The 57671-nt window shown below is 37.5% G+C and carries 56 protein-coding genes, 1 tRNA gene, 2 pseudogenes and 1 riboswitch (1 of these 60 running past the window's edge); of the genes and pseudogenes, 16 read left to right on the top strand and 43 right to left on the bottom strand.

Annotated features, from left to right (window positions below; all coding sequences use genetic code 11):
• From E7276_RS08820 to E7276_RS08800, 5 genes are all read right to left on the bottom strand, one after another.
• Positions 1–781: the start of a hypothetical protein gene (locus E7276_RS08820; RefSeq protein ID WP_294216442.1), read on the bottom strand. The gene continues 1298 nt to the left of window position 1, outside the view; only the first 781 of its 2079 coding nucleotides appear in the window; it begins with the start codon at positions 779–781; its stop codon lies beyond the left edge, outside the window.
• Positions 782–887: 106 nt separating this feature from the next.
• Positions 888–1391, bottom strand: coding sequence for an NAD(P)H-dependent oxidoreductase (locus tag E7276_RS08815; RefSeq protein ID WP_294216439.1), 504 nt, complete (start codon positions 1389–1391; stop codon positions 888–890).
• Positions 1392–1433: 42 nt separating this feature from the next.
• Positions 1434–2267: a YitT family protein gene (locus E7276_RS08810; RefSeq protein WP_294216436.1), complete on the bottom strand. Its 834-nt coding sequence runs from the start codon at positions 2265–2267 to the stop codon at positions 1434–1436.
• Between the two features lie 152 nt (positions 2268–2419).
• Positions 2420–2659 carry a hypothetical protein gene (locus E7276_RS08805; RefSeq protein ID WP_294216433.1) on the bottom strand — a complete coding sequence of 80 codons (240 nt, stop codon included), beginning with the start codon at positions 2657–2659 and terminating at the stop codon, positions 2420–2422.
• Positions 2660–2750: 91 nt separating this feature from the next.
• A complete protein-coding gene (locus E7276_RS08800; protein ID WP_294216432.1) occupies positions 2751–3668 on the bottom strand; it encodes a J domain-containing protein in 918 nt (305 codons plus the stop codon).
• 303 nt (positions 3669–3971) lie between these two features.
• On the opposite strand from E7276_RS08800, the gene E7276_RS08795 reads away from it, so the two are divergent.
• Positions 3972–5498: a Y-family DNA polymerase gene (locus tag E7276_RS08795; protein WP_442960443.1), complete on the top strand. Its 1527-nt coding sequence runs from the start codon at positions 3972–3974 to the stop codon at positions 5496–5498.
• 17 nt (positions 5499–5515) lie between these two features.
• Positions 5516–5716 (top strand): hypothetical protein, encoded by a 201-nt coding sequence (locus E7276_RS08790; protein WP_294216507.1) that lies wholly within the window; start codon positions 5516–5518, stop codon positions 5714–5716.
• A gap of 81 nt (positions 5717–5797) precedes the next feature.
• On the opposite strand, the gene E7276_RS08785 is transcribed toward E7276_RS08790, so the two are convergent.
• From E7276_RS08785 to E7276_RS08760, 6 genes are all read right to left on the bottom strand, one after another.
• Complete coding sequence (locus tag E7276_RS08785) at positions 5798–6391, bottom strand: class I SAM-dependent methyltransferase (RefSeq protein ID WP_330598967.1); 594 nt, start codon at positions 6389–6391, stop codon at positions 5798–5800.
• A gap of 376 nt (positions 6392–6767) precedes the next feature.
• A complete protein-coding gene (locus E7276_RS08780) occupies positions 6768–7127 on the bottom strand; it encodes a dihydropteridine reductase (protein ID WP_294216425.1) in 360 nt (119 codons plus the stop codon).
• Positions 7128–7292: 165 nt separating this feature from the next.
• On the bottom strand, positions 7293–7886 hold the full coding sequence (locus E7276_RS08775; RefSeq protein ID WP_294216421.1) for a TetR/AcrR family transcriptional regulator: 594 nt from the start codon (positions 7884–7886) through the stop codon (positions 7293–7295).
• A 27-nt stretch (positions 7887–7913) separates the two neighbouring features.
• Complete coding sequence (locus E7276_RS08770) at positions 7914–9056, bottom strand: alpha/beta hydrolase-fold protein (RefSeq protein ID WP_294216418.1); 1143 nt, start codon at positions 9054–9056, stop codon at positions 7914–7916.
• Between the two features lie 204 nt (positions 9057–9260).
• The gene (locus E7276_RS08765; protein ID WP_294216416.1) at positions 9261–9992 is read right to left on the bottom strand and encodes a DUF554 domain-containing protein; all 732 of its coding nucleotides are present in this window, start codon (positions 9990–9992) and stop codon (positions 9261–9263) included.
• A 15-nt stretch (positions 9993–10007) separates the two neighbouring features.
• Positions 10008–11486, bottom strand: a complete 1479-nt coding sequence (locus tag E7276_RS08760) for a subtype B tannase (RefSeq protein ID WP_294216413.1) — start codon at positions 11484–11486, stop codon at positions 10008–10010.
• Positions 11487–11645: 159 nt separating this feature from the next.
• Between E7276_RS08760 and E7276_RS08755 the strand changes: the two genes are divergently transcribed.
• Positions 11646–12569 (top strand): LysR family transcriptional regulator, encoded by a 924-nt coding sequence (locus E7276_RS08755; RefSeq protein ID WP_294216411.1) that lies wholly within the window; start codon positions 11646–11648, stop codon positions 12567–12569.
• Positions 12570–12611: 42 nt separating this feature from the next.
• On the opposite strand, the gene E7276_RS08750 is transcribed toward E7276_RS08755, so the two are convergent.
• The 8 genes and pseudogenes from E7276_RS08750 to E7276_RS08715 all read right to left on the bottom strand — a co-directional run bounded on the left by E7276_RS08750 (position 12612) and on the right by E7276_RS08715 (position 22094).
• A complete protein-coding gene (locus E7276_RS08750; RefSeq protein WP_294216410.1) occupies positions 12612–14459 on the bottom strand; it encodes a subtype A tannase in 1848 nt (615 codons plus the stop codon).
• Positions 14460–14620: 161 nt separating this feature from the next.
• A pseudogene (locus E7276_RS08745) lies at positions 14621–15058 on the bottom strand (GatB/YqeY domain-containing protein).
• Positions 15048–16628, bottom strand: a complete 1581-nt coding sequence (locus E7276_RS08740) for an ABC transporter ATP-binding protein (RefSeq protein ID WP_294216408.1) — start codon at positions 16626–16628, stop codon at positions 15048–15050. Before E7276_RS08740 ends, E7276_RS08745 begins: the two are co-directional and overlap by 11 nt.
• Positions 16625–17329: an energy-coupling factor transporter transmembrane component T gene (locus E7276_RS08735; RefSeq protein ID WP_294216404.1), complete on the bottom strand. Its 705-nt coding sequence runs from the start codon at positions 17327–17329 to the stop codon at positions 16625–16627. The genes E7276_RS08740 and E7276_RS08735 overlap by 4 nt, the downstream gene beginning before the upstream one ends.
• Positions 17329–17919 (bottom strand): MptD family putative ECF transporter S component, encoded by a 591-nt coding sequence (locus E7276_RS08730; protein WP_294216401.1) that lies wholly within the window; start codon positions 17917–17919, stop codon positions 17329–17331. Before E7276_RS08730 ends, E7276_RS08735 begins: the two co-directional genes overlap by 1 nt.
• Before the next feature lie 18 nt (positions 17920–17937).
• Positions 17938–19674 carry an ABC transporter ATP-binding protein gene (locus E7276_RS08725; protein ID WP_294216399.1) on the bottom strand — a complete coding sequence of 579 codons (1737 nt, stop codon included), beginning with the start codon at positions 19672–19674 and terminating at the stop codon, positions 17938–17940.
• A complete protein-coding gene (locus E7276_RS08720; RefSeq protein WP_294216398.1) occupies positions 19667–21454 on the bottom strand; it encodes an ABC transporter ATP-binding protein in 1788 nt (595 codons plus the stop codon). The genes E7276_RS08725 and E7276_RS08720 overlap by 8 nt, the downstream gene beginning before the upstream one ends.
• A gap of 31 nt (positions 21455–21485) precedes the next feature.
• Entirely contained in the window at positions 21486–22094 is a 609-nt protein-coding gene (locus E7276_RS08715; protein ID WP_294216396.1) for a TetR/AcrR family transcriptional regulator, read from the bottom strand.
• A gap of 219 nt (positions 22095–22313) precedes the next feature.
• On the opposite strand from E7276_RS08715, the gene E7276_RS08710 reads away from it, so the two are divergent.
• The gene (locus E7276_RS08710; protein ID WP_294216393.1) at positions 22314–22826 is read left to right on the top strand and encodes a SprT-like domain-containing protein; all 513 of its coding nucleotides are present in this window, start codon (positions 22314–22316) and stop codon (positions 22824–22826) included.
• Here the strand turns inward: E7276_RS08710 and E7276_RS08705 are convergent.
• Together E7276_RS08705 and E7276_RS08700 are read right to left on the bottom strand one after the other, a co-directional pair.
• Complete coding sequence (locus tag E7276_RS08705) at positions 22823–23611, bottom strand: MBL fold metallo-hydrolase (protein ID WP_294216391.1); 789 nt, start codon at positions 23609–23611, stop codon at positions 22823–22825. The two genes, E7276_RS08710 and E7276_RS08705, sit on opposite strands and share 4 nt — an antisense overlap.
• Before the next feature lie 155 nt (positions 23612–23766).
• Positions 23767–24534 carry an alpha/beta fold hydrolase gene (locus E7276_RS08700; protein ID WP_294216388.1) on the bottom strand — a complete coding sequence of 256 codons (768 nt, stop codon included), beginning with the start codon at positions 24532–24534 and terminating at the stop codon, positions 23767–23769.
• 117 nt (positions 24535–24651) lie between these two features.
• Between E7276_RS08700 and E7276_RS08695 the strand changes: the two genes are divergently transcribed.
• The gene (locus tag E7276_RS08695; RefSeq protein ID WP_294216386.1) at positions 24652–25557 is read left to right on the top strand and encodes an alpha/beta hydrolase; all 906 of its coding nucleotides are present in this window, start codon (positions 24652–24654) and stop codon (positions 25555–25557) included.
• A gap of 3 nt (positions 25558–25560) precedes the next feature.
• Here E7276_RS08695 and E7276_RS08690 read toward each other — a convergent pair whose 3' ends face one another.
• A complete protein-coding gene (locus E7276_RS08690; RefSeq protein WP_294216504.1) occupies positions 25561–25863 on the bottom strand; it encodes an isochorismatase family protein in 303 nt (100 codons plus the stop codon).
• The gene (locus E7276_RS08685; RefSeq protein ID WP_294216384.1) at positions 25860–25997 is read right to left on the bottom strand and encodes a hypothetical protein; all 138 of its coding nucleotides are present in this window, start codon (positions 25995–25997) and stop codon (positions 25860–25862) included. Before E7276_RS08685 ends, E7276_RS08690 begins: the two co-directional genes overlap by 4 nt.
• A gap of 293 nt (positions 25998–26290) precedes the next feature.
• Here E7276_RS08685 and E7276_RS08680 point away from each other — a divergent pair, with 293 nt between their 5' ends.
• The 4 genes from E7276_RS08680 (at position 26291) to E7276_RS08665 (ending at position 28476) form a co-directional block, all read left to right on the top strand.
• On the top strand, positions 26291–26542 hold the full coding sequence (locus tag E7276_RS08680; RefSeq protein WP_294216381.1) for a hypothetical protein: 252 nt from the start codon (positions 26291–26293) through the stop codon (positions 26540–26542).
• Positions 26543–26707: 165 nt separating this feature from the next.
• Positions 26708–27655 (top strand): hypothetical protein, encoded by a 948-nt coding sequence (locus E7276_RS08675; protein WP_294216378.1) that lies wholly within the window; start codon positions 26708–26710, stop codon positions 27653–27655.
• 14 nt (positions 27656–27669) lie between these two features.
• Positions 27670–28167: a hypothetical protein gene (locus E7276_RS08670; protein WP_294216375.1), complete on the top strand. Its 498-nt coding sequence runs from the start codon at positions 27670–27672 to the stop codon at positions 28165–28167.
• A gap of 18 nt (positions 28168–28185) precedes the next feature.
• Positions 28186–28476 (top strand): hypothetical protein, encoded by a 291-nt coding sequence (locus tag E7276_RS08665; RefSeq protein ID WP_294216373.1) that lies wholly within the window; start codon positions 28186–28188, stop codon positions 28474–28476.
• Here E7276_RS08665 and E7276_RS08660 read toward each other — a convergent pair.
• On the bottom strand, positions 28463–29758 hold the full coding sequence (locus E7276_RS08660; RefSeq protein ID WP_294216370.1) for a DUF5605 domain-containing protein: 1296 nt from the start codon (positions 29756–29758) through the stop codon (positions 28463–28465). The genes E7276_RS08665 and E7276_RS08660 overlap by 14 nt on opposite strands.
• A 149-nt stretch (positions 29759–29907) precedes the next feature.
• On the opposite strand from E7276_RS08660, the gene E7276_RS08655 reads away from it, so the two are divergent.
• Positions 29908–30675, top strand: coding sequence for an HD domain-containing protein (locus E7276_RS08655; protein WP_294216368.1), 768 nt, complete (start codon positions 29908–29910; stop codon positions 30673–30675).
• 65 nt (positions 30676–30740) lie between these two features.
• Here E7276_RS08655 and E7276_RS08650 read toward each other — a convergent pair whose 3' ends face one another.
• The 13 genes from E7276_RS08650 to E7276_RS08590 form a co-directional block, all read right to left on the bottom strand.
• Entirely contained in the window at positions 30741–32624 is a 1884-nt protein-coding gene (locus E7276_RS08650; protein WP_294216367.1) for an oxidoreductase, read from the bottom strand.
• A 13-nt stretch (positions 32625–32637) separates the two neighbouring features.
• Positions 32638–34563 carry an oxidoreductase gene (locus E7276_RS08645; RefSeq protein ID WP_294216365.1) on the bottom strand — a complete coding sequence of 642 codons (1926 nt, stop codon included), beginning with the start codon at positions 34561–34563 and terminating at the stop codon, positions 32638–32640.
• Positions 34564–34673: 110 nt separating this feature from the next.
• Positions 34674–35558: a LysR family transcriptional regulator gene (locus E7276_RS08640; RefSeq protein ID WP_294216362.1), complete on the bottom strand. Its 885-nt coding sequence runs from the start codon at positions 35556–35558 to the stop codon at positions 34674–34676.
• Between the two features lie 105 nt (positions 35559–35663).
• Entirely contained in the window at positions 35664–36842 is a 1179-nt protein-coding gene (locus E7276_RS08635; RefSeq protein ID WP_294216360.1) for an iron-containing alcohol dehydrogenase, read from the bottom strand.
• A gap of 43 nt (positions 36843–36885) precedes the next feature.
• Positions 36886–38070, bottom strand: a complete 1185-nt coding sequence (locus E7276_RS08630; RefSeq protein ID WP_294216357.1) for a pyridoxal phosphate-dependent aminotransferase — start codon at positions 38068–38070, stop codon at positions 36886–36888.
• On the bottom strand, positions 38071–39153 hold the full coding sequence (locus E7276_RS08625; RefSeq protein ID WP_294216355.1) for an Ldh family oxidoreductase: 1083 nt from the start codon (positions 39151–39153) through the stop codon (positions 38071–38073).
• Positions 39150–39941 carry an ABC transporter ATP-binding protein gene (locus E7276_RS08620; protein WP_294216352.1) on the bottom strand — a complete coding sequence of 264 codons (792 nt, stop codon included), beginning with the start codon at positions 39939–39941 and terminating at the stop codon, positions 39150–39152. The genes E7276_RS08625 and E7276_RS08620 overlap by 4 nt, the downstream gene beginning before the upstream one ends.
• A 13-nt stretch (positions 39942–39954) precedes the next feature.
• Positions 39955–41025, bottom strand: coding sequence for an iron-containing alcohol dehydrogenase family protein (locus tag E7276_RS08615; RefSeq protein ID WP_294216349.1), 1071 nt, complete (start codon positions 41023–41025; stop codon positions 39955–39957).
• 18 nt (positions 41026–41043) lie between these two features.
• Positions 41044–41811 carry an ABC transporter permease gene (locus tag E7276_RS08610; protein ID WP_294216346.1) on the bottom strand — a complete coding sequence of 256 codons (768 nt, stop codon included), beginning with the start codon at positions 41809–41811 and terminating at the stop codon, positions 41044–41046.
• Positions 41808–43019, bottom strand: a complete 1212-nt coding sequence (locus E7276_RS08605) for a threonine synthase (protein ID WP_294216344.1) — start codon at positions 43017–43019, stop codon at positions 41808–41810. Before E7276_RS08605 ends, E7276_RS08610 begins: the two co-directional genes overlap by 4 nt.
• Positions 43020–43046: 27 nt before the next feature.
• Entirely contained in the window at positions 43047–44105 is a 1059-nt protein-coding gene (locus E7276_RS08600) for an ABC transporter substrate-binding protein (RefSeq protein WP_294216339.1), read from the bottom strand.
• Positions 44106–44342: 237 nt separating this feature from the next.
• The gene (locus E7276_RS08595; RefSeq protein WP_294216336.1) at positions 44343–45128 is read right to left on the bottom strand and encodes a creatininase family protein; all 786 of its coding nucleotides are present in this window, start codon (positions 45126–45128) and stop codon (positions 44343–44345) included.
• Entirely contained in the window at positions 45129–45773 is a 645-nt protein-coding gene (locus E7276_RS08590) for an ECF transporter S component (RefSeq protein WP_294216334.1), read from the bottom strand.
• 117 nt (positions 45774–45890) lie between these two features.
• A riboswitch (FMN riboswitch) is annotated at positions 45891–46009 on the bottom strand.
• A gap of 278 nt (positions 46010–46287) precedes the next feature.
• Between E7276_RS08590 and E7276_RS08585 the strand changes: the two genes are divergently transcribed.
• Positions 46288–47187: a DMT family transporter gene (locus E7276_RS08585; protein ID WP_294216331.1), complete on the top strand. Its 900-nt coding sequence runs from the start codon at positions 46288–46290 to the stop codon at positions 47185–47187.
• A gap of 38 nt (positions 47188–47225) precedes the next feature.
• Here E7276_RS08585 and E7276_RS15120 read toward each other — a convergent pair.
• From E7276_RS15120 to E7276_RS08565, 4 genes and pseudogenes are all read right to left on the bottom strand, one after another.
• Positions 47226–47336: pseudogene (locus E7276_RS15120) on the bottom strand (pyridoxamine 5'-phosphate oxidase family protein); the annotation flags it as partial.
• Positions 47337–47391: 55 nt separating this feature from the next.
• A complete protein-coding gene (locus tag E7276_RS08575) occupies positions 47392–47931 on the bottom strand; it encodes an NAD(P)H-dependent oxidoreductase (protein WP_294216329.1) in 540 nt (179 codons plus the stop codon).
• A 3-nt stretch (positions 47932–47934) separates the two neighbouring features.
• The gene (locus E7276_RS08570) at positions 47935–49059 is read right to left on the bottom strand and encodes a GGDEF domain-containing protein (RefSeq protein ID WP_294216327.1); all 1125 of its coding nucleotides are present in this window, start codon (positions 49057–49059) and stop codon (positions 47935–47937) included.
• Positions 49060–49182: 123 nt separating this feature from the next.
• On the bottom strand, positions 49183–50706 hold the full coding sequence (locus E7276_RS08565; RefSeq protein WP_294216325.1) for a sialate O-acetylesterase: 1524 nt from the start codon (positions 50704–50706) through the stop codon (positions 49183–49185).
• 160 nt (positions 50707–50866) lie between these two features.
• Between E7276_RS08565 and E7276_RS08560 the strand changes: the two genes are divergently transcribed.
• A complete protein-coding gene (locus tag E7276_RS08560; protein WP_294216323.1) occupies positions 50867–51610 on the top strand; it encodes a helix-turn-helix transcriptional regulator in 744 nt (247 codons plus the stop codon).
• 54 nt (positions 51611–51664) lie between these two features.
• Complete coding sequence (locus E7276_RS08555) at positions 51665–52447, top strand: histidine phosphatase family protein (RefSeq protein ID WP_294216321.1); 783 nt, start codon at positions 51665–51667, stop codon at positions 52445–52447.
• A 46-nt stretch (positions 52448–52493) separates the two neighbouring features.
• On the opposite strand, the gene E7276_RS08550 is transcribed toward E7276_RS08555, so the two are convergent.
• On the bottom strand, positions 52494–53606 hold the full coding sequence (locus E7276_RS08550) for a 5-methyltetrahydropteroyltriglutamate--homocysteine S-methyltransferase (RefSeq protein WP_294216318.1): 1113 nt from the start codon (positions 53604–53606) through the stop codon (positions 52494–52496).
• 148 nt (positions 53607–53754) lie between these two features.
• Between E7276_RS08550 and E7276_RS08545 the strand changes: the two genes are divergently transcribed.
• Positions 53755–54654, top strand: a complete 900-nt coding sequence (locus E7276_RS08545) for a LysR family transcriptional regulator (protein WP_294216316.1) — start codon at positions 53755–53757, stop codon at positions 54652–54654.
• A 49-nt stretch (positions 54655–54703) separates the two neighbouring features.
• Here the strand turns inward: E7276_RS08545 and E7276_RS08540 are convergent, their stop codons facing one another.
• Positions 54704–55522 carry a nitroreductase family protein gene (locus tag E7276_RS08540; RefSeq protein ID WP_294216312.1) on the bottom strand — a complete coding sequence of 273 codons (819 nt, stop codon included), beginning with the start codon at positions 55520–55522 and terminating at the stop codon, positions 54704–54706.
• A gap of 190 nt (positions 55523–55712) precedes the next feature.
• Between E7276_RS08540 and E7276_RS08535 the strand changes: the two genes are divergently transcribed.
• A tRNA-Lys gene (locus tag E7276_RS08535) sits at positions 55713–55785 on the top strand.
• A gap of 202 nt (positions 55786–55987) precedes the next feature.
• Positions 55988–57595: a diguanylate cyclase gene (locus E7276_RS08530; protein WP_294216309.1), complete on the top strand. Its 1608-nt coding sequence runs from the start codon at positions 55988–55990 to the stop codon at positions 57593–57595.
• Positions 57596–57671 lie beyond the last annotated feature (76 nt).

Genomic DNA, 57671 nt, shown 5'->3' with positions numbered 1-57671 from the left:
TATCACCTAATTCTTCTATATTAATACCGTACTTGACCAATTCTTTTTTAATATTATGAGCAACTACGAACAACCTATCCTTTGTGCTCTCATCAGGTGACTTATCATTTTTTACAACAAACTCGTTTTCCGAAGTTTCATTAACAGAATCAATATATTTGGACAATCCATCCAAAATTTTCTCGCGATTGTCTCTGGCTGGTCCTTCCGCTGCCTTATATTCCGATTTTCCTTCATAATCACGTAATGGCTTTTGGGCTTTACTTAAAAGCAAACCGTTCGTTCTGCTTATGATTTGAGACACAGCTGGATTTGAAGGGTTTTCACGCATAAAAGTCTTCACCTGATTAATTAATGAATTATATTCAGACTTTGCCTTCTCAAAGCTATCTGCATTCATTGCCACATCATTGGCACCTTCATTAGAACGTGCTTCTAACACAGCATTAGCCTTAGCAGTAGAAAACTCATTTGCCTCTCTTAATGTTCTTTTTGAAAAGTCATCTATTTTATTCTTTAAATCTTGAACATTGTTATTCTCACTAGCATTATTTAATGATCGCGAAATCACAGCTGTTATATTAGTCAAGTCCTCATACTTTGTAGCAGCTTTCAGATGATAATCCAATTTATCAAAATAGTCGTCGATTTTAGAAGCATCAGAGACCTTTGATGCTATATTTTGCTGCTTGTTTTGTATCTCCGGTTGAGGATTAGGCTCATACACTACCATTCCCTGCTCCATATTTTCTTGAACATCCATATTATTTAAATCAGACATATAAACCCTCCTCCTTACAGATACGTTCTACCACTATTTATAAGTAATACCCTGAAAATTACTCTTTGGTTGCACATAAGATTCATTTGATATACCAATGCCCTAATTAACTATATATATCAAGTCCTGTGGCTTTTATTAATTTTATATCTCTAATTCCATAGAAATTTTCAGCAAGAGATTTTATGTATCCGAAGCCGAATTCTTCTGGGACATAAGTGCCACCAGCTGTCATTACATAATACAGCCTACTAGCTCTACATAATCCTTTTGGAATACCTTCTGGTGTGTATTCGAAAGTGATACCCAGTACATTAATATGCTCTATATACTGTTTAAGCATAGCCGGAAAAGATAAATCCCAATATGGCGCAGCAATAACAATTGTTTCTGCCTTTGCAAACTGGCGAGCCAAATCAAACATAGGGTCATCAAATGTACGAGAGGCTATAAGAGAATCTCTTTTCTTTAAAAAAGCTTCATTTGTCTTCGGAAAATCAATATTTTCTAGTTTTACTTCTTCATATTCCCCTAATTTAGAAAGCAACTCGTTTGATAGTATTTCAGTTCGTGATTTCTCTCTTACACATGCATTAATATATAAAGTCATACTCATGCCTCCTTCATAAAAGATTCCAAATCTTCTTGTTATCTATCTTAATATTTCATCAATAGTAGACACTGTACTAAAACTACCTGAGTGGTCAGAAATAATCTCCTTCATGATTGGTAATTCAAAATAACTGATATAGCAAATCAATGTATTGTTCTCGCCCGCGATTGCTCCTCTGGAATCCATGATTGTGCAAGTTTTGTTTAGCCTCTTTTTTATATCTGCGATAATATTCTCAGGATCCCGAGTAATAATGGTAACCTGCTTAATCGCTTCAAAGTGATCTGTGTAGTGGTCTATAACTGTAGTCGCCACCACATAAACCAAAAGACTAAGCAAGGCGGCTGTCATATCTATCGTAAAGAAAACTGTAATATAAACTACAGCGTTAAAAATCAACAAAACGGGGGTCATACTGTAGTTTCTACCTGTAGTGTCAGACAAACGTTTTACAACTATGTTGGCTAGAATTTCAGAGCCATCTATACATCCACCATTTCTAAGGATAAGTGATAGCCCAGCTCCAAGGATTGCACCACCAAATGCAACTGCAAGGAAATGCTCTGTATTGAGCTCAAAGGGTATCTCCTCAAAGAAATGAATTCCTAGAGTATAAACTAATGAGCCTATGGTCGCCTTTATTGTAAAATTCCTCCCAAACACTATATATCCCGCAATGATAAAAGGAATAAAAACCGCAAATACACAAGGTGCTAAAGAAAAACCTGTAAGTTTGCTTATAATTATCGCAACACCTGCTGTTCCGTAATCTATGGCATCATTGGGTAAAATAATCAGCGCAACTGAAAAACTTGCCATAATGGCTCCAACTATAATAAATATATACTGCAAAATCCCTTGTGTTTTCTTCATATTTAGCTGACTCCTTATTTATTGGCAACTATACTCTGTACTGTAATTTTATCAGTTTTCGCTTTTGAAGGATACTAAAATAGCCCTAGGCTGCACCCTATTCCATATGACCAAAAAACCTCTGCTATATAAATAGCAGAGGTTTACGTTTTTTAGTATAGCGCCTTACATCTAGAAAGCATTTCTTCTTTTGATGGAATATCTAACCCTTCTGTAAGCTTTTCTACTTGAAACTCAAACTGGTCCAAGGAAATATTGTTATTCTCATATTCCTTTAACAAGCTATTCTTTTGAGCCACCTTGTAATCAACTTCTTCCGAGGAAAGCATTCCCCATGTATCTAATTGCAATAGTTTTAAATCAAATTCTTTACAGATTCGCTTAAACTCCATGTTTTGTTCCCCCTCTTATATGGTTTATTATACACTTTTTACTGAGTGTTGTTCAATGGAGTAGCCAATGTTACAAACATTTTGCACCCAACTAGAATCCTTCTTTTGCATATTTCTTTAACAACTCATCTATCTTAATGTTTGTACTTTCTATTGCAGAGGTATTGGTATCTAAAAGCCGAATCCATAAATCTAGATCTACATATTTCTTTCTTGTTTTAGATTTAAGAGTGTTATCAGCAACAACCATCTTCACCTGAGCTTTCTTTTGTTCTAAAAGTGGAATTATTACATAGTACAATCTGTCATCCTTAAAGCTTAAGTATCCAATAATCTGCCCAGTACCATTTCTAAGATATAGTTTATGATTAGATATTCCTGCAGGATATAGTGTTGTGCCCACTTTTGGTGTAGTGGCTCCTACCACTAACTCTACCATTGCACTTATTTTGTATGCATCTATATCCAATATACCTAATTCCTTCAATGTTAAAGAACTATCTATAAACTGCCCCGTCAAAAGATATGTGATATCAGCCAAATATTTCTGCTTGATAATCTCTGGCACCTCAAAAAACAATGAAGGTCGTGCATTGTCCAAAAGATCCTTGCTTGTTTCGTATAGACTCTTAAGGAATAGCGAAAACTCCTCATCCTTAGACCACACATATTTTCCCCTAGCAATCTCTATAACCCCAATGTTGTTTCCATCATAATCTTCAACCTCATGAAAAATAGGTCTTACACAATATGCATTCTTATTTTCTTTTGCACTCCATGTCTTAGTTTTAGGCTTTTTCTTGACAGCAGATTTCTTCTTCACGCCACCATCAAAGCTTTTCATAATAAGCTCATATGCCATATTAATCTTGGCAGCAGCTTCACCATCATCCAAACCACTACTATCTGGATGATTCTCATGCATCAGTTTTCTATATTTCTTTTTTATTTCCTTTACATCTTCCGTACCATCCAACCCTAGGATTTTACGGGCCTGACTCTTATTCATTAAAACTAAAAAACTCCATACTGTTGTCTATTCTTCGGTTTCATTTCAATTTGTGATAATTATTGATTATATCACTTTAACACGCAGTATACCTTTTCATTATCAATCAAGCACTGTTTATAATAGAAATAATTATTTAGATTTAATAATTTGTTCGATTTACAGCCATACCCTCTGGGTATATCATTATAATGCAAACATATTTTCGTAAATAATATTTAAGTAAGGAGGCTCTAATAAGTGCTAGGTGAACGAACATATATAGCTATAGATCTTAAATCCTTCTATGCCTCCTGCGAATTGATGGATAGAAATTTAAATGCACTTACCACAAATCTTGTTGTAGCAGACCCTTCTCGTACTGAAAAAACTATCTGTCTTGCTGTGAGTCCATCGCTAAAAGCTTATGGAATTTCTGGCCGTGCTAGACTATTTGAGGTGGTACAAAGAGTAAAAGAAATTAATGCAGCCAGATTTGCTTATGCCCAAAAACAAGGTCTTTTACAGCTAAACCAAGAAACAGGAAAATATGATTTTTCAGGGGCATCTTCTGATAGTATTGAGCTAAAAGCAGATCCAGCTTTAAAGCTGGAATATATTATTGCGCCACCACGAATGAAACGATATGAAGAAGTATCGACCAAAATATTCTCCATATATCTTCGATATGTTTCCGAAGAAGATATCCATGTATATTCTATCGATGAATGCTTTATCGATGTTACCGCTTACCTAAATACATATTCCTGCACAGCTCGTGAACTGGCCATTAAAATGATACGCGACGTATTAAACGAAACCAATATCACTGCAACAGCAGGTATTGGCACGAATATGTACCTTGCAAAAATAGCAATGGATATTGTTGCCAAGCACGTCAAAGCTGACAAGGATGGCGTGAGAATTGCCGAGCTTAATGAACGTACATACAGAGAATTGCTTTGGAGCCATAAACCTATAACAGATTTCTGGAGAGTTGGCGCTGGTATTGCCAAAAGATTAACCAAATATGGGATATTTACAATGGGTGATATTGCCCAAGTAAGTGTTGAAAACGAAGACTTACTATACAAAGAATTCGGCGTCAATGCAGAGCTATTAATAGACCACGCTTGGGGTTGGGAGCCGACAGAGATTTCTACAATCAAAAGCTATCGTCCTAGAGTTAATAGCCTATCTAGCGGCCAAGTTCTCCAATGCCCTTACACAGCAGATAAAGCCAAAATAATCGTAAAAGAAATGACTGAACTTCTAGTTCTAGACCTTGTCCGAAAAGACTTAGTAACGAAGAAAATTGAACTGACCATAGGTTATGACCGCTCCAGCCTAGAATATTCCCACAAAGGTCGTGGTCTCTCAGACTCTACATTTAAAATTCAAGGCACTAATAAATTATTTAAAGGTAGAGTTACCTTAGATCGTTTTGGTAGACCTCTCCCATATCATGCACATGGCACTGGGAATATTGATAACTGGACCAGTTCCACAAAGGCTATCATGGATACAATGGTTAAACTCTATGATGAAATAATAGATTCTGACCTTCTAATTCGAAGAATCAACGTTGTAGCTTGTAATCTAATTCCAACAGAAGACATTCCTGAGGAAGCGCCCTATCAAATGGATTTATTTACAGACTATGAAGCCTTAGAAAAAGAAAAAGCGGCCCAAAAGGCAGCCGATGAGAAAGAAAAAAGCCTACAAAAGGCGACCTTGTCAATCATGGACAAATTTGGCAAAAACGCTCTTTTAAAAGGAATGAACCTTGAGGAGGGCGCCATGACTATGAAGCGCAATAAACAAATTGGTGGCCATTCATCTGGCGAGTAATAATTGGAGAATATATTATGACAAAAGGAATAACAGGCAAAGAACCTAATCCCCAAATAGTCTATGCTGACATTATAGATATGCCCCACCATCAGTCAGATAAACACCCTCATATGAGCTTATATGACCGTGCAGCCCAATTCATGCCATTTGCTGCACTCACAGGCTATGAAGAAATGATAAACGAAGCCGCGGACTCTTCGAAAAATGTAGATTAATTTTCATAGAAAAAAGAGGTTACTGCTCTATTGCAGTAACCTCTTAAACAATCACATGCTATACCTATATTTTCGTTAATCTTATTTTCTACCTACTAATAATGTAGAACCTGAAAGTCCCATCCAAGTAGCTTCCCACTTAGTCATAAACTTTCCATTTGTAGTATCTATAAGCTTAACGTCCTCATATCCCATCTCTTTGAGTTTCTTCTCAAATGCCTTCATGTCTCCATATTTTCCCTTGGACATAATGTCATGAATAGCAAATGTTCCACCCTTTTTTAAAGTTCTTAGAGTTTCCAAAAGAATAGCCTGTCTATCTGAGCTTGGTATATTGTGATAAACGTAATTGCTTGTAACAACATCAAAAGTCTCATCTTCAAATGGAAGTTTAGTCGCATCCCCCTGTCTAAAGCTAACATTTTTCACACCCTCAGCCTGTGCATTATTTTCGCATAAATTCCTGCTGAAAGATGCGTACTCTTTTCCCCATCTATCGACTCCAATAAATGATACATTTGGGTTTCTTTTGGCACAGGCAATAGTAAGAGCTCCACTTCCGCAGCCAATATCAAGACCTTTTCCTTCATATGGAATACTTACATATTCGGCAACCCCTTCTATTATTTGCTTAGACATCTGGCGCTTACCGTTGTAGGAAAAAGCTCTGTACATAAGGAGCATCCATAGTGACATGATTAATAGCATCACACAAAGTACAAGAAATACTGAACTCACAATAGTTCTCGCCGACCCTGTAGCAATCAATTTGAAAGTATTTAGAACACAAAAAGCTACTAAACAAAAGACTCCTGCAAAAGCGAATCCGCTAACCATGCCTTTAGGCATCCAATTCTTGTAATCCACTGTCATTATTACTATCCTCTCTTTCTAAAACTGCGATTATTCCACATATTTCATCTTATGGTATAGTAATAATATCACATTTAGTTAGTTATTGCTAACCATTGTTGCATTTCGCTAAGTTTGCGAATAAAAAATAGGAGGAATATCAAGTTCCTCCTACCTTACTACTAATGAAAAACTGCTCTTAGTTCTCAGCTGCTGTTATTTCCTTTGCAAGTTCAAGAATATCATATGCATACATGTCCTTTCCCTTTTTAAGGAGCTTCTTATATAGTGGATAATTCACACCACATATTGCAACGCCTAAAAGCCCAAGTATTATTCCAAAAATCATGCTTACTAATCCAGTTCCTAGTATTCCCATAGAAAGGCACATTCCTAAACCAAATATCAATGCTCCGACTATTCCAACAGACATAGCTGTTACAAATGCTGGAAGCTTTGCTTTTTCATCAAGCTTTTTCAGCTGCCTAATTTTACTAGTCTCCTTTGGCATATAATCCTTTGCTACACTTTCTGCGTATACCTTGTCTAAATTGTTCATTATTTTACCTCCATCATTTTTGATTTTGAACTCTCTGCTTTGAGCTTGAGGTAATTATAGAAAAGTACTTCCATAAACAGAACAACACTTTTTAGGAAAAGTGTTGTTTTCAGGACTTAAAGTCCCGACACGATTCATAAAAAGTGTTGGATTAATTTTACGTATTTAATTAGTTTCTTTTATTGGCATCAAAATGCATTTCTGAATAATGCCAATGATCTCGTCTTTTGATTCAGCACAATCTCTGGCTATCCATTCATTTACCACACCAATAATCCCGTTAAGATAAAAAATCATAATAAATGGTTGTTCTGTCTCAGATACTCCAAACCTGGTAAGTATTGGTCCAAATATCTCTTTAAACCATTTCTCGTATGTTTTCTCAGCTCCCATCATCTCGTTTTTCTCATACATTATATAAAAGAGCTTGCGGTTATCTTCCACAAATTGCAGATACGGCATAAGATACTTTGGAGTCACTAAAAACAATTCCTCATTCTTCTTATCCTCAATATCAATTTTTTTAGGTCCATCAGCGGAAAACCTACTGAAGAAATCCTTATATGCCGCTTCTATTGTTTCTCGAAGAAGATCGTTGGTATTATCATAATGAAGATAAAATGTGGATCTGTTAACCCCAGCCTCTGCACATATTTCCTTAACTGTAATCAGTTCGAAATCCTTATTCTCTATTAGAGAAATAAGTGCAGTATGCATTTTTTCAGCTGATTTAAAGTACCTGCTCTCGTTTTTGTTCATAACTCAAATACATCCTTTTTTATCCCGCTAGTTTTCAAACAACCATTCCATTACAGATATACATCTATATGCATAATCAAATGATGCCATGTGATATTGTACACTTTCCATCATGGAATTATCTCCACCTGCATTCATACCACCTTCTGGCTTTTCACCGGCTTCGGAGTCTTCTGACATAGCAGGCTTCTCATTTTCTGAATCCAATGCTGGCTTTTCTCCACCATCGGTAGAGCTGTTAGGACCTGCAAAAGAAGTTTCACTACTAGCCTCTATTGTACCAGATTTCCATGATACAAAGTAGGCATTTGTATTGCCTGATGTTAATTCTGATGTTGCATCTGTAAGTTCATCTGGTGTCCATGTTCCATCCCACTGGGCGTATGTATACTCGACACCATCCTCGTCGAACATATCCATGACTTCCTGCATTCCATTATAAGCATTCTGATCATCCTCAGCGGCAAAATATATAAATGTCTGGTCTTCTAATGATGAAAGTGTACTAACATCCCACTGTCCATCAACAAACATACATGCTGCATATAAATCAGGATATTCTGATGCTAAAATGAGAGTGGTCATGCATCCCATAGATTGACCTGTACCGTAGATTCTATCAGTATCAACTGCGTACTCCTCTGATACATCATCTATAAGTCGCTTTGTAAGCTCTACATATTCAGTTGTGCTATAGCCGTTCTGGTCATCTAAAATTGTCTCTGGATATGTTGGCACTAATACTATGCTAGGATTTGCTGATTGCCACTGGTCTGCAGCCCACACCAAGGCGCCACGTCCTTGTGTAAGAGAAGCTGTTGCATCATCACCAGCACAGCTTGAATCAGCTACAAAGACTACCATAGGATACTCTTCTGTTTCGTCATAATCCTCTGGTAAATAGATATTGTAAGTTACTGTTAAACCGGTTTCATCATCTGTGTACTCAACCTGTTCAAATTCATCAGCATATTCTTCAACAAGCGCATCTGTGTCCTCAGCATAGTTATTGTCTACACTTGCTGTAGCTGTTGTTTCAGCTTCTGCTGTAGTCTCCTCAGTTTCCGTCTTTTCACTTGTTTCTGTGGTAGTTTCTGTTGCAGTTTGACCACATGCAACGGCTGATAAGCCCATGGCTCCACATACCATTAAAGCTAATAGTTTCTTCATTTTATAATTCCTCCAAATAAATATTTTTCTCATGACATACCAATTAGGTAACATTCAAGAAATACAATTTTTCATATTTGGAGTATTTTATAAAGCGAGCTACCATTCGCTGCCGAGCTGACAATTCAAACTATAAGCTCTATATGTGAATGGTATGTGTTGATATTATAAATAATGTGTAAAAATCAGATGTTCTATCTCGTCTCAGGACACCAATGGGAGCACTATGGTTACCCAAAAAGCACTCAAAGGCATTACTATTATCATAGCCGGTATCATATCTGCCACTGGAAACATCTTAACCTTTATCATTCTGAATCCAGTTGCAAGCATAATAAACCCACCACATGCCTTAAAATCTAAAATCATAGTGTCATTTGTCATGGGATAAATAAAACCCGCCAACAAAAAAAGTAACAAAAATAGGATGAACTGGGGAATAGCCACTATGCACACAACTAGTCCTAAGGTACAAGAGAAAATCAGCCCTGTGAAAAGATCCAGAATTGATTTAGCAATCAAAATACTATGGTCCCCAGTCATTCCTGAAACAATAGCTCCATAGATACCAGTGCCAGATGCACAGAAAAGAACTATGCATGTAACAAGAGTTGAAATATAGTCTTCTTGAGTAATACTGCTATTATCAACCTTAATAATCCTGCTGATAATCTTCTGCATTCCCTGAGCTAGCTTGTTAATCTTGTCCCCTAAATGAATTGCCAAGCCTATGGCTGTACCGAGAATTACTGAAAAAATAACTGCAGGCATGTTTTTCATAAGCACAATGGTACTAATCCCCATTCCCATGGAGCAAACTCCTAGTATCATATTGAGCTTTTCTTTAAAATCCATAGATAGTCTGTTGCCTACCACTGCACCAACGGCACCACCTACAACAACTGATAATGTATTAATAATTACACCTATTGGCATCCTCTATTACTCCTATTACTTAGCTATACTATCAATCCATGCAAATAATTCAGGTAGATCATAATCTCCACTATGAGGCAATCCCCATGGCAAAAAGAAATCTACATCATACCCATGATTTTCCAGCATTAGGGCAAGAATCGTAGGTATAGCCAATGATGTATCTCTATCAAAGGCACCGTGACGAATTCTCCAATGCTTTGCAGTAGCTGCCTCTCCAATGTAGCAAGTAGGATTTAGCATTTTAATAATTTTCTCATCTGCCATTTCATCATCCTCGGAAGAATGTGACATAGAATAATCAGTAAAATGTCTTGTGAAAACCTCATCATCCCCGAAAACTTCATTCTCAGGGCTTTTCAAATCTATATGGTCAAATGCTGGAGCCGGCTTCATTCTCGTTATCGCCTTTACGTATTTGTCTGTATCTATAGCAGTAACCTTTTTTCCTTCTATAGTTAATGAATCCTGTTTTTCAACGTCGCATCCGTCTACCCTTAAAGCTGGATGTCTGAGTAAAGACTCATGTTTCTCCAGTTCTTTTTCCGCAGAATTAACAACCAACTTAAATATATAATCCTTAAAGCTTCCCTCGCCATTTGAATCCAAGGATAACAGCTTTCCTGTTTTATCCTTAAGAGCCAAACTGTTTAAATAATCCGGGAACAATTTTTTCAAATCATCGCTAATTTTCTTTTGCTCATCAGTAAGTTCAAACTCAATAGGAGTCATTTTAACTCCACCATCCACTTCTTCAAACTTTAACATATGAGCAACGTGTTCCTTGTTAAATAGCCATTCATATGCCATATCAGCATGCTCTAAGTTATGAATTGGACAATAACAATTAGCTGCAAAAATATCGTCTCTCTCGTCAGCTGCCCCAATGGCTTGTAAATATGGTTCATAGTCTTCACTGTTACCAGACGCCCCTGTTATCGCCGAAAGTGCACCACCTGCAGATGTACCACTTGTAATGATTTTCTCTACATCCCCTGGTATCACATCCTTGTTATGACGCAGATATCTAATAGCAGCTTTCATATCTACTACGAGAGCAGGCGCCCTGCCTACTAGTTTTCCAGTAGCCTTTTTTTCATTTCCTGCATTACCTCCAACAAAGAATTCCTTAGAGGTCATCCCTGTATTTCTTCCTCTGATTCCTGGGCACACTACTACATATCCGTGCTCAATTGCCTCAAATGTTGCGTTAATAATACCTAAAAAATTCTTTCCCGGCTCATCTGCTGGTCCTTCCATGTATCCACCAACGGTATTTGGCATAAAAATAGGAACTGTTTTTAAGGTGTATCCATTAACCGTTTCATTCTCATAAAATGCCTGCGGTACATATATATTTAGCTTCTGAATATCATCCAAGGGCTTCTCACAGTAATCAATCCCCATATAAGCTCTATACTTGATTGTTCTTCCGTCTAATGTGCATGTTTTTACTTCATATTTGTTCTCATCGAATAATAATTTGTCTTCCATAGTATTTCTCCTTCTTTTTAAGTCACCTACAACCCCTGTGACTCTCCTTTGTAAATTATAAAGAAGCTAAAAACTACGAACAATTCGTGTTTTAGCTTTATTAAGTCATAATTCGACTTAATAATATGCTATAATCACAATCAATAATGGAGGGCTTTTATGAATACAGAATATGTACATGAATTTGTGGTTCTAGCGGAAACAAAAAATTACTGGGAGGCCTCTGAGCGCCTATTTATGAATCAATCAACACTATCTAAGCATATCAAATCCCTAGAGAATGATTTGGGCGTACAGCTTTTCAATCGCACCACTAGAAAAGTAGAGCTGACTAATTACGGTAAAACCTTTTTACCATTTGCCCAATCAATAGCCAGAGCCGAGTTCGATGGCACCACCGCCATTAGACATCTCCTCAATATTGAAAATGGTCTTTTAACAATTGGAACTCTTCCTTCAATGCCACAATATAAAGTCACTCAACTGTTAGCACAATTCCAAGTTGCTTATCCTGAAGTATCCGTTAGACTTACAGAAGATGATCCTGTTAATCTCATGAAGTATCTTGAAAACGAGAACTGTGAGATTATCTTTAGTCGTGAAGATAAACAAACTTTTGAAAGAAACATTTTACAAGACGACCACATACACCGCATCCCATATATGACAGATAGTTTGGTTGCACTTGTGCCTAAAAATCACCCTCTAGCCAAACTTGATAGCATTTCATTACCACAGCTAAAGGATGAACAGTTTTGCCTTATCAAAGAAGGCTCATTGATGTATCAGATTGCGATGGATGCCTGTCAACAAGCAGGCTTTATTCCTAATATTATATTTACAAGTCATCGTGTTGATTCTATTTTAGATATGGTCACAAATCAAAACTGCGTTGCGCTGCTCATGAACCAACACTTAGCAATACCCGATAATGGACCAAAGCCTATAAAAACACCATGGGTCACAATCCCTATATCACCAACTATTTCATCACAAATATCCATCTGTTACAGAGCAGATAAACCATTATCCAAAACAGCGCAGCTATTTATAGATTTCTGTACAAACAAGCTTGTTAACTAAAAATAAGGCGGTCAGCAGCCTGACCGCCTTTACTATACTATTTTATTGTCCTGCTAGACATTCATTAACCCACTCGATAAAGTTAGTTGTTGAATCTCCTGTACGTTCAGCCTCTGTATGTCCTAATCCCCATACTGTTGTAAAGTCTACATCAATATCATCTGAATAACTTTCAAGTGCAAGTGCTAGATTAGCCTCTGTACTAACTGCAGTATCACTCTGCCACAAGCCTGTATTGATTCTAAAGTAACTAGCAACTGAAGATGTCTGATAGCCTTCAGAATCTGACATTAAGTAGTACATAGGGCTGTACATATTCAAACGAACATCTACAGTATTTCCCACTGAATCTGTTTTTGTTAAATCCTCCGCATAATCATCTGCATATTCAGAACCAATCTCTTCTAGGATTTCTGCTAATGCCGAATCAAAGTGAGCACCCTCGCCATCACCGTATCCAAAGAGAGTATTTTCGCCCTGACTCTCATCTAACTGATCAAATGCACCTAATTCTTTTGATGCAGTCTTTACTGCAGCTGCAAAATCAGCAATGCTTGTGATGGTAGCAGTGTTTGTTTCCTCATCATATTCAACCCAAGTTCCGTTAGCGTTAAGGGCATCAATGTAATCTTGAACTGTCTCATATGTTCCACTTATTGTGACACCTGAAGTGTTCTCTGTACGTGAAATATCATCAATCGCAGCGTAATCTGTCTCACCCTCAGCTGTTTCTGCAGCCTCTGCATCAGGACCGCCTTCGCCCATTCCTTCTGGTGCGTTTGCTGGATCAAAGTCGCCCATGCCACCGCCTGGACCTCCCATTCCACCACCTTGTGAAGATGATGAATCTGAATCATATGGGAACTCTGTGTCAGATAAGAAGTTGTTGAGAGATGTTTCAATAACTTCCTTGATATACTCATAATAGCTTCCAGCTTGATATCTGCCATCCTCTGATTCTTCTAGTGTAAGAACATTTCCATCTTCATCAGTAAGACCAAGTGCATTAATATAATCTGCGTAATAAGCTGTTAACTCATCAGAAATTTCCTGTTCCTCTTCTGTCAAATCTGTACGAGTATTTCCCATGTTCCACTCGTATGCAGCATCTGCACTATCAAGATTCGTAATAGGACACCATGCCTGCGATCCCATAACAGCGTCTGATACACCCATTACTGCACCAATTTCTTCGAGATATGCGTCATATAACTCTGAGTCTCCAGTAATTCCCAAAAGTGCTGACTGTGCTCCACCACCTGACATACCAAGTGTGAAAACTCTCTCCATATTTCCAGCAATATTTCCATCATTATATCGGATGTATCTTATAGCGGCCTTTAAATCAGTAACTCCTGCTGGTGCTCCAGCATCTCGACCTCTACATCCAGCAACTACAAGAATAAAACCTTCGCTTGTATAATCAGAAACTGAGCCATAACCAAAGTTTGAATCATACTCAGTTGTCGCATCCATTGCTGCGTAACCAGGTGTATTTACTGGTAATGCAATAGGTGCTGTGGCTGCAGTATAATTGCTGCTACCAGCTGTATTTTCATAATTTATTTCACATGTATATGTTCCATCGCCATTGTCAGTTGCGTCCATATATTCACCAGGAATATATACTGCCAATGTCTCATAGTTTAAATCAGCTGGATTCTCACAGTATTGAATTCCAATCTGATAATAAACATTATCTTCCTCATTATAGAGCCACTTTGTATTATCAATTTGATCTAAATTAGTAATAACCTCTGTGCTCTCAGTTGACGTAGCTGTATTGCTAACATCGGCTGTAGTAGTTGTTGTCTCAGCTGCTTGACCACAAGCCACAAGTGAAACACTAAGAACCCCTGCTAAAGCCATTTTTAAATACTTGCTTCTCATTGAATACCTATACCTTCCTTTCGCAAAGATACATCATTCAACCCTTGCACAGTATTTTACATACCTTGTCGGCTATAAACAATTCCGTTTCGCTAGTTAATTAAGTCGTTATTGGAATTAAAAAAGAGAGTCCGCTGTGAACTCTCTTTGACTCTCATACACTATTTGCAAAGCTCAGCAACAATCATATTGATTGCTTTGCCATCTGCCTTGCCCTTAAGAGCTGGCATAACTTCCTTCATGATTGCGCCCTTGTTCTTAGAAGCAAGTACCTCTGCAAAATTCTCCTGAAGGAATGTGCGAATCTCGTCCTCACTCATCATTGCAGGTGCATACTCTTTGATTACGTCATATCTGAACTGATACTCTTCCTTTTAATCTGTTCTCTCAGCTGGACATGTATCAAGCTGCTCCTTAGCAGTCTTTAATGACTTGAGAATAACCTGATCTACCAAATCATCTGCAATATTATCTCTAGTACCGGCATCAATAGCGGCCTTTTTCACATCAGAAACAAGTGAAGAAATGGCATCTTTTCTTGCCTTATCTCTAGCCTTCATAGCTGCAACCATGTCTTTTTGTAATGTTTCAAACTGCATTATCATTATCCTCCTCTAATCTATTATCTAGATTATAGTCCTTATCAATGCGTAAATCCATGGCGCAATCACAGAAATCTGATGAGATAACCTTGCCATCATCAATTCTGATAATGTGATTACAGCAAAGCTCTATAAGCTCTGGATCGTGGGTGGATACTAAAACAGTACTTCCTGAGGCAGCCAACTCCCTTAGCAGCTCCGCCACCTTGACCATATGTGAATAATCCAGCCCAGAGGTTGGCTCGTCAAACAATAGAAGCTTTGCCCCCTCGGCTATGGCAGATGCGATGGCAACTCTCTGCTTTTGACCTCCAGATAGAGCCATTGGATGTTTATCTCTATATTCTAGCAACCCAAGCCTCTCAAGAATGTCATTACATTTATCTGTATCCTTTTCCTTCATTGAAAGCATTACTTCCGCTTCGACGCTATCTGTAAAAAGCTGATGATTTACATCCTGCATCACAAGATAACTTATATTTGTCAGTTCTTTGCCATGATACTTTTTATTGCGATAAATAATTTCCCCTGTGCATTCCTTCTCTAGGCCGCATAAACATCTGAGAAATGTGGATTTTCCTGTGCCATTTCTTCCGATAACACCTATCACACTTCCCTTTGGCAAATTAAGTTCAGGCATGTTTAGATTTAAAATATCTGCATCATCTGCTGACAGCTTTTTCTTTCGAATAATATATGGTCTTCTTTTGTATGTAAAATAGAAGTTTTTTAGCTTAATGGAATCACCATAGACGTCAAAATCTGTCTGTACGGTCTTACCAACAGATATGTCACTAAACTTATCTATATATTTCTCTTCTATTTTCACAGGTCTTAATTTTAAACTTCTAATTTTTTCATCAGTAAATGCGAAGAATTCATCTCCATTGTAATCCCCTGCAATCTTGCCATTTTCCATGTAGATAACTCGGTCAAGTAAGTCCTTTAAGTACCACAATCTGTGCTCCGAAATTACAATAGTCTTACCTTCACTCTTCCATTTGATAATTTCATTTCTCAAATCTTCAATGGCTTTCCAATCCAGATTAGAAGAGGGTTCGTCAAGTAGAATAACATTAGGCAAAAGTGCCGACACAGAGCCGCAAGCTATCTTTTGTTTTTCTCCACCTGACAAATCAAAAAGACTTCGCCCCATAAGATTTTCCAGGTTCATGTCATTTACGACCATGTTGTAACGTCTTCTGATTTCATCAGGATTCAACCCAATATTCTCAGGTCCAAATACTATCTCCCCATCAGTATCAACAGAGAAAAACTGGCTCCTAGGATTTTGAAAAACTGTGCCCACTACACCAGCCAAATCATAAAGCTCAGTGTTTTTGATATCATGTCCATCCACAAGAACTGTTCCACTATAATCACCTGGGTAATAGTGAGGGATCAAGCCATTGATTAGCCTGATAATGGTAGTCTTTCCTGAGCCAGATGCTCCACACAAAAGCACAGTTTCTCCTTGCGCTATGTTTAATGAAACATTGTTTAGAAGTCCTTCCTCAGACCCCTTATATTGAAAACTTACGTCTTTAATTTCGATTATATTCTTCATAATAAAATGTACTTATTCAAAACAAAAATAACTGTTGCGATTGAAAACAAGAGTATCAAAATCCAGTCAAAAACGTGCAACTTAAGTTCCACAACACTGGTTCTTTTAACTTCCCCTCCAAGTCCTCTGGTGATGGCCGCTGCCGACAATTCGTCGCCGATATTAACACATGAAAATAATAGTGGAATCATTCTATATTCAATCATTTTTGCTGCATTACCACCTGCCAGCGATACTCCTCTCATCTTCATTGCATCTCTTATGGAGCCATATTCCTCTTTGATAGTTGGAAAAAATCTCATGACCACCGCAAGAGAAATAGTGATGCCATCCGGAACATGCATTTTTTGCATTGCAGCCATAAATTCATCTATCTTTGTAGAATGAATCACATACCAGGCAGTAATGAATGCTGGTAAAAACTGGGCAATAATGCCACAATACCCTGTCAATAACGCTCTGATTAGCCCTGTTGATTCTGACGATAGGAAGTAAAAGGTCAGAATCAATGCACTTATATACAGCGCAAAGAAACGCAATGCACTAGCATAGCGTTTCTCTGCAATAAGAAGCACAATAGGTACCATTGTAATTAAGATTTTAAGTCCCCATAAAAAGGTTGTGGTGGCACTCATCATTACAATGGCAGATACCACAAATATCATATAAATTTTTGTTCGTGGATCTAGCTTAATTTTCATTAAACAATTCCCGCCTTTTCAAAATGTTTCTTTACAACTACTTTTCCAATATAGGAACCAACATATCCAAAAATAAGGCAGAGGATTAAAAGAACCCAAATTGTTTTACTGTTGATTGCTCTAAACAAACTATCTGTGTATTCTGCTGAATAGCCCTCTTCTAAAAGAGATTCTTTATAAGAATTTGCAGTAACTATTACTGGAAAATAATTTGCGCAAATCCAAAGACAAAATACTGCATAACTAATTGAAATTAGTTTGAATTGTTTGTAATCCCCAGCTTTTGCAATAAAGTCAGCAACTACTCCAGCTAGGATAATAAGTGGTGCTCCTAAGAACCCCATACCTGTAACAAACATAATGATTGCAATTAATACAGACATGATTGTAATCATTCCAAATTTATCAACCTTGCTGTAAAAAAGCATCATCGGAATAGAAGCAACAATGGGAATCATAACTACATATGGCGCTACTATGTAAGGGTGAATAAAGCCAAGTATACCGCATGCAAACTCCACCACAAATACAATTGCTGTAAATATTCCTACTGTAATAAAATCCTTTGCTGTCAATTTTTTCTTATCCATTTTCTTCCTCCAAATTTATTAGGCAATCTTCCAGCTTACAGCCTTCTTTCGTCCGCTAACGAAATTCTTATAAATGCCGTCCACAGCCATGAGCTCATCATGCTTGCCTTTCTGGACAATCTTACCCTTGTCGATAACGAGAATTTGGTCTGCATGCCTTACTGTTTTAAGTCTGTGGGCAATCATGATTATTGTCTTTTCTCTTGTAAGATTCTCAATTGCCTCAGTTAATTCCTTCTCATTCTCTGGATCCACATTGGCTGTTGCCTCATCCAAGATGATTATTGGGGCATCCTTCATGATGGCTCTAGCAATGGCAATTCGCTGTTTTTCACCACCTGACAATGTGGCGCCGCCTTCGCCAACAACCGTCTCATAGCCATCTGGAAGTGACATGATGAAATCGTGGCAACAAGCTTTCTTGGCTGCAGCAATTACATCCTCCATGGAAGCCTCTGGACGACCAAATCTTATGTTGTTTGCAATGGTGTCCTCAAACAAATAAACTTTCTGGAACACAAAGCTGAAATTCTCCATCAAAGAATCGAAACTGTAGTCCCTTACATCTCTTCCGCCAAGTGTAACCTTGCCAGATTTCACATCCCAAAATCTTGCGATAAGGGATGTCAATGTAGTCTTTCCTCCACCAGAAGGGCCAACGATAGCTGTAGTTGTTTTCTCTTTAATATCAAGAGTCACATCGTCGATAATAGTCCTGTCTTCATAGGCGAAGCTGACATGATCAAGATGAATGTCGCGGTTTGAAGGATGAATTTCCTCACCATTAATATCCATCTGTTTAACAGCCATAATTTCATTTACCATATCAACACCCCTTCCAATAATCTTTAAAAGAGCTGTGTATGTTCCCGCCAAATCAAGTGACTCAAATATGATGAATGCACAAAGCATCATTGTGATACAGTAGGTAAGCTTCATAGTGCCATTCAAATAAAAAGCAATAGATGCCCCTGCAATCACTACTCCTGCGAGTTTGCAGATAAGCATCTGTACACCCACCAAAGGAATGGCTGCAATTTCCGCTTTAATATCCGCCTTTGTTTTTCTATCGATTGCTTTATTAAGTCTTGCGCTATTCACGGAGATGATATTGTAATTTCTGATTTCCGCAATGCCCTGAATAAACTCAAGGATTACCCCCACCATATCCTTATCAGATTCAATTTTCTCAGGAGCAACCTTTTCTACGCTTTTATTTGTAAATTGATTGAAGAGGAAGAAAATCACCATAACAGCAATACATATCAATCCAATGCGCACGTCGAAAATGAACATGCCAAGACTAACAATGGCTGTGGTAATTGTTCCCTGCATAACTAATATTATTGCACGAGTTGCAATGTCTCCTGTCTGCTCCAAAGTGTTTGTAGTGACAGAGGTGATATGACCTAGACTTGTGTCATTAAAATATCCCATTGGCAAATATCTGAGATGTTCGCCAATTTCAATTCTCTTACCAGCACAAGTATTGTAGCCACCTTCTGTTAGAAGCATTTGATAAAATCTATTTACAATCATTTTTCCAACAGTGCTTAAAAGCATAAATCCTATTACAAGCAAAAACGTATTCGTCGTAATGTTGTTATTTATAATTGCATCAATTGCAAAATAGGCAGCAGGAATTTTCATGCCTGCAAATATTGCATCAAGAACGCCTAAAGCAACTGATTTATAAAACTTATTTCTATTTTCTTCATTGCAGAAATTGAAGAATTTTCTAAGCATCTTAAGCATGAGCGGCCTCCCTTCTAGCTTCAGAACTCACAACTGAATCCACACTATCGTCATCCTTTGACATTGTGTGTGCCTCCCACATATTTCTATATAGAGGACAATCAGCTAGAAGCTGCGCATGAGTGCCTTCCGCCTCAATATTTCCATCATTTATAACGAAAATCTTGTCCGCATCCATGATAGTAGAAAGTCTATGAGCAATGACGATAAGAGTCTTACACTGTACCAACTTTGCAACACTTTCCTGTACAAGAGCCTCATTTTCTGGGTCCGTATATGCGGTAGCTTCGTCCATAATTACAACCGGTGCATCTTTAAGCATCGCTCGTGCTATGCATATTCTCTGTCGCTCTCCCCCTGATAGATGTCCGCCTGCGCCACCAACTACAGTATCGTAACCATTTTCAAGACCTAAGATAAATTCATGACAACCAGTGGCTTTCGCTGCGGCAATGACCTCTTCATCAGTAGCTCCTGCTTTACCCAATCTGATATTTTCCATTACAGACATATCAAACAGGTAATTATCCTGGGCAACATAAGCGATTTGGCTAGTGTAGTACTCCAGAGGAAGTTCTTTAATATCCACTCCTCCAAATGTGATAGTGCCTTCATCCACATCCCACAGGGAATCAATAAGCCTTGCAATAGTACTCTTTCCTGAACCAGATGGTCCAACAAAAGCATTAAACTCTCCCTGTTTGATATCCATATTCAGACCATGCAAAATTTCCTTATCCTTATAAGAAAATCTCACATTTCTAAGAGTAATATCAGCGCCCCAAGGTTGCTTTGTAAGTGTGTCAGGTCTTACCATATCTTCTCTTTCAATGATTTCAGTTACCTCTCCAAAGATTGCCTGCATTTTCATAATGTCATCCATATATGAAAAGGCAATCATCAATGGTCCCATAAGACCTGCTGAAAGAATTACTGATGTAATGAAATCTTCTGGTGACATGCTATTGTTTTTCACCAAAAGCAAACCAACTGGAAGAATTCCAAGGAAAGTCGCTGGTGTGAAAGCAAAACTTCCCGCTTGAAACCAAATACATTTTCTCATCCAGTTAATAAAGCAATCTGCACCCTCTTTTGCAGCAAGCACGAATTTCTCATAGGAGCTTCCTGTCTTACCAAAGGCTTTGATAACCTCAATACCATTGATATATTCAACAGCTGTATCATTTAAATATTTAGTTTTTTGTATCGTATATTCGAATTCACCCTGACTTCGGGTCATCATACCAGCTACAAAACATAAACCTATTGCAACTGAAATGAGATTTGCTAAGCCCATGCGCCAGTCCAAAACAAGAATGTAAATGAACATGACTATAGGCAACAAGATATTTGCTGTAAACTCAGGCACAATATGAGCCAAAGTTGTTTCCATAGAATCAACGCGCTCTACAATAATATTTTTGTAGGCACCACTGTTATCATCTAAAACTGATCCAAGTGGAATGGTTGAAAGCTTCTTGCAAAGCTGAGTTCTAATCCCGCCTAATACGTTGAATGTGGCAATGTGGGATAATGTTGTAGAAGTTGAATGAAATACAACTCTCAAAGTCCAACATAGCGCCATCATCAAAATCAGTGACATGTAATGGCTGAAATCCATATCCTTTGACAAAAGCATGCCTACTACCTTTGCAATTATCAAATATGGAATAAATGACATGGCAACACCGATAATAGCTAGCAACACACTGCCGATGTAATAGATTTTCTTTCTCCCTGCAAAATGAATAACCCAGGAGAACGTACTTCTTTTCTTCATAAATTCCTCCTTTTGGCATACAAGAACAAATTTAGAAACCTAAGAATTTCCTCCAACCTTCCTTAAAGAATCTGGATATGGTATCGCAATAATGTAGCGCCTGCTCATATGTGAAATCGTGATGCACCATCTCTAGCATTGCTGTGTATTGAGCGCTTAAAAGCAAATGCATCTCGTTTTCATCAACTGAATTAACCAGCATGCCACCAGCTTCAAGCTCATCTTTGAAAGCCAATGTAGCTTCCTGCACCTTTGAGACAATAGTATGAAGATAGTTCTCATATTTTGTGCCTTCGCTTTTACAGAACAAAAGCTTGTGCGCGTCAAAATTATCATAAATAAGCTTAACGATAATCTTTGCCTGATCTTCATCCTCCCACATGGCTTCTACACCATTCTCTCTGGCAGTCCCCACCTGCCTTGCCTCTTCTGTCTGGCATAAACCTTCCCAAGCACTAACAGCAGGTTCTACTACAGCATCAAATATTTCCTCTTTGCCCCCATAATGCCTGTACAAAGCTGTGGCTGTAATCCCTACTTTGCTTGCGATTTTTCTCATGGAGGCATCCTTATAACCATTCTCCATGAATTCTTCCATAGCTGCTTTTAAAATTTGTTCTTTTGTTTCTTTGGTTTTCACGTGAATTCCTTTCAAAGTTAACACTGTTAACTTGTTAGTTCCGACTAACATTATAGTTAGATTTATCTAACTTGTCAATTCTTAATTTTTGTGTAAAAAAAATAGCGAGACACGAAGCCTCGCAACATTTTTCTTCAATTATAATAATTAATAGCTTCATTATTACAGAAATGTTAGAATTATCACCAAGTAATATTTAAAAATAAAGGGCAAATCACATTGAAAAACTTTGAATTGTTAAGAGAGATATGCATCCAAGAGGTCACCCGACTAGGTATCAAGCTTGGGAATATATCTTCATGGGAAATAAATACTAGAGCTAAAACTCGCTGGGGCATGTGCAAACTAAATCAGGACGGCAGCTATTCTATTGAAATTGCAGCAAGACTTTTGGAGGATGACAGAATTTCAGAACAGGCTTGTAAGGAAACCATCATTCATGAGCTACTCCACACCTGCAAGGGCTGCATGCGCCATACTGGCAAATGGAAATACTATGCTGATGTAGTTAATCAAGTCTATGGTTACAATATCAAGCGCGTAACTAATGGGTCAGAAAAGGGAGTTGAAAACTACGAGGGTCAAGAGATGACCGTAAAATACGTCTTCAATTGTGGCAATTGTGGTGCCACAATATACCGCAAGCGAGACTCAAAATTTACTAGAAATTATAGATATTATGGATGTGCCAGATGCGGTGCTGCCGCATGGTCTAAAAAGACTGTTAGTTAGTTTTTAAAATAAACTATTTTTTCCATCAAATTAGGAATTTTACATTCTATCTTGTCTTGGTATTTGACTGAAAGATAGTCTTTAAATGCATGTGGATCTTCGCTGTTATGAGCAAACATATCCCAATGTCCTGGGATAACAAGCTTAGTTCCTACCTCACCAGCAAAATCCGCTGCCTCTTGGTAAGTCATATTGCCAATACAATTGTCCTTATAACGAATTGCATCACGACCATTTATTGGTAGCAACTCTATATCTATATCGCCAAATGATTTAACCGCGCCTAACATTCCCTCATATCGGACTGTATCTCCGGCGTGATGTATTAGTATTCCATTACCTTCAATTATATACTGCAAATGAGGATATAGCCCTGTTTCCTCATCCATCTCAAAAAATTCGTGTGCTGCTGCTATGGCATGTATAGTAACATCCCCTACAGTATAGGATTCACCGGCGTTTAATCCTATTGCATTTTCTTTTTTTACTCCATCTGATAACACGGAATCCATGTGAATTCTAGGAAAAACAAATTTGGCGTCTGGATTACTCTTAGACCAAATCCTCCAAGAGTCATGATCAATATGGTCAATATGGTTGTGTGTACCAAGAAAAACATCTACCTCATGAACTTCATCAACTGGAATAGGAACAGGCGTCTGCCTAGACGGGTCATCAGTTGCAAAATAGTCAATGCAAAGTAATGTATCTCCTATCTTAATCATGAGCCCCATTTGCCCCAGCCACCATAAAGCTGCAGTGTTTTTATCATAATGTTGTTGCATGAACTTGCTCCTATTTTATGCAGTGAAACAAAACATATAATCAAAGTCTATTTACGTGCAATTATACTACTATCTACAAGCTCAGTGAAGATTATTAGCCTACCGTATTTACGATTTCTCCTATTTCCTTTATCTTACATTTCACAGTATCACCCTTAAACTACCATTTCCATAAACTCATCAATTGCTTTTAAAACAGGTACTGCAAACTCTTCCCCTCCAAAAAGCCATTGTTCATGCTGCATATTAAACTCTCTGATATCCGGATTATGAAAATACTTTTTATATCGCTTCAGATATTTTTTCCCCATCTTATTAGCATAAATAAAATGTGCTCGAGTATGTTCAACATTTATGTCATTACTTAAATGTGTCAAAAGGTCAGTATAATACTCATTTTTTATTGACTCCGGATTAAATTTCGAAAAGCAAGTCATAAACTTTTCGGCATTTTCTTCATCCATCAAGAAGAATTTTTTCAGCATTTCCTTTGACTTATTTCGTTTCTTTTCATTTTTAGTAAAGCTCGTCAAAAGAGGCACAACCAGCTTCGACTGCAACTTTGCTGCAATTTTTCCACTTTGATCCAAATCAGGACTGCCAAATATACCATGATCCATATGTATTCTTTCCCGCTGAATTAGCTGCCCAACAAAACTAGATCCAAGTGAGGACCCAATAGCCCCATCAATTCTCCCACTATGTTTCTCTATAATGTAATTCTCTATTTTCTCCACAACGGTCATCATGTCAGGAAAAATATCATCACTTCCGTCAAAGCCGTCATAGTTTACACAAATCAAATGATACTTTTCCGATAATCTATCTATTACGGTTCCAAAATTTGTTTCCCAGTCACAACAAGTCCCTGGTAAAAGCATAAGGGTTTTTCCATTCAAATTGCCCATCTCAACATACTTCATAATCAATTCTCCTGTCATCTTGTTTTTAACACCAGATATATATTACTACTTTTAGTTAGACATTACTAACTCAAAGTGATATATTTGACACGAACAGATTATTGGGAGGTAATTAAAATGAGTCTTACGGCAAATCTAATTAATGTTTCTTTTAAACTATCTGGAATTAAAAAAATGTACCATCTACCTGATGATAAATTCCTTGAAAAGGTTAAAACTCTAAACAAAAATAGGGGCTTCTATATGCCAAAAGATAAAAAGGCCTTTTACAAAGAGCACACTGTGTTAGGCTGTAAATGCCTAATAGTTCAGCCTCACGAAGCTCCTGCAGAACGTTCTATTTTATATATGTTCGGTGGCGGAATGATGCTTGGTCCTGATAAAGGTGACATAGATGTTATTGTAAAACTCGCCCATAAAACAGGCTGTGATGTTTGGTTTCCTATCTATCCTCTTTGTATCGAGCATTGCATAACAGATAGTTTTGAAATGATTTTTGAATGTTATCGCCAAATGATTGATCAATATGGCGCCAATAACGTCAGTACCTGTGGATTTTCATCCGGCGGTGCTTTAGCCCTTGGCGTAGCCACTTATAATAACACTCTTTCAGAAAAACTTCCTATGCCTAGACATATTGTTGCTGTATCTCCTGGAGAAGTCCCATGGAATGAGGAAGAAAAAAGAATTATGCAAGCCAACAATCCTACAGACAATATGGTAGATTATGCTTTCATGGAGCGTGTTGAACGATTTGAACGTAAGGGCAGAAATGACATCCCTGATTATATGATTCATATTTCAAAAGGTGATTTTTCTGGAGTAGATAATATCCATTTTGTATATAGTGAAAACGAAGTTCTCTATGGGGCAAAACAAAACTTTATAGATGCCTGCGAAAAATACCATGTAAAATACACTATCCGTCAGCGCAAAGGACTTTTCCACTGCTATGCAATGTTGCCATATTTCAAGGAAGCCAAAGAAGACTTCGATGAAATTGCAGAAATTCTAAAGAAATAGTTTTTAGTCAACGACAATCTCTACCCCAGCCTCCTGCATTGCAGGAAGCTCTTTTAAATAAAAATTGTCATTCTTAGCAGCTACCGAATCTAAATAGATTCTAGCTGCTAATCCTCTTTTGACTACATCCATAGCTGTGCGGGCTACACAACATCTACCATCTACACCTATCATATTTATAGTATCTACTCTGTTGTTTTTTACAAAAGCAGTAAACTCCTCTGAGGAAAAAGCGCTCGGCCATCTTTTGGTAAAGCTATACTCTGAAACTAAATCTAACCCCTCTGATAAATTATATTTATCTATACTCTCAATCTTGCTACAACAGGCATCGCATTCTCTTTTGCCTCTCTAATACGCAAATTCACTCGATTAATTAAATCAGAATCATAACTATTCATATATTTTTCTTGCATGTCAATAACTAAAAGTATTTCCATCAATTTGCCCCTTTACTGAATACGAATTCTATAACTACATAATATTACATAAGCTCCCTGGATTTTAAGTGGGATTAAATAGGGACACCTCTGTGATTTATTATTTTAACAGTTAATAAAGGTAACAATGAATGCAAGTAAAGGAGGTATTTTTATGAAGGGTTATATTATTGATGCAGGTTATATGGGATATGTAGATGGGGAATACGAATTATTTGCAACAGAGGACGATTACATCGATTATATGGCTGCGTAATCTTCCTCAACAATCTAATGAAATGGAGAATTAGCCTATGGAACTATCAAATAAAATCATCGCCGTAGATTTTGACAACACGTTATGCTATAGCAATTGGCCTGATCTTGGAGAGCCTAATATTCCATTAATTAAATATCTTAAGCAACAAAAATCACTTGGGAACAAAATCATATTATGGACTTGCCGAGTGGGTAAACCACTTGATAATGCAACAGCATGGTGCGAAAGGCAGGGACTTACTTTTGATGCTGTAAATGATAATCTTCCAGAGGTTATCGCATTTTAAGGAACAAACAGCAGAAAAATTACTTGTGATATCTATATTGATGACCGCAATATGTTAATCGAGGACTTGGTTAGCGCCTAGTCCTCTTATTTTCCTCTACGTAGCATGTTGACAGCCATTAGTCTAAGTATTAAAATACTACCATTGCATTATTTGGAGGACCTTATGCTTACAGAAGAACAAAAGTCTTTAATTAAAAGATTATACATATTCAAAAAACTTATGGGCATCACTATTATTTTCGCAATAGCTGATCTTGCACTTCTTATATTTAATATGTATCTCCAATCCGATGGAAATATATATATTGCTCAAATTCGAGCTAACAAACCATATATAGCCATTTTAATTTTATATTTAATAGCATTTTTTATTGGAATGCTTGGCTTTGTCTCAAGTAAGAACACATTACAATTAGATATGTTTGGTATTACTTTAGACAGTACATCATATAAAGAAATAGAAGACGTTGCCAAAACTAATAAAATACTTTTGCCAAGTCCTATGTTGTTTCGAATCATATTTATCATTCCTTTGTTTGTAGCTCTTGGTCTTAGTCTGTTTACCGTAGCATCTACTGATACGCATAATTACACCAGTATAACTAGCAGTTTTTCTGATGCCGTTACCAATACAGAGCCCATTGAACAGCTAGAGGAGATTGCCAAGTCTCATAATTTAGCAATTACAAACTCTTATCATCCTGAATATCCTGGACATTCTTACAATGTCTATATTGCTGAAAACAAAGATGATTTGTATACACGTGAAGTTAATTTCGGATTTGATTCCAACGGTAATCTTAAGAGCCTTTCTTATGATTATCTCCTAGACAATGATATGACTGAGGAAGAGAATCTTGCTGCAGCAAATGAATGCTTTATGACATTATATGCAGCTGTAGAGGATGCTTTCAATGCAGGCATCTTCGACAATGAGACTATATTAAACTGCTATCAGTTTAATGATGAATTTACGACCGCAGCCACTGCTGAAGGTGCTGCATCAGAGTTTACAATCTATCCGGATGGTGGTGGATTGATGAAGAGGACTTCTATGGAGTACAGTTCAGGTCGCCTCGAAGAGACCTACACTATCTTCCATTCATTGTAAAGGAGAATTGTTCTATGCATTATGACGGCACTATAGACAATGTACAAAACGAATTCCTAGAAAAACAGAATATATTTTTTAGAAATTGCTATAAGAATGGCACACTCACCAGAGAGGAATATGCTACCTACAAAAAATTAGAAAACATTGTTGCTCTCACTCAGATTGCATGCTTTGCCACACCATTTATAGTTCTATTTATTATAGGAATGATAATAGGCTTTCCCTTACTTGGAGCTTTTGGCATATTTTTTGCATTTATCGCATTCGGAGTATCAGGTCTTACACGCTCCGGACGGCAATGGGCTGCTATCAATGTCTTCTACAAAGATATTCAAAATCAAGCCAAAAAATCCAACGAGATTACTATAAATTTCGATGAGTTAAAGGAAATACTCAGTGAGGATGGATATCTACTTTCTTCTACTAATAATGCTTATGGTTTAATATTTATTGGAACAATACCAATACTAGTATTTATGATTGCAGTCCTTGCATCATTTTATAAATAAGACTAAAAGAGGTAGCTTATGTTAGAAACTAAACAAATTAAATTTTTAAAAAGATGTTCTATTTATCCAAAACTTCTCATTGCAGGACTTGTATCCATGCTCACTTCAGGATTTGCTGCAATTCTATTTGACATGATTGTTTCAATTGGCAGTGACTACAGTAATCCTACACTAAGAAGCCTTGTTGATGTCACTGGTTTGGCACTTCATCCTTATCCCATTTATTGTATTGACTATAATAACAGTTGTTTGTTAGCTAAAAAAAAGGCGCCCTTGCACACAAGGACGCCTTTTTTTAATTTGCAGTAGCAAGAATAGCCATATATGGTTGTCCTGGTAGCTCAACCTTTACTCTACCACTTGCATTGTCTAAAACTGTTTTTCTTGTCATATTCCAGGTATCAATTACCTCTACTTTATATGTCTTATCTTCTGGAAGTGTTAAATTTGCATATGCTTGGCATCGCTGATATAAATAATTCAAAATTGCCGACTTATCGTCACAGCATGCTTTATACTCATGCTCGAAAGTCTGCATTACTGTCATCTCCATTGGATCTGCTTGGGCTATTGCAGCCTGAAAGCTTCGACCAGCTGGAGAACTTGTAAATATTTCTTTCACTTCATCTGGCAAATTATCCATGAATTCAAATGGAGCTTCTTTGTATGCTACAAGTGGACTTGGTAAACTTTCTACTATGTCGCGTAAAAACCCTATTCTTTCAGGTGACTTTCCTTTTAATATACCACCCTTTGCCCACCAAACGATGTCCTCATCATCAAGGAATGTCTCACCATGAGTGCAATATGCACCACTTGAAATTGCCATCCAAAATCTTGCAGTCATTTCTTCTGCTGAAAGATTTCCCCAAGCCTCAGGAAGATTTCCCTCATAGCAGCATTCATCAATACAAATAGGTTTTTTATACTTATCTATTCTGTCAGCAACATAACATAAATTTTTAATCTGATATGAGCCATGTGTTATATTAGGTCTTCCCATATCCCATGTCTTAAAGCAATTGTGATTAGAAATAAGATGCCCCTTAGGATTGTGACTAGCTACAAACTCCTCTATTTCATACCATTCTTCCATTGATATTTCTGATAAAAGTAAATCATATTCGTTGGCTAAAGACCACCATACGTTATCCAAATTACCTAATCTCTGTAAGCAATACTCTAAGTATTTCAAGTTATCTTCTTGAGGCATAGTTGCAAAGCCCCAATTATCATATGAATGAAATAGTACCAAATCTGCTTGTATCTCTAAAGCATCCAAACGTCTTATAACCTGCTCCAAATTGTCCCAATATTCTTTAACAGGTTTTTCTGGATTCCAAGAGCCATCCTCTCTTTTTTCAAAAGGATAAAATCTTGGTTCATTATTGTTATATTGATAATGTTTTGGAAACACACACATACGCACCTTATTAAAAGGTGATTTTTTAAGTGTTTGAAATGTCTGCTCCATAAGTTCTGGTGTCTGATGTGCCAATGCATATATAGTTGTTCCAAAAGGATAAAAATATGTTCCGTCCTCATATTCGAAATGTGTTCCAACCGTCTTTACCATCCCATGTTTGCTCATTTTGTGCTCCTCCTTTGCTGACATGATATAATATCTATCATCTATGAGTGATTATAAATTACATAAAGCTTTATTTATATAAATATTTAAGTTGAATATACTTTATTTTTACTTTATTCTATTTTGAGAAAGGAAGTTTCGACATCATCATGATAATCAACGAAAAAGACGTAATTAAAGAATTTGCTAATTATACCCAGAATTACAATCCTCAGGATCCTAAAATCGCGCTGAAGATAGTACATACATACAAGGTTGCTAGCAATTCAAAAATAATAGTAGAAAGTCTTGGCCTTTCAGAAGAAGACATTGAAATTGCTTGGTTAATAGGAATGCTGCACGACATTGGGCGCTTTGAGCAGATTCGAGTTTATCAGACTTTTAATGACTCCAAATCCGTTGATCACGCCGAGTTTGGAGCAGATTTGTTGTTCAAAGAGTCTCATTTAATTGATAAATATATAGGTACAAGAGATTTAGATGAACTCATTGAAATCGCCATTAGACAACATAATAAATTTAAAATATCTAGCGGACTCAGCGAAAGAGAAACATTATTTGCAAATATCATAAGAGACGCTGATAAAATCGATATTTTTAGGGTGCAAGTAGAGGAACCCATCGAAGGAATATATGGAGTTCCTTTTGAACATATTCAAAACCAGCCTTTATCTGAAGAAGTTTTTAGTCAATTCAAAGAGCATCATGCAATTCTCAGCAGCACCAAGAAAACATCTCTCGATTTTTATGTTGCACATTTTGCTTTAGCTTTTGAGCTTGTGTATTCAGGCAGCCGAGAGCTAACTCGCCAACAAGGCTACCTTAACAAACTTCTTGAACTAGAAGTTACTGACAAAGAAACTCAAAATAAAATAGACTACATAAAAGCAGAAATAGAAAACGCCTTGGGACAGTAGCCCACGGCATTTTTGATGCAAAAAGGGTGTAGCCAATATCTGGCTACACCCATCATAAATCTTAATTATATCTCAAATGCCATTTCAAAACCTGAACGAACAGCCTGCCATAATGTGCCACCAACATTTGAACAATCACCAATTACGTATGTATTTGGAACAATATTCTTTAGTTCATCTACAACGGCTGTATTCCTACGCTGACCAAATGAAAGAACCACATTGTCACAAGGGATAACTGTCTCTCCATCCTTGTTAGAAATCTTAATGCCATCGGCTGTAACATCTTCAACTTTGCTCTCACAAATGAATTTTACACCCTTTGCATTGAGCTTCTGAAGAAGTGATGTACTATTCATAATAGAAGCACCATTGCCAAGCATTGACTCAGGGATCATATCCACAACTGTAACTTCTTTACCAGCAAGTGAGTATGCATAAGCAGCTTCAAGACCTGTGAATCCGCCACCAGCAATAACAACGTTCTGACCTAATGAATCATTTGTAGCATCTCCAACCCACTGAACCTTTTTTGTTCCTGTTGCAGTGAAGTTTGGAATGATAGGATTGCTTCCTACTGCTGTAATTAAAACATCAGGATTTTCTTTCTTTACTAGCTCAGCTGTAGCCTCAGTGTTCATCCTGATTTCTACATTTTTATCATTTTCAACTGTTCTGATAGACCAAGCAAGATAATTCTTCAAATCTTCCTTGAACTCTTCTCTGGCAGCTCTAATGAAGTTTCCACCTAGTTCTCCTGTCTTTTCAACGAGAACTACAGAGTGACCTCTCATACCAGCAGTTCTTGCGGCCTCGAGTCCAGCAGGGCCACCACCGATAATAAGAACCTTCTTAGTATCAACCTTTTTATCGATTCTGCCAAAGTACTCTTCTCTACCGATAAGCGGATTTACTGTACATCTCAAATCATGGAGTTTTCCATGTGTCTGATTGATGCAGTTGTTGCATCTGATACATGGACGAATTTCATCCTCATTACCACATCTGAACTTGTTTACACAAGCTGGATCAGCAATAAGAGGGCGTACTAATGCAACCATATCTGCAGCACCACTCTCAATGATTTCCTCAGCCACAAACATGTTGTTTCCGCCAACAACACTTACAGGCTTTGTAAGAGCTGCCTTAAACTTTGCTGCATTCTCGACATTTATCTTCTTAGAGTCATAAACTGTTGGGAACACGTATGGTAAATCATCATTATTTTCAAGAACACCTCTTGAAATATTAAAGATATCTACATACTCTTCGATAGCCTGAGCAAATTTAATCTGGTCCTCAACAGTAAGACCTCCTTCTTGCATTTCCTCTCCGGAAATACGATATTCGATAGCAAGCTTATCTCCTACCTTCTCACGGATTCCCTGAAGTATTTCTCTGATGAGTCTTGTACGGTTCTCAAAGCTTCCACCGTACTCATCAGTTCTCTTATTAGTTGATTCTCTATAGAATGCTGCTGGTACTACACCGTGTCCACCGTGAATCATAACGTAATCAGAGCCTATTGAAAGAGCATTTACAGCACCATCAATGATTCCCTTCTGATAGTTGTGGATATCTTCGATAGTATATGTATTAACAAGAACCTCTGCCGGGATAAACATTTCCTTAGCGCCGATAAGCTCCCATCCAATTTTTACATCATACTGATGAGCAAGCTCTACCATATTTTTGTAGCTGCTAAGTAAAAATGGATGATGCATATATGGCACTGGAGCTGGACCATAATCCAGGTTACAATTGGCTGAGCCAATAGTAACCATTCCAACGCCGCCCTGCACTAGATTTCTAAAATGCATCATCTGCTTGTTGTCACAAGCTCCATCCATTCTAAAAAGCGCATTACCATAAGGTGCACACTCAATTCTATTTTTTACTGTCATACGTCCTATCTGCATTGGACTAAAAATAACTGAATCGTTTCTCATGTGTTCCTCCTTTTTAGATGATAGAAGCTGCTTCATGAGCTGTATGTACCGCATTAAACAATGTACCTACTCTTGTGTTGCAATCACCGATAAATACAACATCAGCATCTAAACTATTAAATGCGTTTACCTTATCCTGATTTGGTCTAACACCAAGAGAAAGAATAATATTGTCGCATTCAATATCAAGCTTAGTTCCATCAAGCTTCTCGAATGAAACTGTATCTCCTTCACTAGCAAGCTTAACTTCACCAATCTTTGTGATATTCTTCTCATTCAACTGATTCATTAAAGCTATCTGGTTAAACTTAGCTCCACCACGACCAAAATCGTCGGCTGGAATCATATCAATAAGTGTTACATTCTTGCCTTCATTAGCAAGTGCAAGTGCTGACTCACAACCTGTAAGACCTGCACCAACAATGACAACATTCTGTCCAACCTCTACACGATGACACTCAACATCACCAACCCATACAACCTTTGAATTAGACTTTACAAATCCAGGAATGATTGGCTCAGAACCGATAGCTACAATAACCACATCATAACCCTTGCCAGCCAACATTTCTGGAGTAACCTCTGTGTTCATGTGAATATTTACATTCTTCTGCTCCTTGATAGAACGAATTGTCCACTCAAGATAGTTCTTAATATCTGCCTTAAAATCAGGACCTGCTGCCATGTTTAATACACCGCCGAGAATATCGCTCTTCTCATAAAGATCAACGGAATGTCCTCTTTCAGCTGCTGTTCTTGCGGCTTCGATTCCGCCAGGACCACCACCGATTACTGCTACCTTCTTAGGTGTTGTTGTGCCGATGTTCATGTAAAGAGTTTCCATACCCATTTCAGCATTTACTGAGCAACGTACTGGAGCAAGAAGGTAATGTGTTCTCTGGATACATTGATTACATCTGATACATGGACGAGTCTTATCTGCGCAACCATTCTTTGCATTCTTTACAAGATTTGGATCAGCCATAAGACCTCTAGCCATAGAAACCATATCTGCATCGCCATTCTTGATGTACTCCTCTGCTTGGTCAAGTGTTACTGAACCTACTACAGTAACTGGGATATTGAGAGCCTTCTTGAACTTAGCAGCATCTTCAATATTAATTCCGTGTGGAATATAAAGAGGCTGGTTGATATATGGTGCTAAGTGCTGAACAGAGTGAAGTCCTCTAGACACATGAAGAAGATCAATCTTGTCCTCAATCATTTTTGCAAACTCAATAACCTCATCAACTGATGGAGAACCTGGGACCATATCGTTGGCGTTAATTCTATATTCAATTGCAAGCTTATTTCCAACCTTTTCTCTGATTGCAGTAAGAAGCTCTACAGTAAAACGAGATGCATTCTCAATAGTATCTGCACTATACTCGTCAGTTCTTTCATTAATTACTTTATTTAAGAAACAACCTGGAAGCTGTCCATGTGCACCATGAATTACAAGACTATCCACACCGCATCTCATTGCTCTTTCAGCAGCAAGTGCAAAATCCTCAATATAGTCCTTAATCTGTTCCTTAGTCATATATGAAGGATCAAGCTCTACAACGACTTTATCTTTGCCAGTTTCTCTGTCTTCAAAGCTTCCTCCATCAATATTAATAGCAAAAAGCTCCATACCGATTTTACACTGGTACATATGACATAAATCAGAAAGCATTGTCATCTCATTAACAACGCTCTCATCACTCATACGAAGAAGATGTGTAACGTATGGTGGAAGATTTCTGTTTACACAACCACAACCGATATTGATACAAGCAACTCCGCCTTTTACAATATCCCTAACCCATTCCATGAGTTCTCTGTTTACATGACCATCAGCAGTTGCAAAAGAAGGCCAAACCGGTGTAAAAGAAACTCTGTTTTTCAGGTACATTGGTCCAATCTGTATTGGACTCATTACGTGTTCATAGCTCATTAGACTACCTCTCTTTGTTAATTAATTATCAATGTTTTATATATAAATTATATGCTCCTCTACACTTAAATAATACTGACCAAAAAAGAAAAGAACTCTATAACTAATAGTTATAGAGTTGCAAAGTATTCCCTTATATATTTTATAAAATTTTCTACATTAGTTTTCAGTGGCTCATTTCTATAAGCCATAACATAGTTTGGCGAATGATTTGTTTTTTCAATAGGTATGGCAATAAGTCCCTCTTCTCTGATACTGCTCTCACCACATAAAGCTACACCCTCGCCTAAGCAGACTGAGAGAATCAACTCATCAAAAGAGTTTACTTCCACATTGACTTTAGGTACATATCCATCCTTCTTACAAGATTCCATAAAGTCATTATAATAATCTGAGCTAAATTTTTTTGATAAAATGACTAAGCCCTCATCCTTTATCTGATCAACAGTCACAGACTTTGCCTTAGCCAACGGGTGCTTTTCCGTACATACAAAGCAAATATCATACCCATGTAAAATCTCATATTTAACATTTCTATATCTCTTAAATATTGATTCAAGCCCAAAGCTTATATCTATCTGCTCCTCTACAAGAGCTTTAGCACAACCCTCAAAATCGTATCTGTTCAATTCGATTTCATGACCTGATTTTCCATCCTGATATTTGCGAATTGCCTCTATCAATTCTCTATTTTCAAAAAGACCTGTAAAGCCAGCTTTTACAGCACTTGGGACAAATTTATTCAGTCCATTAAACAATTCATCTTCCTTTTTCTTAATGCCGCAAAGCTCATCATAAAAATACTTTCCCGCATCTGTTAAAACAGGTCTGTACCCATTTCTGTCAAAAAGCTCTGTACCTATTTCTTTCTCCAATTGCGCAATTTGCTTTGAAAGATTAGCCTGTGAAACAAATTGCTTTTTGGCAGCCGCTGAAAAAGAACCTTCTTCAACAACAGATATGAAATAATATATTTTCTTATCTAATATAGACATACATGGCCTTCTTTCATTAAAATATACTCTTTTAAGATAACAAAAATCCTAGGACCTTTGCAATTTTTCACACAAAAATCCTAGGATTTAATAATACGATATTTATTAGTTTGCCATTAACTCATAAATCTTAGTGCAATCTGTCTTATCAAGCTTTACAAAACCTTCTATATATCCAGGTCTTCCATCACCATCGCAGAGTACGCTAACCAATTCAGGAATATCCTCTTTCTTTGCACCTAACTCTTCAAAATTCTTTGGCATTCCAATAGAAATAAAGAAGTTTCTAAGTGCCTCGATTCCTGCTTTGGCAGTTACCTCAGGATGATCAAAATCCATCTGACATCCCCATACGCGAGTAGCAACCTTTGCGAATCTCATGACATCATGATTCATTACATATGTAAATACCGCTGGAAGAGTTACCGCCAAACCTGCTCCGTGCGCACAATCATACTTAGCTGAAAGCTCATGCTCAATATTGTGGCTATTCCAATCCTGGCTTCTTCCAACACCAACAGCATTGTTATGGGCCATCATTCCAGCCCACATAATATTAGCTCTAGCCTCATAGTTATTTGGATCTTCAATTACTCTAGGTCCTTCATGTACCATTGTCAAAAGAAGCGCCTCTATTAATCTGTCTGTAACCTCAACTTCCTTTGAGTTAGTCAAATATCTCTCATAAAGATGAGCCATAATATCTGTGATACCACAAGCAGTCTGATATGCTGGTAAAGTCTGAGTCAATTCAGGATTAAGAATACTAAACTTTGGTCTAATAGCATCCCCTGTTGCGCCACGCTTGTACATTCCATCCTCGTTTGTGATAACTGAATCTGGACTTCCTTCACTACCGGCTGCAGAGATTGTAAGAATTGTTCCAATAGGAAGTGCCTGCTCAATATATTTTCCAGAATAAAAATCCCAGAAATCACCGTCATAGCATACACCAGCAGCAATTGCCTTGGATGAATCAATAACACTACCACCGCCTACGGCCAAAACAAAATCAACCTTCTCTTTTTTGCAAAGGTCAATTCCCTGGTAAACCAATCCGCTTCTAGGATTTGGCTGTACACCACCAAGTTCTACATAATCAAGCCCCTCTGAATCTAATGCCTTTTTCACTCTGTCTAATAGTCCAGAACGAACAACACTTCCACCACCGTAATGAATTAAAATTTTAGTTGCCCCGAATCTTTTAGCCAGTTTTCCAGCTTCACTCTCCATATTCTTACCAAATGCAAAATATGTAGGTGAATAAAATGTAAAATTCTCCATTGTCCTCCTCCTTTTCCCTTTTGGCTATAGTATACCTTAGTGTTTAATTGCGCACAACTAGATTTTTTACAGCTTTTTCTAGCAAGTCTAATCCCGCCTGAATTTCTTCCAGGCTGTTGGCGAAAGACATCCTTATATATCCATTACCATTGTCTCCAAATACAGTTCCCGGGACTAATGCAATCCCATAATTATCTAAAAGATAATGTACAAATTCTTCAGCTGATACTTTCAACTCCTTTATATTGATAAATGAGTAAAAGGCTCCTTGTGGCTTTGAACAACTAATTCCTTGAATCTGATTGATTCTCTCATAAACAAAATCTCGTCTCTTTTGGTATTCAAGGCGCATATCCTCAACTTCTGTATCTTCATCCCTCAATGCTACGATTGCAGCCGTCTGCACAAATGATGTAGCACTTGTTGTATTAATCTGATGAATCTTATTCAACGCTTGAATCCACTCCGAAGATGCAGCCACATAGCCTATTCTCCAGCCTGTCATGGAGTAGGCTTTTGAAAAGCCATTTAAAGTTACTGTTCTTTCAAACATTTCTGGCAAAGAAGCAATGCTAATATGTCTTTCCTCAGAATATGTCAATCGCTCATATACCTCATCATCAATTACAACCAAATCATATTTTCTTACCAGTTCAGCAATCTTTCTCACATTTTCTTCTCTAAGCATGCTTCCAGTTGGATTGTGTGGGGAAACTATAACAATTGCTTTAGTTCTAATTGTTATTTTCTTTTCGATTTCTTCAATGTCTGGTTGATAATCATTTTCTTCCTTAAGGTTATATGTGACTGGCGTTGCCCCTAGCAATTTAGGGATATTGATATAATTCATCCACACTGGATCTGGAACAAGAATCTCATCACCCTTTTCCAGCAAAACTGTGAAGACATCAAAAATAGCCTCTGCAAGACCAACCGTTACAAGAATGTTGTCTGCAGCGGCTGGTATATTTTTCTTGGTACTCAAATAGTCAGCAATTTCTTGTCTTAGATCCTGCTTTCCAAAATTTGATGTGTAATAAACATCTCCGTTTTCTATACTAGCAATACACGCCTTTTTTATATAATCCGGTGTATCAAAATCTGGTCTTCCCAATTCAAAATGATAGACCTTTTTTCCCTGACGCTCCAATTTTAGAGCCTTTTCATTTATTAGTCTTATTCCAGAGGGCTTCAAATCATTTATTCTACTTGCAAATTTTATACTCATTTAGCTCAATCCCTTAATCTTTAATTCTTCGGCTATTTTATTTAGCTCTGCTATGCTTTCATTACTGAGTACAACCCCATGCTCTCTATCATATGCTTCTCTTTCAAATTCCTTCTCTCCAGCAATGAAAATATAGGGCTGTCCCTTAGCCTTTTTAGAAGAATGTATTTCCTCAGCCAATGTCTTAGCTCTTAGTTTAATCTCTTCTGGATTTCCAAATAACGCTGGGTCAATAGCATAAAAAGCATGACTTGTATCACCTTTGTCCTGTTTATGGATAGAATTAACACCACCTGAGAGAACGCTTGTCAAAAGCTCGCATATATAGGCAAATCCATAGCCCTTATATCCTGCCTGTTCCTCTCCAACACCACCTACAGGCAGTATTCCTCCGCCCTTTTTCTCACTAATATTTTCCAGCACAACTTCAGGTGTATATGTAACCTCTCCTACTGAGTCAACTGTCCATTCATACGGAAGCTCCTTATTTAGCTTTTTATACAACTCTACCTTTCCTCGTGTGATAACTGTAGTAGCCCCATCAAAAAGAAAAGGCTTGCCCCCACTAGGAAAGCCAAATGCTATAGGATTGGAGCCCAAAAGTGCCTCTGCCGCAAAAGTTGGAACCATTATTGCCATTGTATTTGTCATACAGATTCCAATTAACCCCTCCTCAAGAGCTTTCAAAACATAATATCCAGCGATTCCAAAATGATTAGAATTTCTAACCTGTACCAGCCCAATCCCATGTTCCTTAGCTTTAGATATAGCCTTATCCATCGCCTGAATGGAAACCAACTGCCCCATAGCTGACTTAGCATCATACACCGCCGATGTTGGTGTTTCAAAAACTAATTCCGGATTAGCATGAATATCTACTATATTATTGGAAATCAATTTTATATATTTTTGGATTCGAGATATTCCATGACTCTCAACCCCAAATAAATCTGCTTTTAAAAGAACATCTGTAATTTTATCTGCATCACTTTTATCAAACCCTAACGTAATAAAAATATCATTCGATAGTCGAATGTATTCTTCCACAGGAATTCTTTTGTATTGTGCATTTTCAATACTCAAATCACGTAATCCTCCACTACTCGATTATCTCCAAAGAATTCTTTATACACTTTTTTCTTTATATATTCGAAGTCATCACCAACCCTACTTCTTGGTTCAGGTAATTCCACATCGATAACTGTCTTAATAACTCCTGGCTTTGCAGACATTATTATGACTTTATTTCCCATAAAAATTGCCTCATCTATATCGTGAGTAACAAGCACTGTGGTCATTTTCTGCTCTTTCCAAATTCGCACTATCTCTTCCTGCAAATTCATCTTGGTAAAGGCATCTAGCGCGCCAAATGGCTCATCTAACAGCAATACATGAGGGCTATTGATAAGTGTTCTAGCAATAGCTACACGCTTTTGCATACCTCCAGACAATTGGCTAGGAAGAGCTTTTTCAAAGCCCTGCAACCCAACAAGTTTTATATACCTGTCCACTAATTCTCTACCTTGCTTTTTATCAAATCCCTCTGGAAGACCAAAAAGTATATTTTTCCATGCGCTTTCCCATGGCAAAAGTCTAGATTCCTGAAATAAAACGCCAACATCCAATGATGGTTTTTCAACTTGAACATTGTCTAGACTTACAGTACCATCACTTGGTTTTTCTAGTCCTGCTATCAACCTAAGAAGTGTACTCTTTCCACAACCACTTCCTCCGATAATACTAACAATGTCTCCAGACTCTATTTCCAGATTTATATCCTTAAGCACTTGAATATTATCCTTCTCTATCTTGTACTCTTTTTTTACATGATTAATGCTAATGTGTTTTCCCTTAATATTTGATTGTTCCATAAATATCCTTTTATTATGCCCTAATGTAATTAGATGCTGTTTCAATAGCATCTGCGCATTCCTCTACCGACTTTACGAATCCTTTTTCCACCACAACGGGCGATTCCTTAATAATATAATTGCTAATATCAAAAATCGTATTTTCGATATTAGCATCCTCCCAATCATAAGGGGTATCATTTAGGTCATATTGCTGTAGTAAATCTAACAATTCTTCTATTGTCGCCTGGTCCTTTTTCAAAATAGCCTGAACCAAAAGCCCAAATGCGACCTTCTCACCATGCAATCTGTGCCTACTACTTGGTATATGAGTAGATGCATAATAATATGAATGAGCAAATCCTCTGAATGCTTTGCCATTTGCGAAGCTTCCGCTGGCACCAGCCAAAAAGAATATTGCCTCTATTACCTGGTCAAATTCCTCAAGTGTTGCATCCCCCTTATATGTTTTCAGCCCATGTTCCAAAATAATGTCATAAGCTAGCTTTGCTATTGCCACATCCTGGCGCAAAACCACATCCTCTGGAGCTGAATCTATTAAAGGCTTAAACTCATACCATTTAGCTAAAGTATCAAGGATACCGGCTGCCAAATATCTCTTAGGTGCATTCGTAAGCACATCTAAATCTGCAACAATTATATTAGGATTATTCTTATTCCAAAGAATCTGGTCAAAGTTACCGTCATCCTTGTAAATAACAGATCTTGCTGCCCAACATGCGCATGTTGCTGCTACGGTAGGTACCATTACAACCGGAATATTCCTCATATTTGCAACAGCTTTTGCCACATCACAGATTTTGCCACCTCCTATGCCAATTACAAAATCTGCATTCTCTATGTATGCCTTGCTTGAGTTGGCAATGACCTTTTCGTAAGTTGGGTAACCTTCCATAATATTTACAGAATAATCAATGTGATAGGCTTTAAGTCCCCCTTCCAGGTCATCAAAAACAGCAGAATAAGCCGTTTTACCGGCAATTATGTATGCCCCCCTTCCATATCTCGAACAAATCTCTCCAACCTTTGAAATAAGATTCCTGTCGCAATAAAATTCTTCAGGCGTCTTTATCTTAAGTAACATTTATTATCCTCACTCTAGCTAATTAGAAATATTCCAACTCAACAGTCTTTTTTCCAGTTGCATCATAATTAAATCTATAAGTAACCCAACCAGCCCTATCATAGCAACACCTACAAACATTAAAGCCGGTTGTGACAGCTCTCTTGCATATTGAATCAGGTAGCCTGTACCACTACTTGCCGCTATCATTTCAGCTGTTACAACACATGACCAGGCTCTACTAATAGCCTGTCTTGCACCTGTAAATATGGCTGGTACTGCTGATGGCAATATGATTTTTAAGACTACAGTCTTCTTCTTTTTCTCTAATACATTCCCTAGCTCTAGCAGAGCCTTATCTGTGCTTTTAACACCATGAATCGTATCCAAAAGCATTGGCCAGAAGCTTCCAATAGCAATAACTGTTACCTTGGACTCCTCGCCAATTCCTAAGCATAGAATTAATAAAGGAATCCACGCTATTGGGGGGATTGGACGGAGCAAACCAATAAATAAATCCGAAAATGCTTCCAGTCTTTTACTTAATCCTATTAATAGTCCTAAAACCAAGCCTATACCTGCACCTACACAGAATCCCTTTAATACACGACCAAGGCTAGTGAAGACGTGTCGCGTCAGCGACCCGTCTCCAAGCATTTGTATAAATTTTTCAAATATACGAGTTGGACTTGATAAAATTGCAATACTAATCCATCCCTTGCTTCCAGCTACCTGCCAAAGCAGGAGTATTAAAACCAGAACTATCCAAGCGATTATAGTCATTTGAACTTTTACATTCTTTTTCATAACACAGCATCCTTTTCCAAGTAAGGCACTTCAACCTTTAATGTGTCTGGATATTTAATCCCCGCCCCTGTATTTAAAAGAACAACACGATCATTAGCCTTTATGAATTCTTGCTGGCGAAGCTTCTTTGCAGCTGCAAAAGTGGCTGCCCCTTCAGGACACACAAATGTCCCCTCCTCTGTTGCCAACTCTCTTAGAGACTCTATAATTTCATCATCTGTAACAGCAACAGCGGCTCCGTTTGTTTCATATATGCTCTTTAATACAAGGAAGTCTCCCAATGCCTTAGGTACATTAATACCGAAAGCGATTGTATGGGAATCCTCATAGAATTCCGATGCATCCTTATGCTCCTCAAACGCCTTTACGATAGGAGAACAATGCTCTGCCTGAACTGCAACTAATCTAGGCAATTCACCCTGCACAAGCCCAATTTCCTTTAATTCGTTTAACGCCTTATAGATTCCTATAATGCCTACGCCTCCGCCTGTTGGATATATAATTACATCTGGCAACTCAAACTCCAATTGCTCCGCTATTTCTAGACCCATTGTCTTTTTGCCTTCAATTCGATATGGCTCTTTAAGTGTAGAAGCATCAAACCAACCATTAGATTTAAGAGACGCTCCCACTATTTTTCCGCAATCACTAATTAACCCCTTCACTAAATACAATTGAGCCCCTGTTGCCGCGCACTCATTTCTAGTAATTTTAGGCGCATCCTCAGGCATAATAATATTTGCCTTAATTCCCGCTCTTGCACTATAAACAGACCAAGCGGCTCCTGCATTTCCATTTGTTGGCATAGCCAACTCTTTCACACCTAATTCCTTAGCTTTCGATACACCAACTGCAGCTCCTCTTGCTTTAAATGTGCCTGTCGGTATTATTCCCTCATCCTTCATTAAGAGATTAGGAATATCATTTTTCCTGCCCACATTTGGTAATGGAATAAGAGGTGTGAAGCCTTCACCTAAGCTGACAATGTTCTCTGTATCCTTTACAGGCAAAAGTTCCTCATATCTCCATAAGGATTTTGACCTATTCTTTAGATTCTCCTTAGTTAATGTCTCCTTAGCTTTCTCTAAATCGTACTCTACTAAAAGTGGAGAACCACATTCACACAACTGGTGAACCTCATCTGCAGAATATGTATTGCCGCATTTTGGGCAATAAAGCTTATTTATAGTGCTTTTTGTTAATGCCATTACTCTATCTCAACTTTCCAATTCTTATTATTCTGATATTCCTGAATTCTCATAAAAGCTCTTATCAATGATATCCTCAATCTGTACAGAATCATCGATTTCACCCTGATCCTTTAAGAAATTAATTGTTCTCTCGATAGGAGCTACAAATTTGTCGTCATCAATACTAATAGAACGTGTACGTGATTCAAAGCTTGTCTGAGCTGTTGTCGCATCTGTATCTGTCAATTCAACAAAGATGTTTACTGTCTCTTCTGGATTTTCATCAATCCACTGCTTTGTTCTCTCAAGAACTCTTAATACACCCTCAACTACTTCTGGATGCTCTTCTACAAAATCAGGTCTTCCAATTAAAAGATTTTCGATGATTCCTGATTCACTATTATCTGCTACAATTGTTGCCCCACTCGCATTTGCTGCATCTAATTGATCCCCTTTTAAAATTGCTCCATCAACATCACCTGAAATAAGTGAGCTGAGACTGTCAGCTGCAGACATATTGATAATTTCTACATCGTTCTCTGTTAACCCTGCATTTGCAAGTAATGTTAAAAGCATCTCGTGCTCATTTGATGAAAACTTTACAGCAATTTTCTTACCAGCAAAATCGTTTACTGTCTTAATTCCTGTGTCCTTTCCTGCATAAAGCTTAAATCCATCAATTGAAAGATTGACACTAGAAATACCAACAAATCCACTTCCATTAGCATCAGCTGTTACAAATGGCATAGTACCGAGTACTCCAAGTTGTACATCCCCTGCATTCATGGCTTCAATAATCGCAGAGCCTTGATTTACAAAATTATCTACTACGATGTTTACCCCTGTTCCTGCAAACTCTTCCTCAAAATAGCCATTGTATTCTGCTATTTTTAAAATAAAGAATGATGGTTGATCACCCAAATGTACCTCAATAGTTTCTCCACTATCACTAGTTGTATCTTCCTCTGCCTTGGCAGTTGCAGTCTGTTCATCTTTAATCTCTGTCTCGCTGCTAGATGCGTTACTACCACATCCGACCAACCCCGCTATCAAACTTGTTCCCAATGCCAATGCAATAATGCTTTTTAACAATTTTTTCTTCATATGCTGATTCCCTCCTATTATTTGTGGTGCATGCATAAAAAAAAGGCCAAAATCACAGTAATAAAACTGTGATTTTGAACCTCTAGTTGTCTAGTCAGTTCTAACCGCACTTTTTTAAGAGAACATATTCACCACTCTTCAAATTTTTATCAGTATAGAACCTTTTGACTGCAAAATCAATGGAATCCATATTTGGTAAATCTAATAGCAAATAATAAATAAATTTGATAGCAACTCTTACATCTGCTCCAATATATCTAAAATCCCATCTATTATTTCATTTGCACTTACTTCAAGTATTATTTCTCCTTTTTCTGCACTTGCACCACTTGGGTCTCCTCCTATTCCAATAGGCTTCTTCTCAGCAGTTACAAAATCCTCTCCCATCCATGGAAGTGCAACGCTTCCAAAGAAATTCAACCTTCCATTTTTCATACTGTAATAACCAGCCTCAGCGACGGACAAATCAACAACATCTTCATTTATAGCCATAACCATAGATGTTTCCATTTCTCCCCCATGAAAATCTGCTTCGTTTCCCTCAGAGATAGTAGCCTTCACCTTAGGATGACTAAATGCCCCCGATGAAAGCAAATAAACATGGACTCCCAAGTCATGTCGTATCTGTCTGCTTAATATTTCAACAGTGGCCCTGTTTCCACCATGACAAATCATGAATGCGATGTGCTTAAATCCATGGGTATTCATGGATTCTACAATATCGTAAAGCAGGTTATAGTAAGTGTCAGGTTTAAATGAAATAGAACCACAAAAATTGAGATGCTCTACACTGAATCCCACTGGTATCACAGGAAATGTCAAAACATTTTTTGAATGGTTTTCCAGCATTTGTAACCCTGTTTTCACTCTATTTATCATTTCTGTAGCAATCATACTATCTGTCCCCAACGGAGCCTGATTGCCGTGCTGTTCTATTGCCCCTAGCGGAATAACAACCAAAGTATTCTCTCTATCAAGATGCTCCATTTGCATTCTAGACAGATTCCAATATTCCTCAACCATTTATGCCTCCACCTTTGCTGTAGCTGTATCCGTTCTAAGGTTTCTAGCGCCTGGCATAAGTGCAACAACCCTATCATATACCGTATATCCGATAAAGCTATTAATAGATAGCTTCAAAACATTAAATGGTATTGTCGCGTAGATGATAAAGCTTTGTAAATTTGTAATTTTTGCATTTACTCCACCAACCATTCTAACCACCTCATCTAGAGAGACGCCCATGGCAGTTGCGTAAAGAGGTAATGACACAAATGCATTTAAAAAGCAGGCTGCCGCTGTTCTTATCACTACACTTATAGCAAGTGCAACTGCAGCTGCTCTTTTGGTCTGTCCCATTCTTTTGTATACAATCCAAGTAGGAATTATGAATAGGATAATAGCCATTAAATTTACAACCTCACCAACATACATTGAGTTTGTACCTGATAGAATAAGCTTGATTATGAGCTTGATTATTTCTATCAATGCCCCCTCAACTGGTCCCATCAAGAATAAGCCCACTATTGCTGGTACATCGCTGAAGTCGAATTTGTAAAATGGTGGCATCATTGGAACTGAAATTTCCAAGGACATTAGAACACCAGCTAACGCAGCAAGCATCCCCACAAGTACGATTTGATTTGTTGTGAATTTCTTTTTGAACATTATTTGTTCCTCCCTGTTCTAAAATATTTTTGGAACCGAAGGATTCTTTGGGATATAAATCGAATAGTAAAATGAAAAAGGCAAAGTCCACGTGGGGCTTTGCCTAATAATACCATTTCACTTCTACTACCATCCAGACTGTACTGTCGGTTTTGGAATTTCACCAAATCAGTCGCTTTCGCGAGTCGCGGACTATCACCGCCGGTCGGGAATTTCACCCTGCCCCGAAGAATTATTCGATTGTTACAGCTAGACTAACAAAACACACTATCCCTGTCAACAAAATATCTAAATTTCTTTGCAGCTTCAAGTTTTTCAATACTAAGTCCGCAGTTATCACAAAATTACTTAACCTGCCCTAGAGAATAAGCCCCTCTTTACATTTCCATTACTAGTAATTATTATATTCATTGCGATTTTATATAATTAAATCGTAATCTCATTTTAGAAAGAACTTATGACTTCTTGCTGACAGAACAATGAAATTGTCAGCAAGAATCTATGAATTTAAGCTATGAATACAAATATTAAAGGAATTCTTTTTACTATACTTGGAGCTGCCTGCTGGGGACTTTCTGGAACCATGGGTCAGTACCTATTCGATGTGCAACAGATGGACAGTAGATGGCTTGTGCCAATAAGACTTGGGCTTTCAGGAATATTGATTCTAGCATATTCCCTTATTAGGCATAAAAATACTGTGCTAAAACCATGGAAGTCAAAAGAAATGGCTTTTTGGATGCTAGTTTATGGAATCGCAGGTGTAAGTACCTGTCAGTTTCTGTATTTTCTCACTATTGAGCTTTCCAATGCTGCAATAGGAACAATCATGCAGGACCTTGCCCCTATTTTCATACTTCTTGTTACATGTATTAGTATGAAAAGAGCACCAAAGATATCAGAAATAATATCCATTGCCTTTGCAATATCAGGTGTTTTTCTTTTGACAACTCATGGAAATATTGCTCATCTATCAATGCCTGTATCTGCTCTATTTGCAGGTGTCGGCAGCGCATTTTGTGTAATGATTTACAATGTTCTTGCTGAAAAGATAACCACAGAAATACCTGTTATAGTTGCGCAGGGATGGTCATTTTTATTTGGTGGAATTCTTTTAGGACTTGCATTTAAAATATGGCAGATACACTATGTTCCAAATATTTATGGAATATTGGGAATTGCATTTGTGGTAGTCGTTGGAAATATTTGCGCATTTACTCTTTATATAAGCGGTGTATCTATAATCGGGCCTCAAAAGGCAATTCTCTATAGCTTTGCGGAGCCTATAACTGCAGCGCTCCTATCTACATTTGTACTTAAAAGCAAATTTACAATATACGACGCTGCAGGTTTCGGACTCATATTTTTAATGCTTTGGATGATTACATTTAAATCTTTTGCTCCGTGGAAATAAATCTTTCCATCTTCCTCACAATACCACTGATTAATAGGCATACCATAAGGGTAGCCATCTTCTCCTATAAGTGATAACACGCCTCTTGGCTCATTCTTTAATACCTCAATACACTCTTCCTCAGATAATTGCTGTTTAAAGCGTCTCATTTTTCTAAACATATTTTAATTCCTTTCCAAGTAGCTTTAATCCCACAATCCCATGCTACACTCTATTTAAAATGCTATCTACATCAGCCCCAATAATATCGAGACCGGTAGCCTTTGTCAAAGAGATATCCTGTATACCATAGTAACCCTGGGCGAGAGCCTTCACATAACCATATCCAAAGTCATCTGGTGCATAATCTCCACCAGATGTTGTTACATAATAGATTTTGTTAGCCTTGCAAAGTCCTTGTGGTATGCCTTCCTGACTGTACTTAAACGTAATCCCTACCACATTAATTTGCTCAAAATATTGCTTTAGTGCGGCTGGGAAGGATAAATCCCAATATGGTGTAGCAATTACAATTGTTTCAGCCCCAGCGAACTGATTAGCAAGCTCAAACAATGGATTATCAAAATCCCCTGCAGCTATTAGCTCATCACGCTTTCTTAAAAACTCCTCATTGGCTATAGGAAAAACTATTTCATCTAGTTTCACCTCATCATAACGCTCATTAATCTCAGCCAATATCTTATCTGCCAATCTTTTTGTTCTTGATTCTTTCCTTACACAAGCATTTACGAATAATACAGACATATTCTACTCTTTCCTCACTACAACCTGATTTTTACCATTACGTTTGCCCCAATACAATTTGGCATCAGCATCTTCCATCATATCCTTTATGGTCATACCATTAACATACTCACAAACACCCATGGTAACCGTAACAGAAACCTGAGCTTCGTTTTTATAATTAACAGAATCTCTGGCTATATCTTTTCTTATTCGTTCTGCTGCTGCCTCTGCCTGTTCAATATTTGCCTTTAGCAGAATACAAATCTCTTCACCACCCCATCGAAAAACGTAATCTGTTTTCTTTACACCTGTCAAAATAGTGTGGGCTACGTATTTTAGAACTTCATCACCAAAATCATGTCCATATGTATCATTAACATGTTTAAAATCATCAATATCCGCCATAATTATGCAGAATGGATATCCTTTCTGAGCCTGCCTACTAGCTTCACGCAAGTAACCATCCATACTTTTTCTATTAAGGAGATGCGTCAAAGTATCATAGTTCGCATATTTCTCCAACTCTTCAATTAGGTATTTACTTCCTAAATGAGTCAAACTAAGTAGCAATCCAGCGGAAAAAATCAAATAACTAATTCGAATTAAGAAAAATGGCACTTGGTCTGGTCCTGGTGGAACACGCATAATCTCTGGGGAAATAAACCATGAAAGGAATACGGATGCCAATACACCTAAAGTCACCCACATTGTAAGAAACATATCAAAAAAGAAAACGGTAAAGAATATAAAAAATGGCGCAAATGCCCACCATTCTCCATATGGTATTAGATATATTGTGAAGTTAAACTGAATAAGAATGCTTATTCCAACTGCGATTTTATGGCTTTTGAGTTTCTTTTGCTTAACAAGGCTATCACCTCTAAGACCGGTGTGATAGAAATGCAATGCCAATATGAAATATAAGATATTAGTCAGATCAAAAATACCAAGACTTACCCAGGATACAGCCTTATAGTACCCTAGTAGCTTTGTTATGGTATATGCTACAGCAGATGTTGCCGCAACAGTAGTAGGCGCAAGCACTACAAATCTATAAACTCGCGCCAAGAAAACGTCCAAGGCTGATAAGCCAACCATTGGCTCGTATTCATCCTGAACATACTCACTAGCTTGTTTGATAACCATAAATATGGCCCTCCCCCAACAACACTACAACTATAATTATATCTTGATAACTCCATTGATTCCAGCTTTTGTAATGGATTTACGAGAAAAAACATATAGTCGTAGTATGTTGGAAAGGTCTTATTATATTTCAAGTACGAATGGAAGCATTGGTATTTCAGCCATGTTATAAATATTTACCTCATAATATGGAGCTTGTGCATACTCCACTCTACACTTTTTTCCTTTTATACTCTTATCAAAGGTTATCTCTACCTTATTATTTTCGATAAGTGTCTTGTACGTACTCTTGTCAATTTCATTATTTAACTCATCAAACACGCGCAATCCATTAAGGCTATCCCCTTTTGTGAAGAGCCCACCATCAACATTTTCGCATTCGATGATGAGTCTGTTCTCATCAAATGATAGCGCCTTACCAACAGGTGCATCACACAAAACATCCTCATTATAAACATGACCTCTTGCCAATAGTGCCAAGCGTTTTCCAACTGGTCTCTTTTCCTTTGGATGAATATCATATGAATTTCCAACATCACCTATCGAAGCACACCATAAATTACTGATTCTTTGAGTAGCTAATTTCTGCTGTGAACGTAGCACAACGTAATTCTCTCCGCCTCCCTCAAATGGAGCTAGCATAGTCATGATGAAAGGTATATCCTGATTAAATGCCTTTCTCCAACAACCTACGAGTCCTTCCAACATATTTTCATAAATATCTGGATGGTTCTCATCGCTTTCTCCCTGATAGTAAATTACGCCTTTGATTGAGAATGGGACAATGGTTTTTATCATATACTCATAGAGACATGTTGGTCTCCATTCATGCCATGGTCCAATTACAGGTCCATTTCCATTTTCCTGCCATTGTGCAACAATTCTTAATAATTCCTCTTCAGGAACACCTCTCAGCAATTTATTTCTAATCTCATCATCAAAAACCTTCATTGGATCAGACAAGTCTGAGGAAAAATATGCTTCTCTCTCACTATCCATGTCCTTGATTTCTAGTAATCCCTTTTCATAATCCTGAAGCCATACGGAACCATATTTTTCAACCGTTTGCTTGTCCATCCAACATGCTGCACGGGAGCCTCCCCAGTTACAACCAATTATTCCTATTGGTACATTTAAATCGTCCTTTAAAGACTTGGCAAAATAATAAGCCACAGCGGAAAAATATTTCAAATTCTCCTCATCAGCCTTTCTCCATTTTCCAAATAAATCGTATGAAAAACGTGCCTTGTGCTCATCAGATGCAACTTTTGGGACATCATAAAATCGTATTAGTTGATCATTACAAAGTGGCAATACTGATTCATAATCCTTGTCATAATACATGTAAAATTCCATGTTTGACTGTCCACCTGCAAGCCACACCTCTCCCACTGCAATATCGGTTAAAACAATTCTTTCATCCCCAGACTCTACAATTAATTCCTCTTTAACAGAAGCCTTCAAATCTGAGAGATTTACTAGCCATTTTCCCTTCTCATCGCTTATACATTCTACAGACTGACCTTGTATTGTGACTTTTACCTTTGACTTAGCTCCAGCCTCTCCCCATACTGCTACAGGTTTATTTCGTTGCAAAATCATGTCGTTTTGAAATATTGAAGCAACATTTAAAATCATTTTGTCCATCTCTCCTTCTCCTCATCCTTTTTCATTTCAAATGAATTTCTGCGGAAATTATATAAATATTGATATATAATTAAAATGTTTAAACCACTTCATTTAGATGGACATTTCACTTGTATAATCATATTATTATCCATGAACGATCAACTCTAAGGGGGATAAAATGGTAATTGATTTCAATATTATTAACTATGCTAATGGACAAAACATTTTTCACAGAGAATACTTTCAATATGTACTAGTAATAAGCGGAAAAGGAACAATTAAAATCGGAACAACAGAACTGGCTCTTTTACCTCATAATATCCTGTCACTTCCCGCTGGGGAACTGGCTGATCTTTTAGTTGAAAGCGATAATGGCATCGTGCTGGGTCTTATGCAACTTAGAGATATGCTTATTACCCAAACAACACCTGGAATCTTTCCTGCTAGTCAATCAGATTTAATTCGAAGACTATTCTATTTAGGTATGGATATCGAGGGTATGCAGCTACCTCGCAAAACAGCAGTAAAAAGTGCCTTAAATCACCTTATTTTTGAAACTATCACCTCCATGGGATTAATAGTAAGTGATGTCAATCCAGTCATATCCGCTTTTATTGATGACATGACAAGCAACTATACCAATCCTGAGTATGATTACACCCGTCTCATTTCGGAGAGTGGTTACAGCATCAATCATTTTAGGAAGCTGTTCAAGGAAACCATAGGCGTTACACCTATAACCTTTCTGCATAATCTTAAGATAGATTACGCAAAAGCCCTTATGCGTCGCCATGGTGATGAACTAACCATAAAAGAAATAGCAGAAAAATGTGGTTTCAAGGATCCATATTACTTTTCTCGCCTTTTCAAAAAAATTGAAAAAATATCACCTATTGAATACCTAAATTCAATCACAGAATAATACAACTCTACAGTTTTCCTTATGTTATAATTGGTTGACGATAAGGAGACAGATATGAGACTTTTATTTATAAGACATGGCGATCCTGACTACGTAAATGACACACTTACTGAAAAGGGTCATAAAGAAGCTAGTTTATTGGCAGACTATATCAAGAGATATCACATTGATGAAGCATACATTTCGCCACTTGGCAGAGCACAAGACACTGCATCCTACTGTCTAGATGCCCTTGGCATCACTGGCACCACTTTAGACTGGCTTAGAGAGTTCCCTGGCAAAATCGATGCCAATATATCAGAAGCCGCCAGAGAAGCCTACAAAACAGAATTAGTAATTGATGAAACCACTGGTAAATATAATCCACGTATCATGTGGGACATGTTGCCATCCTATTACGGTAATCATCCAGAATTATTTGATACAAATGCTTGGAAGGATTCTCCTCTATTTGAGGGTAGCAACGTCCTACCAATATATGACAATGTAATTGCCAATTTTGATGAACTACTTTCACAGCATGGCTACAAAAGAAATGGCTTAACCTATTCAGTTGAACACGGAAATGAAAAAACAGTTGCATTCTTCTGCCATTACGGCATTACAAGCGTGCTTCTTTCGAGACTATGGAATGTATCCCCATTTGTTCCTCTCCAATTCACAGCACTAGCTCCAACCTCTATTACAGAAGCCGTAACAGAGGAGCGTCAGAAGGGAATCGCCATTTTTAGAACACTTCGAGTCGGCGACATTAGCCACTTGTCTATTGGGAATGAATCACCGTCATTTTCTGCAAGATTTTGCGAAACCTTCGAAAATACAGACCAACGTCATTAACAGTATAGGGAGACCATGTAAAAATGGTCTCCCTATTATATTTCTATTAAAATACTTCCTCAGCAATTTCCTTTACTAATGCAAGCTTTGCCCACTGCTCTTCTTCTGTGAGCTTATTTCCAATTTCACAAGATGCAAAACCACACTGAGGGCTTAAACATAATCTTTCAAGTGGAATATATTTTGCCGCTTCATAAATACGTTTCTTTATTACTTCCTTATCCTCTAGCTTTGGAGTCTTTGTAGTTATCAATCCCAGCACAACGGTTTTATCCTCTGACACCTTAGCAAGTGGCGCGAACCCACCTGATCTAGCATCATCATACTCTAAGAATAACGCATTTACATTTTCCTGGGCAAAAACATAGTCCGCAACAGAATCATACGCTCCACTATTGAAGAATGTAGAGTGATAATTTCCCCTGCAGATATGAGATGTTATAACCATATCTTCTGGTTTATTTTCCAATGCAAGATTATTCACATCTAAAAGCTGCTGTTTTACCTCTTCTAAATCTACACCAAGAGACTTATATCTCTGCTTTGCCGCATCACCAACTATTGCACCCCAAGTACAATCATCTAACTGCAAATTTCTACATCCTGCCTCATAAAACTGCTTAATAATGTCCTGATAAGCAATCCCAATATCGTGAATTAATTCTTCATTTGTTGGATAGAACTTTCGTGTTACCTCATAATTTCCAGGCACAATCATCTGCTGATATGTCTGTGCAGGTGCTGGAATAGTATATTTAGCAATAGTATTTTCGTCCTCAAACTGCTTTAAAAACTTAAAATATTCTACAAATGGATGCGCCTTAGCTTTAATCTTACCCACTAAGAAAGTATCATCCAAAAGAGCTAATTCCGCATCAAAATTTACACCTCTTCCATTATTTTCATGAGCTACTCCCTCAAGTCCCCACATAAAATCCAGATGCCAAAAGCTTCTTCTAAACTCACCATCTGTGATGATGTGAAACCCTAGCTCCTTCTGTTTTGCTACAACCTTTGTGATTTCTTCCTCAATAACCTTGTTGTATTCTTCTTCTGAAAGCTTGCCTGCCACATATGAAGCCTTTGCATTCTTTAATGCCTCTGGTCTTAAAAAACTTCCTACAAAATCATATTTCCCTGGAATATTAACTACGCTCATATTTTCTCTCCTTCTCTGTTACTAATTATGAGAAGAATTATATGCCTACTAAGTAGATAGGCAAAATACAAAAAACTAGCATTGCATCATAGATATTTTCTATGGCAATAGCTATAATAATAACTAATATTTATAGTGAGGTTTAGAAATGACACTGAAACAACTAAAATATGCGGTAACAGTAGCAAAAACAGGCAACATAACAGAGGCTGCCAAGCAATTATTTATAGCCCAACCAAGTTTGACCTCTGCAATTAAGGATTTAGAAAAGGAATACAACATTACTATTTTCTATCGTTCGAATAAGGGAATAGAGATTACTCCAGAGGGGGATGAATTTTTAGGATATGCAAGGCAGCTTCTTGAACAAGCCAACCTTATCGAGGAGAGATACGCTGGTGCAGACCATGGAAAACAACGCTTTTGCGTATCAGCTCAGCATTATTCCTTCGTTGTTGAAGCTTTTGTAGAGTTGCTAAAAACTTATGGCGGTGATAAATACGAATTCCATATGAGAGAAACACAAACCTATGATATTATCGACGATGTTGCCCATCGCCGTAGCGAAATTGGCGTATTATATCTCAATACATTTAATGAGACTGTTATTCGTAAGACCCTCAGAGATCATGGACTAGTATTTAATCCCCTTTTCAAGGCTAAGCCACATGTTTTCATTGGAAAAAACAGTCCTTTGGCAAAGAAAAAAACTATCACTTTAGATGATCTTGTAACATACCCAAGACTAGCCTATGAGCAAGGTAGCCACAATTCCTTTTATTTTTCAGAGGAAATACTCAGCACTATCGATTCAGATAAGGAAATCATCGTAAGAGACCGTGCCACTCTTTTCAATTTGCTAGTTGGACTAAATGGCTACACGATTTGTAGCGGTGTTATCAGTGAAGAGCTTAATGGTCCACACATAATTTCCAAACCTCTTGATGTGAACGACTATATGGAAATTGGTTATATTTTACCTTCGGGTATACCTCAATCCACCCTTACCCAGCACTACATAGATATTCTTAAGAATTTTTGTAAATGACAAATAAGGCAGAGCACTTCAAATGCCCTGCCTTAACATATTATCCTTATTAAGCAATTCTAAATGATGCAACGTAATCTACGCCTTTTTCCAGCTCAATTCCTGGATTATTTAATTCTAATGTTACATTCTTACCCTCGCACTTAAGCTGAGACTCAAAATGATACATACCAATTCCAAGGTCAATCTTCTGTAAATCATATGTACCATTATCATAGCCCCTGTCATGCTTGATAAAGAAATGAGCAACATCGTCAATCACTACAACTCTCCATGGTTGCTTATTTACAGCTGATGGAGCTATTCTCACTGCCTCTAACGCCCTCTTAAGTCCAAGCTCTTCTGCTCTATCTTCGGACATTCCATTCTCGAAACTACCTTCGAAGAATAGCTTGTCAAAATCGAATCTCTTGTCAGCTTTAACACCCTTTCTCATAAGACCTTCTTTAAGCGACATGCTCTTGGCAGCAACACCAATTGGACTAACACATGGCATAACTTCATTTTCCGCAAGCTTAGAGGCTGCCTCAAACTTATCTCTAGGCATTGTTCCACCGATCCAAACAGTACCAAGTCCTAATTCATGAGCCTTCATTAACAGATCCTCAAAGGCATAACCATATGCTTCTTCAGCATTCTCGCCTGGTTCCATCACTGCAGTTACATATAGCTTTTCACCTGACAAAACAGGGCTTGAAAGATTATTTGATTTTGCATCTAAAAAGACAAATCTAATTTTCTTACCATATGGATTCTCAATCTTGTCAGCATGTGCCTTAAGCTGATCAAGAATTTGCTCATCAACCTGATTACCATCAAAAGTGCGTACACTTCTTCTAGCCTTTGCTAAATCTAAAAAGTCTCCCATTTTTTTACCTCTCTAAAAAATACTGTTACTAGTTTCATTATGATGCATTATATCAATTGTGTGCAATTTAATCAAGCTTTGCTACGCATGTCCACAGTTTCCAATTTTTATACATTTTTCTTAATAGGGCTTGCAAAATTTTGAAAACCATATATAATATATTCCGTTGCTGTTTCTCAGTAGCACATATGCGCGACTAGCTCAGCTGGCAGAGCACCTGACTCTTAATCAGGGTGTCCAGGGTTCGAACCCCTGGTCGCGCATTTTCTTAGCATCGATGTGAGTCGATGCTTTTTTTTGCTTTTCTCTACTAAAGTTCGACTACATTCTGTGAAATATGTTAAAAAAATCCTCATATTCCATAATTTTCATATAGAATAACGCATACATTTATTATATAATTATCAAAATGTGTATTTTATGTGAATCACATAACAAATGGGTGAGAATAATTAAGAGGGAATTATGAATAATATTGGTTGCTTCAAAAGTCCGAAGGTACTTGAAATACTAGAAAAAATCGAATCAATTAGAAAACGAGATAACGCAACACACGTGGAGTTAGCAAAAAAATTATATGATTTAACTGCTAACTCAAGCAACTCTGATTTAAAGAGCTTTGCTAACTGTATTCTTGGTGATGCATATTGTATGTGCGACGATTACTATCAGGCTTTATATTATCTATCATCAGGCATTCAGAATTTAGCTAAGACTGATGAGCATTTGCTTATTGCCCGCTCTTATAACGAGCTTGGTATCATCTACCGTACTCAGGGTCAGTTTTTATATAGCCTTGAGAATTTCATGAATGCAATTTCTGTTGCAAGAGAGCATCGATTATATCTGCCAGAGGCTATAGCTTGTGAAAATTTAGCATCATTGTGTCACGAAATGGGCGCTCTCAGAGAGGCTGTACAATATCACAACAGAGTATTAGAATGTTGCGATTGTATCAAAGATGATGAGTTTAAAGATGAACTATTACAATGTGTGTACACACTTACCACCAAGCTCTTTCTTATGCTAGAGGAACAGGATAAGGCAGATAATTCAGTAGCTAATCTCAAAAGACTAATTACTAAATGCCCACATTATGCAGATCGATTTGATGTCCGTATCAGCTTATGGGTTTACTACAACAAAATCGGAAATACTACAGAGACACTAAAATACAAAGAGCTCTGTAAAGAAGCTTTCTATAGCTGTGATGACCTCGTCACCTACTACGAAGAAGCTGTAGATTTTGTGGAAATGATGCTCAACGATGAAGAGTACGACGAATTAGAGAAAGCCTTCTCTAGAATGGATGAAAAGAAAATCGACGGAGAATTAATCAATCTACATATGATTATGGCCGAGTTCAAAATATCCATGTACAAAAAAATTGGAAATGCTCAAAAGATGATGGAAGCTGCTTACCAATACTACGAGTACTCTTCTATGAAGAATGATGATTCTAAAAAATCATTTTTGACTACTCTTCACCTCCGACTTGATTTGGAAAAGCAAAAGACTGCCAACATATTCCTGACGGAGGCAGCTGAGACTGATGCACTCACAGGTTTATCAAACAGAGCAAAGCTCAATAAGGTAATCGACGAATTGTTCGTTATGGCAGACAAGGATAAAAAACGACTTGGCGTAGAAATGATGGACGTTGACTTTTTCAAACAAGTTAACGATTGCTACGGTCATTCGAAAGGTGATGAACTGCTGTCTGCAATGGGACGTGAATTCAAAGAATTAATCGACGACAAAATTTTCATAGCTCGTTATGGCGGAGATGAATTCGTAGTTTATTACTATGATATGACCGACGAAGAAATCCTTGATGTAGCATTAAAAATACAAAAGTGTATTGCAAAAATTGGTCAGGAGCTCAATCTTGAAAACCTTAGCGTTTCCCAAGGAATCGTAAACCGTGTTCCTGAACCTCTTAACAGAGCTTGGGATTATCTTAACTCTGCTGATTATGCCCTTTATCATGTCAAAAACAATGGCAAAGCTGGCGCTGCTCTTATTCATAAACGTAAAGACCTTGATAATAAAATAATCAAGATAGTTTCTTAAAATCAAAACCACCGGCTTAGCCGGTGGTTTGTTCTAGCCCTATAAGGGCTTGTTACCGGCACTGGAGTCTAAAGAC

The sequence above is a fragment of the Pseudobutyrivibrio sp. genome, from assembly GCF_015057185.1.
Taxonomy (GTDB): Bacteria; Bacillota; Clostridia; order Lachnospirales; family Lachnospiraceae; genus Pseudobutyrivibrio.
The sequence above is the reverse complement of the archived record's forward strand: the minus strand, read 5'-3'. Positions and strand labels throughout refer to the sequence as shown.

What these genes read in the sequence shown, in the direction of transcription:
- E7276_RS08815 (WP_294216439.1), bottom strand. Translation starts at nt 1,391, where the DNA reads ATGACTTTATATATTAATGCATGTGTAAGAGAGAAATCACGAACTGAA.
- E7276_RS08810 (WP_294216436.1), bottom strand. Translation starts at nt 2,267, where the DNA reads ATGAAGAAAACACAAGGGATTTTGCAGTATATATTTATTATAGTTGGA.
- E7276_RS08805 (WP_294216433.1), bottom strand. Translation starts at nt 2,659, where the DNA reads ATGGAGTTTAAGCGAATCTGTAAAGAATTTGATTTAAAACTATTGCAA.
- E7276_RS08800 (WP_294216432.1), bottom strand. Translation starts at nt 3,668, where the DNA reads ATGAATAAGAGTCAGGCCCGTAAAATCCTAGGGTTGGATGGTACGGAA.
- E7276_RS08795 (WP_442960443.1), top strand. Translation starts at nt 3,972, where the DNA reads ATGGATAGAAATTTAAATGCACTTACCACAAATCTTGTTGTAGCAGAC.
- E7276_RS08790 (WP_294216507.1), top strand. Translation starts at nt 5,516, where the DNA reads ATGACAAAAGGAATAACAGGCAAAGAACCTAATCCCCAAATAGTCTAT.
- E7276_RS08785 (WP_330598967.1), bottom strand. Translation starts at nt 6,391, where the DNA reads ATGTACAGAGCTTTTTCCTACAACGGTAAGCGCCAGATGTCTAAGCAA.
- E7276_RS08780 (WP_294216425.1), bottom strand. Translation starts at nt 7,127, where the DNA reads ATGAACAATTTAGACAAGGTATACGCAGAAAGTGTAGCAAAGGATTAT.
- E7276_RS08775 (WP_294216421.1), bottom strand. Translation starts at nt 7,886, where the DNA reads ATGAACAAAAACGAGAGCAGGTACTTTAAATCAGCTGAAAAAATGCAT.
- E7276_RS08770 (WP_294216418.1), bottom strand. Translation starts at nt 9,056, where the DNA reads ATGAAGAAACTATTAGCTTTAATGGTATGTGGAGCCATGGGCTTATCA.
- E7276_RS08765 (WP_294216416.1), bottom strand. Translation starts at nt 9,992, where the DNA reads ATGCCAATAGGTGTAATTATTAATACATTATCAGTTGTTGTAGGTGGT.
- E7276_RS08760 (WP_294216413.1), bottom strand. Translation starts at nt 11,486, where the DNA reads ATGGAAGACAAATTATTATTCGATGAGAACAAATATGAAGTAAAAACA.
- E7276_RS08755 (WP_294216411.1), top strand. Translation starts at nt 11,646, where the DNA reads ATGAATACAGAATATGTACATGAATTTGTGGTTCTAGCGGAAACAAAA.
- E7276_RS08750 (WP_294216410.1), bottom strand. Translation starts at nt 14,459, where the DNA reads ATGAGAAGCAAGTATTTAAAAATGGCTTTAGCAGGGGTTCTTAGTGTT.
- E7276_RS08740 (WP_294216408.1), bottom strand. Translation starts at nt 16,628, where the DNA reads ATGAAGAATATAATCGAAATTAAAGACGTAAGTTTTCAATATAAGGGG.
- E7276_RS08735 (WP_294216404.1), bottom strand. Translation starts at nt 17,329, where the DNA reads ATGAAAATTAAGCTAGATCCACGAACAAAAATTTATATGATATTTGTG.
- E7276_RS08730 (WP_294216401.1), bottom strand. Translation starts at nt 17,919, where the DNA reads ATGGATAAGAAAAAATTGACAGCAAAGGATTTTATTACAGTAGGAATA.
- E7276_RS08725 (WP_294216399.1), bottom strand. Translation starts at nt 19,674, where the DNA reads ATGCTTAAGATGCTTAGAAAATTCTTCAATTTCTGCAATGAAGAAAAT.
- E7276_RS08720 (WP_294216398.1), bottom strand. Translation starts at nt 21,454, where the DNA reads ATGAAGAAAAGAAGTACGTTCTCCTGGGTTATTCATTTTGCAGGGAGA.
- E7276_RS08705 (WP_294216391.1), bottom strand. Translation starts at nt 23,611, where the DNA reads ATGCAACAACATTATGATAAAAACACTGCAGCTTTATGGTGGCTGGGG.
- E7276_RS08700 (WP_294216388.1), bottom strand. Translation starts at nt 24,534, where the DNA reads ATGAAGTATGTTGAGATGGGCAATTTGAATGGAAAAACCCTTATGCTT.
- E7276_RS08695 (WP_294216386.1), top strand. Translation starts at nt 24,652, where the DNA reads ATGAGTCTTACGGCAAATCTAATTAATGTTTCTTTTAAACTATCTGGA.
- E7276_RS08685 (WP_294216384.1), bottom strand. Translation starts at nt 25,997, where the DNA reads ATGGAAATACTTTTAGTTATTGACATGCAAGAAAAATATATGAATAGT.
- E7276_RS08680 (WP_294216381.1), top strand. Translation starts at nt 26,291, where the DNA reads ATGGAACTATCAAATAAAATCATCGCCGTAGATTTTGACAACACGTTA.
- E7276_RS08675 (WP_294216378.1), top strand. Translation starts at nt 26,708, where the DNA reads ATGCTTACAGAAGAACAAAAGTCTTTAATTAAAAGATTATACATATTC.
- E7276_RS08670 (WP_294216375.1), top strand. Translation starts at nt 27,670, where the DNA reads ATGCATTATGACGGCACTATAGACAATGTACAAAACGAATTCCTAGAA.
- E7276_RS08665 (WP_294216373.1), top strand. Translation starts at nt 28,186, where the DNA reads ATGTTAGAAACTAAACAAATTAAATTTTTAAAAAGATGTTCTATTTAT.
- E7276_RS08660 (WP_294216370.1), bottom strand. Translation starts at nt 29,758, where the DNA reads ATGAGCAAACATGGGATGGTAAAGACGGTTGGAACACATTTCGAATAT.
- E7276_RS08655 (WP_294216368.1), top strand. Translation starts at nt 29,908, where the DNA reads ATGATAATCAACGAAAAAGACGTAATTAAAGAATTTGCTAATTATACC.
- E7276_RS08650 (WP_294216367.1), bottom strand. Translation starts at nt 32,624, where the DNA reads ATGAGAAACGATTCAGTTATTTTTAGTCCAATGCAGATAGGACGTATG.
- E7276_RS08645 (WP_294216365.1), bottom strand. Translation starts at nt 34,563, where the DNA reads ATGAGCTATGAACACGTAATGAGTCCAATACAGATTGGACCAATGTAC.
- E7276_RS08640 (WP_294216362.1), bottom strand. Translation starts at nt 35,558, where the DNA reads ATGTCTATATTAGATAAGAAAATATATTATTTCATATCTGTTGTTGAA.
- E7276_RS08635 (WP_294216360.1), bottom strand. Translation starts at nt 36,842, where the DNA reads ATGGAGAATTTTACATTTTATTCACCTACATATTTTGCATTTGGTAAG.
- E7276_RS08630 (WP_294216357.1), bottom strand. Translation starts at nt 38,070, where the DNA reads ATGAGTATAAAATTTGCAAGTAGAATAAATGATTTGAAGCCCTCTGGA.
- E7276_RS08620 (WP_294216352.1), bottom strand. Translation starts at nt 39,941, where the DNA reads ATGGAACAATCAAATATTAAGGGAAAACACATTAGCATTAATCATGTA.
- E7276_RS08615 (WP_294216349.1), bottom strand. Translation starts at nt 41,025, where the DNA reads ATGTTACTTAAGATAAAGACGCCTGAAGAATTTTATTGCGACAGGAAT.
- E7276_RS08610 (WP_294216346.1), bottom strand. Translation starts at nt 41,811, where the DNA reads ATGAAAAAGAATGTAAAAGTTCAAATGACTATAATCGCTTGGATAGTT.
- E7276_RS08605 (WP_294216344.1), bottom strand. Translation starts at nt 43,019, where the DNA reads ATGGCATTAACAAAAAGCACTATAAATAAGCTTTATTGCCCAAAATGC.
- E7276_RS08600 (WP_294216339.1), bottom strand. Translation starts at nt 44,105, where the DNA reads ATGAAGAAAAAATTGTTAAAAAGCATTATTGCATTGGCATTGGGAACA.
- E7276_RS08595 (WP_294216336.1), bottom strand. Translation starts at nt 45,128, where the DNA reads ATGGTTGAGGAATATTGGAATCTGTCTAGAATGCAAATGGAGCATCTT.
- E7276_RS08590 (WP_294216334.1), bottom strand. Translation starts at nt 45,773, where the DNA reads ATGTTCAAAAAGAAATTCACAACAAATCAAATCGTACTTGTGGGGATG.
- E7276_RS08585 (WP_294216331.1), top strand. Translation starts at nt 46,288, where the DNA reads ATGAATACAAATATTAAAGGAATTCTTTTTACTATACTTGGAGCTGCC.
- E7276_RS08575 (WP_294216329.1), bottom strand. Translation starts at nt 47,931, where the DNA reads ATGTCTGTATTATTCGTAAATGCTTGTGTAAGGAAAGAATCAAGAACA.
- E7276_RS08570 (WP_294216327.1), bottom strand. Translation starts at nt 49,059, where the DNA reads ATGGTTATCAAACAAGCTAGTGAGTATGTTCAGGATGAATACGAGCCA.
- E7276_RS08565 (WP_294216325.1), bottom strand. Translation starts at nt 50,706, where the DNA reads ATGGACAAAATGATTTTAAATGTTGCTTCAATATTTCAAAACGACATG.
- E7276_RS08560 (WP_294216323.1), top strand. Translation starts at nt 50,867, where the DNA reads ATGGTAATTGATTTCAATATTATTAACTATGCTAATGGACAAAACATT.
- E7276_RS08555 (WP_294216321.1), top strand. Translation starts at nt 51,665, where the DNA reads ATGAGACTTTTATTTATAAGACATGGCGATCCTGACTACGTAAATGAC.
- E7276_RS08550 (WP_294216318.1), bottom strand. Translation starts at nt 53,606, where the DNA reads ATGAGCGTAGTTAATATTCCAGGGAAATATGATTTTGTAGGAAGTTTT.
- E7276_RS08545 (WP_294216316.1), top strand. Translation starts at nt 53,755, where the DNA reads ATGACACTGAAACAACTAAAATATGCGGTAACAGTAGCAAAAACAGGC.
- E7276_RS08540 (WP_294216312.1), bottom strand. Translation starts at nt 55,522, where the DNA reads ATGGGAGACTTTTTAGATTTAGCAAAGGCTAGAAGAAGTGTACGCACT.
- E7276_RS08530 (WP_294216309.1), top strand. Translation starts at nt 55,988, where the DNA reads ATGAATAATATTGGTTGCTTCAAAAGTCCGAAGGTACTTGAAATACTA.